Consider the following 49,385-nt stretch of genomic DNA (forward strand, 5'->3'; position numbering starts at 1 on the left):
GGGCTACGCTCGCGTCGATCAAACCAGGCTGGCGGCCGTGGCTCTGCCGTGGCCGGGAGCGTGCGCATGACCGGGCCCGCCACGATGTTGTCTCGCGCCGAGGCCTACCTCGCTTATCGCCGAAACCTTGGCTTCAAGCTCAGAATTCCGGGAAGACAGATCACCTCCTTTGCCCGATATGCCGACGACAGCGGACACGAAGGGGCCCTCTCCTCCGATATCGCACTCCGCTGGGCGAAGGCCGGCGCGACAATTGCCGACCCCTTCACTTGGGCAAAACGCCTGGAGGTGTTGAGACCATTCGCGGCCTTTCTCGCGGCAGAGGAAGGCGGAACGACGTTCCCGGCCACCAATCCTTTCGGTCGCACCAAGCGGCGGCTCGCGCCGCACATCTTCACGATGGAGGAGATTACGGCGATCATCGAAGAGGCGCATCGTATTCGTCGCGTTCAGGCAGCTGGGACGCTGATGATGCCTGCCCTGATCGGCCTACTGGCCTCGACTGGGCTGCGGATAGCGGAAGCGCTGGGCCTACAGATCCGGGATCTGGACCTCGAGGCTGCGCAGCTCTTAGTGCGGAAGGCGAAATATGGCCGCCAGCGACTGGTCGCCCTCCATCGGACGACTGTTGCCGCACTCGAGACCTTCCTTGATCGGAGGAACGCGATATTCCCATCGAGGCCGGTCGATCCGGTCTTCATGAGCGAGCTATCGGGCGAAGAGCTAAACTACTCGAACGCCTGGCACGCCTGGTTCCGGATTACCCAGAGGCTGGGTATCCGGCCGCGCGGTGGCCACCCGTTCGTGCGCATCCATGACCTTCGGCACAGCTTTATATGCCGCCGGCTTATTCTATGGCAGCAAAGCGGAACTGAGATCGATGCAGCAACGATGATGCTGTCTACCTATGTCGGCCACGCCAATCTGCTCGATACCTACTGGTATATCGAAAGCGTCCCCGAGCTCATGGCAATTGCCGGCAGTCGATTCGAAGGTGCCACCTCCATTGGAGGCGACTTCAATGGATGACACCACACCTTCCTTTCCAACACTGCTGCAGCGCTTCTTCGTTGATCATCTTCGCCAGCAAAGGGCAGTAAGTCCTTGCACAGTCGCGGCCTACCGAGACTCGTTCAAGCTCCTGTTGGCATTCGCAGAAAAGAGGATCGGGAAATCTCCCACAAGCCTGACCTTGCCCGACCTCAACGCCGATCTCATTTTGGCCTTCCTGGATCACCTTGAGCGTGATCGAGCAAATAGTGTCAGGAGCCGAAATGCACGGCTTTCCGCAATCCGGGTCTTCCTCAAATATGCCGCGCACGAGGATCTGACCGCGCTGGCGGTCATCGAACGCAGCCTCGCCGTCCCGCAGAAGCGACATGACAAGGGAGTGCTCGGCTTTCTGACCCGGCCCGAAGTCGAGGCGCTTATTAATGCGCCCGATCCGAAAACCTGGGCCGGCAGGCGTGACCGGGCACTGTTTGCATTCCTCTACAACACTGGCGCGCGCGTCTCGGAGGCTATTGACCTTCAGACCGGTAGTGTCGTTCTTGAGACTGCGCCGGTCGTCCACCTGCATGGGAAGGGACGGAAGCGCCGAAGCGTTCCGCTCTGGAATGAAACTGCACGAACGTTGAAGCGATGGATGCAGGATCTTCATGATCGCGGGGCGGATGCCTACCTCTTTCCAAACAGTTCGGGTGGGCGCCTATCCCGATCCAGCGTCAGGCAGCGCCTCGACCTCGCCGTGGATACTGCCGGTAGAAACGTTCCATCGATCAGGGCAAAGGCGATATCGCCGCATACCTTCCGGCACACCACGGCAATGCACCTGCTGCAGTCCGGTGTCGATCTGACCGTGATCGCGCTTTGGCTCGGGCACGAGGATATCAGCACGACGCATGTCTACATGGAGGCTGACCTTGCGATGAAGGAAGACGCGCTCAGTCGGCTTCAGCCCGTCAACGCGACAGGTGTTCGCTACCGGCCGCCCGACAAATTGATGCAATTCTTGCAATCGCTTTGACATTGCCGCTCCCGGAGGTCCGACCGGGAGCGGTCCGACCTTCGGGACCTAGACGCGGATATAGCGGCGCATGCAATAGAGAAGCGCTGCCTGTTCTTCATTTTCACGAACGCCGACAACGCGCCCGAAGAGAATTCGATGGGTTGCCTCATCGACGGCGTTGGTGAGTTCGCATTCGAAGCTGACCGAGGCATTGACCAAGACCGGGACACCGGTAACACCCTCTGTCCAGTTGCCATGTGCAAATCGATCCTGTGTCGGTGTCTTCCCGCCAAAGACGTTCGAGATATCTTCCTGGCCGGGCATCAAGGTGTTGACGCAGAAATGGCGCGTGTTCTCAAATGCATGAAAACACGAACTTGCGCGATTGATGCAGACCAAAAGCGTTGGTGGCGTGTCGCTGACACTGCAAACCGCCGAGGCGGTGAATCCATAACGCTCGCCATCAGACCGGGTGGTCACCACGCTGACCGCCGAGCCGAGGCGCGACATGCCGTTGCGAAACGTGTCCGTGTCCACGATGCCGAAGCGGTGTTTCGCCATGTTCATGTCGGCCTCCTGCTTTTAGGCCAGCATCAGGCCGAGAGTTCTTTCCGGACGATTTCCGCGCCTGCGGCGAGAGCATTCAGCTTGCCGCGTGCGACCCGCCGGGACAGGGGTGCCATCCCGCAATTCGTGCAAGGGCAAAGCTTGTCGGCATCGACGAACTGAAGTGCCTTTCGCAGGGTCGCGGCGACTTCTTCTGGGGTTTCGATGACTTCGCTCGCCACGTCGATCGCCCCGACCATCACCTTCTTGCCTCGGACAAGCTCGATGAGATCCATCGGCACATGAGAGTTGTGGCACTCCAGCGAAATCATGCCGATGCTGGATTTCTGCAGCTTCGGGAAAGTTCGCTCATATTGCCGCCACTCCGATCCCAGGGTTTTCTTCCAATCGGTGTTGGCCTTGATACCGTAGCCATAGCAGATATGGACAGCGGTCTCGCATTTCAGTCCTTCGATCGCCTTCTCCAGGGTAGCGACGCCCCAGTCGTTTACCTCGTCAAAGAAGACATTGAATGCGGGTTCGTCGAACTGGATAATGTCGACGCCGGCAGCTTCCAGCTCTCTGGCTTCTTCGTTGAGGACCTTGGCGAATTCCCAGGCGAGCTTTTCGCGGCTCTTATAATGGGCATCGAAGAGCGTATCGATCATCGTCATGGGACCTGGCAGTGCCCACTTGATGGGTTCCTTGGTCTGCTGACGCAGGAACTTGGCATCTTCAACGAAGACCGCTTTGGGGCGAGACACGGCACCAACGACCGTCGGCACACTCGCATCGTAGCGATCACGAATCCTGACTGTCTCGCGCTTCTCGAAATCGACGCCATCAAGGTGCTCGATGAAGGTCGTGACGAAGTGCTGCCGCGTCTGCTCGCCATCACTGACGATGTCGATTCCAGCCTGCCGCTGATCGTCCAGGGACAGACGCAGCGCGTCCCTCTTGCCTTCAACCAATTCCTCGTCTTGCAATTTCCACGGCGACCAGAGTTTCTCGGGCTGCGCAAGCCACGAGGGTTTTGGCAAGCTGCCGGCGGTCGACGTGGGCAACAGTCTTTTCATGATGGCAAACCTTGTATTTTGGTGTTTCAGGCGGCGTAGTTCGCAGACCACTGCTCAAGAATGGCCTTGTACGGCTTGATGAAGTGCTCCTCGGCGAATTTCCCCTGCTCGACGGCCAGTCGGCTGCGCTCTTCGCGATCGTAGACGATCCGTGTCAGTGAATAGTCCTGATGCTTGAGACTTGGCTGGTAGCAGGCGCCCGCCGCGGAATTGGCGTTATAGATTTCCGGGCGGTAGATCTTCTGGAACGTCTCCATCGTGCTGATGGTGCTGATCAGCTCGAGATTGGTATAGTCGCCAAGCAGGTCGCCGAGAAAATAGAACGCCAGCGGCGCTACGCAGTTCGGCGGCATGAAATAGCGAACCTGCAATCCCATTTTCCGGAAGTATTCATCCGTCGATGAGAATTCATTCTGCAGGTATTCGACGCCCAGCACGGGGTGCTGGTTGTCCGTGCGATGGTAGATCTTGCTGCTCGATGCGCTCAGGCAGATGACGGGTGGCTTGCTGAAATGCGCCTTGTAGGCGTCGGAGTTCAGGAAGCATTTGAACAGGTTTCCATGCAGATCACCGAAATCGTCCGGCGCGCTGTACTCGGGCCTATTCCTGTTGTGCTCCGGCAGCACGACGCTGAAGTCGTAGTCGCGCACATAGGAGGAGAAATTGTTCCCAGCGATGCCCTCGATGCGCTCACCAGTCCTGCGATCGACGATGTTCGTCTTCAGGATCTCTATCAACGGGAAGGCATCATTGCGGCTTTCGGCACCAATGCTCATCTCAACCGAAATGATGTCGAGTTCGACGGCATAGCGGTCGCCCTTGGGGTTGTCCCAGTAAGCCAGAGCGTTGAAACGATTGTCGATCATCCTCAAGGCGTTGCGCAGGTTCTCCTGGCGGTTCTCCCCCCTGGCCAGGTTTGCGAAGTTGGTCGTGATCCGCGTGCTCTCCGAGGGGTGATAATCCTCGTCGAAAGAAATCTTCGTAATATTGAAGTCGAAATCTCTACTCATCGCGATCGGGCGTCCTAAAGTTCGGGATGGGTCCTGAATTCTCGACATGGTCCAGGATGCATCGGATTCTTCGTTGCCCTTGGTCAGCAGCAGCAGCAGTCAGGCTGCGCAAGCTGGAGGGCGATGCGCGTTTTATGCCTGAGAGATCGATCGGGAAAAATTGGTATTATCTCACGGAAGTATGAGCCGTGTTCATGATTGCCGGACCGCACGGCTCGACGCCTTGGAATCTGAAATTCTCAATCACGTCTTCAGGCGGAGGCATCGAGATTTCCGCTTTTGCCAATTCCATTCGGGGCATCTTGACCGCTTGAGCCGCATGCGACATTGGTTCGTCATCGCGGTTCTCAGGATGACAAGTCCGGAGCTAAGAGGGAATTCGGTGAGGGTGTTGCCGCCTGAAGCCGAAGCTGCCCCCGCAACTGTACGCGGCGAGCGACGGTCCATCATGTCACTGAGGCAAGCCTCGGGAAGACGGACCAGAGCAATGACCCGCAAGCCAGGAGACCTGCCGCGATAGATAACGTCCACGGGCGGGGTGTCCCGGAGTGCCGCTTTCGCGATGGGCACTCCCGTGCCGTCGTCTCTGCGTCATGCCAGTGCCCGGCCGCAAGCTGATGGTAGTGCGATGACAGAGATTACGACGACAGAAAAGCCAGTCCAGCACGGTTCGACGACCAGGCTCATCGATATCGTCTTTCCCGGAGATACCAATCACCACGGCACCCTCTTCGGAGGGACAGGGCTTGCGCTAATGGATCGGGTTGCTTTCATCGCAGCGACGCGTTTTGGTCGCGCGCCCTTCGTGACCGCCTCGTGTGAACGGATCGACTTCAAGCAGCCCGCGCGCGTCGGGAACATCGTCGAATTCACGGCGATACCGGTCAAGGCGGGGCGCCGCTCCCTGACCGTGGAGGTCGAAATGGCGGCGGAGACCATTGTCGGTCACCAGCGGCACATCTGCACGCGCGGCATCTTCAACATGGTCGCGATACCGGAAGGCGAGCACGCGCAGAGTTATGCCTTGCCCGACCTGGTAGCAGCGGACGTCCCGGATACCAAGGACGCCGTTGCGATGGTAGAGATCGTGTTTCCGGATCAGGCGAACAGCGTCGGCCGGATGTTCGGGGGCGAGGCCATCGCCTACATGACCAAGGCCGCATTCGTTGCGGCGTCCCGCTACGCCGGCAAGCTGGTGGTTCTTGCTTCATCCGAGCGTATCGATTTCGCAAGGGCGATCGAGATCGGTGAAATCGTCGAGGCGCAGGCACGGGTCGAGCGCATCGGCCGCACTTCCATGTCCATCGAGACAAAACTCTGGTCGGAAAACCTTCTGACGGGCGAGAGGCACGTTACGGCAACCGGACATTTCACCATGGTTGCTGTCGACAAGGACCATCGTCCGATTCCTGTGCGCGACAATGGTTCGGCGGATGTCGTTTGCGATAGCCAAGGGCGGGCGTAACCATGCTGGACAGGCAACACCTTTCCATCCTGCGAGAAGTCGATCGCCTGGGCAGTCTGACCGCTGCGGCCGAGCGGCTGAACGTGTCCCAGTCGGCTCTCAGCCACACGATCCGCAAGCTGGAAGAACGCTTTGGCGTGGCCATGTGGGAAAAGGATGGGCGCAACCTTCGGCTCACCGAGGCGGGCCGCTACATCGTAAGGCTGGCGCAGCGCGTTCTGCCACAGATCGAGAGAGCCGAGGATGTCCTATCGGATTATCGCGACGGCCAGCGAGGCTCGCTCAAGATCGGCATGGAATGCCATCCCTGCCATCAATGGCTGATGGGTGTCACAAAGCCCTACCTTATGGAATGGGCGGACGTGGACCTTGAACTGACCACATCATTTGCTTTCGGCGGGGTTGCTGCCCTGGCAGGCTACGAAATCGACATTCTGATCACGCCCGATCCGATCGAGACCCCCGGGATTCAGTATGTGCCCGTGTTCGACTACGAATTGGTGCTTGCCGTACCAGTCGATCATCCGTTGGCGGTAAAACGTCACGCCGATCCCGCGGATTTGCTGCAGGAAACACTCTTCACATATCCTGTGCCGCCGGAGCGGCTAGATGTCTTCACGCATTTCCTTGTGCCCGCGAATTGTCGGCCTCGCCACCATCGCAATGTCGAGACCACGGAAATGATGCTTCAGCTTGTCGCGGCAGGCCGTGGGGTTAGTGCCATTCCTGATTGGCTGGTGCGTCGGGAGGCGGCAGTGCTCGGGGTTCATCCGGTCCGCATCGGTCGGAACGGAATCCAGAAGAGCATCCATCTCGGCCTTAGAAGCGGGGACGAGGCTGTAGATTTTATTTCCGGATTCCTCGCAACGTCGCGCCAGACGTCAGCGTCCTATGTGATTTCTCCTTCCAGATAAGTTCGCCGAGATTGTAATCCCCAATGTTTTTCTTGGGTCACAGTCATAGGCGTTGACGAAAAGTTCACTACGTCTACTATATCTTGTGTTCGGGGTTCTCTCGATTCGTAAGGATCGGAGCTAAGACGGGAATACGGTGCGTAGCTTCCATGATGGATGCGCAATGCCGTAGCTGCCCCCGCAACTGTAAGCGGTGAGCATCTGTCCGACAAAGCCACTGAAGTTTCGTGCTTCGGGAAGGCGAGGATGGATGCAACGACCCGTGAGCCAGGAGACCTGCCTCAGAGCGTAACGTCCACGGGCGGGGTGTCCGGTTGGTCGCGTCGATACGCGCAATGTTAGCGCGTGCGCGCAGCCTTTGATCCCCGCATGAGCAAACTTCGGGGTGAGGTCCATGATTAGTCGTTCAGTTCATCGTAAGCGCGAGTAGTGTCGGGCTACGCCGTGTAGGCGCGTTCCTTTTCCCATTTCTAATCCTTCGTGCGGGCGTCGGCGGACGACCGGACGGATCCCTATGCCTTTAGCATCCTACGAGGACACCATGAGCATCACCGTCTACAGCAAGCCAGCCTGCGTCCAATGCACCGCGACCACCCGCGCCCTCGATCGCCAGGGGATCGATTACACCATCATCGACGTATCAACCGATAGCGCCGCCTATGAGCTTGTTCAGGGCTTGGGCTACCGTCAGGTTCCCGTCGTCATCGCTGGAGAACAGCATTGGGCGGGCTTCCGCCCTGACATGATCAGCGCGCTCGCCTGAGCGGCGTACGATGGGCGAGATCGTCTATTTTTCCAGCCGGTCGGAAAACACCCATCGCTTCGTCGAAAAGCTTGGCCTACCGGCCCGGCGCATTCCCATAACAGGCGAGACGCTCGAAGCCATCGCGCCCTACGTGTTGATCCTACCGACCTATGGCGGTGAGGGCGGCAGGGGAGCCGTGCCCAAACAGGTGATCCGCTTCCTCAACGATGCGGCAAACCGCTCGAACCTCCGCGGCGTGATTGCTGCGGGCAACAGCAACTTCGGCGAGACCTACGGGCTTGCCGGCGACATCATCTCCAAGAAATGCCAGGTGCCCTACCTCTACAGGTTCGAGCTGCTTGGCACCGCCGAGGATGTCGCCAATGTGAGACACGGATTGGAACGATTTTGGACACGGCAGTTCTCGAACGCCCTGTAAAGCCGCACGCCGCCGAAACCGGGCTGGATTATCACGCGCTGAACGCGATGCTGAACCTCTACGATGAGGAAGGCAAGATCCAGCTGGACAAGGATCGGCAGGCGGCCAAGCAGTATTTCCTGCAGCACGTCAATCAGAACACGGTGTTCTTTCACAATCTCCGGGAGAAGCTCGATTACCTCGTGACGGAGGGCTACTACGAGCAGGAGGTGCTGGACCAGTATTCGTTCAATTTCGTCCGCGATCTGTTCGACCACGCCTATGACAGGAAGTTCCGCTTCCCGACCTTCCTCGGCGCCTTCAAATATTACACCAGCTACACGCTGAAGACCTTCGACGGAAAGCGCTATCTGGAGCGCTACGAGGACCGCATCTGCATGGTGGCGCTGACGCTGGCGCGCGGCAACGAAGCGCATGCCCGCGACATGGTCGACGAGATCATCTCGGGCCGCTTTCAGCCGGCGACACCGACTTTCCTCAATGCGGGCAAGAAGCAGCGCGGCGAACTCGTCTCGTGCTTCCTGCTCAGGATCGAGGACAACATGGAATCAATCGCCCGCGGCATTAATTCGGCGCTGCAGCTCTCCAAGCGCGGCGGTGGCGTGGCGCTGTCGCTGACCAATCTTCGCGAAGCCGGTGCGCCGATCAAGCAGATCGAGAACCAGTCCTCCGGCGTGATCCCAGTGATGAAGCTCCTCGAGGATTCGTTCTCCTACGCCAACCAGCTCGGCGCTCGCCAGGGCGCGGGAGCGGTCTATCTCAATGCCCATCATCCCGACATCATGCGCTTCCTCGATACCAAGCGGGAGAACGCGGATGAGAAGATCCGCATCAAGACGCTGTCGCTCGGCGTCGTCGTGCCGGACATCACCTTCGAACTCGCGAAAAACAACGAGGATATGTACCTCTTCTCGCCCTATGACGTGGAGCGCGTCTATGGTGTGGCTTTCAGCGAGATATCGGTCACCGAGAAGTACCGCGAGATGGTGGCCGACAGCCGCATCAAGAAGAAGAAGATCAAGGCACGCGACTTCTTCCAGGTGATCGCCGAAATCCAGTTCGAGAGCGGCTACCCCTACATCATGTTCGAGGACACGGTGAACAAGGCGAACCCGATCGCCGGGCGCATCACCATGAGCAATCTGTGCTCGGAAATCCTGCAGGTCAGCGAAGCCAGCGAATACAACGCCGATCTCTCATACGAGCATATGGGCAAGGACATCTCCTGCAACCTCGGCTCGCTTAATATCGCCAATACCATGGATTCGGCTGATTTCGGCAAGACGATCGAGACCGCCATCCGGGCGCTGACGGCGGTCTCGGACATGAGCAACATCACCTCGGTGCCCTCCGTCGCCAAGGGCAATGCCGATAGCCATGCGATCGGGCTCGGGCAGATGAACCTGCATGGCTATCTCGCCCGCGAGCGGATCTTCTATGGGTCGGAAGAGGGCGTCGATTTCACCAACATGTACTTCTACACTGTGACCTACCACGCCATCCGTGCCTCGAACCGGCTCGCCGTCGAGCGGGGCCAGAGCTTCAAGGGCTTCGAGAATTCGAAGTATGCATCGGGCGAATATTTCGACAAGTATACCGAGGCCGAATGGAAGCCCGCGACCGCGGGCGTGGCCGAGTTGTTCGAGACGGCAGGGATCCACATTCCGACGCAGGAGGACTGGCTGGAACTGAAGCAGGCCGTCATGGAAGGCGGGCTCTATAACCAGAACCTGCAGGCCGTACCGCCGACCGGGTCGATCTCCTACATCAACCACTCGACCTCCTCGATCCACCCGATCGTCTCGAAGATCGAGATCCGCAAGGAAGGCAAGATCGGCCGCGTCTACTATCCGGCCGCGTTCATGACCAACGACAATCTTGATTACTACCAGGATGCCTACGAAATCGGGCCGGAAAAGATCATCGACACCTATGCGGCAGCCACCCAGCATGTCGACCAGGGCCTGTCGCTGACGCTGTTCTTCCGCGATACCGCGACGACGCGCGATATCAACAAGGCGCAGATCTATGCGTGGAAGAAGGGCATCAAGACCATCTACTATATCCGCCTTCGCCAGATGGCGCTGACCGGCACGGAAGTGCAGGGCTGCGTCTCCTGCGCCCTCTGATCTCAGGTGAGCAACATGAACATCCAGGTAAAAAACAAGGCCCCGAAGGCTGCCGCCGCCGTGCGCGCCATCAACTGGAACCGCATCGAAGACGACAAGGACCTCGAAGTCTGGAACCGGCTGACCGGCAATTTCTGGCTGCCGGAAAAAGTGCCGCTGTCGAACGACATACCCTCCTGGGCGACGCTGAAGCCGGAGGAGCAGCAATTGACGATCCGCGTCTTCACCGGACTGACGCTACTCGACACGATCCAGAACGGCGTCGGCTCGGTGAAGCTGATGGCGGATGCTGCGACCCAGCATGAGGAGGCCGTTCTTTCCAACATCTCCTTTATGGAGGCGGTGCATGCGCGCTCCTATTCGTCGATCTTCTCGACGCTGTGCTCCACGCCTGACGTCGACGACGCCTATCGCTGGTCGGAGGAGAACGAGTTTCTGCAGCGCAAGTCGGCGCTGATCATGGAGCAGTATGCATCCGGCGATCCGCTGAAGAAGAAGGTCGCCAGCGTTTTCCTCGAGAGCTTCCTGTTCTATTCCGGCTTCTACCTGCCGATGTTCTGGTCGAGCCGCGCCAAGCTGACCAACACTGCCGACATGATCCGCCTGATCATCCGCGACGAGGCCGTTCACGGCTACTATATCGGCTACAAGTTCCAGCGCGCCGTCGAGCGCATGCCGGAAACCAAACGCCAGGAAATCAAGGACTTTGCCTTCGATCTGCTGATGGAACTCTACGACAACGAGGCCAAGTACACCGAAGCGCTCTACGATGGAGTCGGGCTGACCGAGGAAGTCAAGAAGTTCCTGCATTACAACGCCAACAAGGCGCTGATGAACCTCGGATATGAGGCGCTGTTCCCGCCGGAGGCATGCAAGGTGAACGCGGCAATCCTCTCGGCCCTGTCGCCGAATGCCGACGAGAACCACGACTTCTTCTCGGGTTCTGGATCGTCGTATGTCATCGGCAAAGCTGTGGCTACAGAAGACGAAGACTGGGATTTCTGATCTCATTTTTGTGGCGGTCCGGATCCTTTGCTCCCAACCGCCCAACGTTTTTCTCGCCGCCATGGGTGGCGCATCCGGTGTCGCGGTTCGCGAAACGACCGACTAGGATCACAGGCGCGCCTGAACGGGTTCGCCTGTTCCTTATTATGTGCAGCTAAAAACTGCGAACGCCTTGTGAGCTGCCGAGAGGGAGAGCGTGGTGAACATAAGTCACCACGGCTCATATTCGTGCACGATCTCAAGATCGTCTTCGTCATCGAGTTCGTCGGACGGAAGGACGCCGAATTCGTCGCCGGATTTGAACAGGGTGATCGGAACCATGAGGTTATTGCAGAGGTGGAAGGCGTGTGACTGGGCGAGGGAAAGATCGTGTGCCATGTTCAGGTGCTCCATCGGACGCGGGCCAATTCCCGCTGATGGCTCCTCAATGGAACAGGGACGGTCGCGATCACCGCGAAGGCGCAGACGGAGCGGCGGCAGCTTGCTAGCCGACCCCTTGAGGGTTGATCGACGGAGATCCGGACCTGGTCCAGGACGCCATCACAAGAAGCGGGATTGGAGTGCTTCTGGTGCTGTAATCTGACTGCGCACGGTCTTCGGTCTGGAGCTTGAGAGAGCTGCTGTCCGGCAACTTGGCCTAGATTGCGACGAAACACGCCAATACTGTCAAATTTGACAGATATTACAATTACTTACAAAATGTGGCGTAATAACAATTATGGAACTTCATTTATTCATGGCCGCTGCTGACCGCGCATCCTCTACGTGGCCACACGCTGAGGGAAGCCGCGTCGGGGGTTCCGCGACTACCCTCCCTCCCCTAAAAGTGTCATCTTATTTTCGGGATGCGGGCTGTCCTCATACGCTCCCCAGATCGACTGATCGAAATTGATCGTGGCACCCGTCATGAGGCCGCTTTCCTCCGACGAGAGATAGGCGCAGGCACGGGCCACTTCGGCGGGATCGACCAAGCGACCGAAGGGCTGACGGGCGGCGGCTTCGTCCAGCCAGTCGGCAGGCGCGCCGTGATATTCCCGCTGGATGCGATCTTCACCATCGCTTACCATCCAGCCGATGTTCAAACCATTGCAGCGGATGCGGTTCTTGAGAAGGCCAAAGGCGACATTGCGGGTCAGCGTGTCGAGTGCGCCCTTGGAGGCGCAATAGGCGGCGATGAAGGGCTGGCCAGCCATGGATGCCATCGAGGAGATGTTGACGGTTGTGCCTTCGACACCATCACGCAGCATCAGCTTCACCGCATCCTGGATCAGGAAGAAGGGGGCACGGGTGTTGATCGCGAACATGCGGTCAAACAGCGCTTCATCCGTATCAAGAATGGTACCGCGATCGGTGATCGCAGCAACATTCACCAGCGCATCGATGCGGCCAAACTTTTCATCGGCAGCCGCGATGACGCGGCTACAGTCGGAGACCACGCCCAGATCGGCGGCAACGAAATGCACTGGGATGCCATAGCGGTCGGTGATCTCATACGCTTTGGCTTCGCCTTTCTCGCGGCTGCGGCCACAGATGACCAGGCCCTTTGCTCCGCGCTCGGCAAAAAGCCGCGCGACTTCCGCGCCCAGCCCCTGCGGGGCATGTCGCAAACATTTTCGGAGCGCGTGATTATCCTCTGAGCATCCTTGTTTTCATGCTTTGTTAACCTTTTGCAGTCCGAAGAGGCGCCCGAGCAGATCGTTCTGATCGTTGACGGTCCACTGGCCGGAAAAAGCCGAAGCCCTTCTTCAGCCAGAGCATGGCTTCGAAATACGGCGATTGTCCGCCGCGCGGTTTTAAAGGATTGGAAGCCGCCGATCTTGGGCATGTTCTTCTTAACCCGAAAATGGTCACTCTCGATGCGTTGCTGGAGGTGTATTGTGACATAGTGCACAGGGTTTGGCTGAAGCAGACCACCATCCACCGATGTTTTAATCGCGGATGGAAATGTATTAGCACCGTCCGTCCCGATCTTTGCCGGCGATAGCAGGGGCTCGTCCTTCAGCATTTTGCGGAAGAACCGCTTGGCGGCATCGAGATCGCGCTTAGCAGTCAGCAGGAAATCGACCGGATCGCCGTGTTTATCGATGGCTCGGGACAGATAGCGCCACTTGCCGCGGATCTTGACATAGGTCTCATCGATCCGGACCGAGCCGCAATGGGGTCGCCGAAACTGCCGCAGCCGCTTTTCGATCATCGGCGCACAAGCCAAAACCCAACGGTTGACGGTGCTATGATCGACCTCGAAGCCCCGCTCGCGAAACATCTCTTCCAAGTCACGATAGCTAAGCGGGTAGCGCAAGTACCAGGCAACCGCCTGTACAATCAGCCACGCTTCGAAAATGCCTGCCTTTGAAATCGTCCTTCGACTGGCGCTTCAGCTTCTCGGCAATGGCATTCAAAACCATGGCTTGCTCCGCAACTTTCTGAGCGGCAAATTCCATGCCTATAGTCAACATACGGTTAAGCCAAAAAATTTGCGACAAGCCCGGTTCACGGTTGAGGTCGAGGAAATATTCCGCCATCGCGCCCTGCAGATGCAGGAAGAACCGGCCTTGGGCGGTTTCGCTGTCCAGATGCTCTGTAACTTGATGTTGTCGGTGCGCAGCTTGTCGATCGTGCGCATCATCTCCAGCAGCGAGCGGCCAAACCGGTCGAGCTTCGAAACAACCATAACGTCTTCTGGACGCAGATAGACGAGAGCGGCGTCGAACTCCGGCCGCTTGGTGCCGGCCTTGCCAGATTTCTTCTCCTCGAAGATCTTCTCGCAGCCGGCATGCAAAAGCGCGTCCCGCTGCAGGTCGAGGTTCTGTTTGGCGGTCGAGGCGCGGATATAGCCGATGAGCATGTTAGGATATTAAAACGAAAGCTTTTCCCTACAATAGTTTTCCTGACATATTCTCCTTACACTAAGACTGCCAAAATCCAGGGCAAAGCCAAGGATGATTAGAATGTAAGGAAAACGATCATTTTCCGAACACTCGCGTTTCGCGTGCTGAATTTCGGTGCAATCTGTTGACATCTTCTGGGTGTAGACGTCGCTACGGCTGGAGATAGGACGCCGTGATTGCAACTTTCGGCACGGAAGGGGTGGAAAGGCGACGGTCTGCTTCTGAAACGGATTAGCGATGAGCTGCCATTCGTGACAGCCGCCAGTTTTCCCTCAAACGATCGAATTTTGGGAAAGCTCAGGACTTCCAAAATCGCAGCAGCATCGAACCGGAATGCGATGGATGCGCGGTTAGACCAGTTAACCCGCGATAGATGGTCCGAGATTTAGAAACCGGTCGTTTTGGGTCCGTCGTCCAGTGGCCCTTTCCGTAAAACGTCCAACGGTCTTAGTTCGTAGTAGCCCCCACGATGACCGTAGTTGTTTCACCCGGCATGCCCCATATCGGAAAATGAATGCTGTGCGCAAACCAGTGCAACGACGCTGACGGGAATGCCGCTAGCGCGCGGCTGGCCTGACCCAGCAGGCACCACCGGGTCTTGTCTGCCCCGACCAATTACGGTGTCGAACCCCGTGAGCTCTGGGTGGCAACGGCTAATGCATTTACACGCCCGTGCGATTAGGATTCTGTCTAATCTGTTTTATCTTCTGGTTTTCCTGGAACAAATCATGGACCACGTTTGTTGACCACCAAACCGCCGCGGGTCGCGTCCGGTAAAAGGGAGCAGCCCGATGCGGAAGTTCGGTGTTTTGATCGGGTTGGGAGTTGTCACGGTAGCGCTGGCAAACGCCGCCTTTGCCCAGACTGGACGCAGCGCCGCGCTGACGCAGGTGGCGCGCTTCGACCACCAGGTTACCGGCGTCGCCGTCACTGCCGATGGACGCCGGTTCGTCAACTTTCCACGCTGGACCGACGACGCGCCGATCTCAGTTGCCGAGGTGATGGCCGACGGATCGCTTCGGCCTTATCCCGACGTCAAGTGGAACAGCTGGCGTAACGCCAAGGCGAACAAGATGTCGGTCGGCGAGCACTTCGTCTGCGTCCAGTCGATCGTTCCCGACGGCCACGGCAATCTCTGGGTGCTCGATCCCGGCGCGCCCGGCAACGAGAAGATCTTGGAGGGCGCGCCGAAGCTCGTCCGCATCGACCTGAAGACGAACAAGGTGACCAAGGTCATCGCAGTGCCAGGCGACGTCGCGCTGCAGGGCACCTACCTCAACGACATCCGCTTCTCGCCCGATGGTCGGACCGGCTACATCACCGATAGCGGCACGCGCGGAGCAATCATCGTCGTCGACCTGGGCGACGGAAAGAGCTTCCGTGCTCTCGACGGCCATCCGTCGACCCAGATCGACAAGAGCGTCACCGTCGCGATCGAGGGCAAGCCGCTTGTCCGCCCCGATGGGCGTCAGCCCGCGTTCGCCTCCGATGGCATTGCGATCTCGAATGACGGGAAGACGCTGTACTGGCAGGCGCTGACCGGAAAGACGCTTTTTTCGATCGCCACAGACAAGCTGCGCGCCGACGTCAGCGAGCGCGACCGCGGTGGCGCGGTGCAGACCGTCGCCACCACCGCCGTCGCCGATGGGCTGTGGATGAGCAAGGCGGGGACGCTCTACATTACCTCGCCCACCGATTATTCGATCCGGCGGCTCGCCGGGTTAAAGACGGAGATCGTCCTGACCGATAAGCGGCTACGCTGGCCCGACACCTTCGCCGAAGGGCCCGATGGGACGATTTACGTCACCGCCAGCCACATCCAGGACACGCCATGGTTCACGCCGGGCGCTCCCCCGTCGATCCGCACCGAGCTGTACTCATTCGTTCCGACCCGTTGAGGATCGCTATGACCTACCTGCGCTACCGCGACGACATCGAGACCCCCGAGCCCGGCGAACAGGAAACGATCGACGGCATCATCCAAGGCATGACGCATCAGAGCGAGGCGGTCGAGAAGCGCGAGCAGCACGCCGTGCGCGCCAGCCATGCCAAAAGCTCGGCCTGCGTCGTCGGCACGCTGACGATCGCGGACGACCTTCCGCCGGAGCTGGCGCAGGGACTGTTCGCCACGGCGGGCAGCTACGACGTCGCGATCCGCTTCGCCCAGGGGCCGGGCGAAACGCTGGACGACCGCGTGTCAACCCACCGGGGCATGGCGATCAAGGTGTTTGGAGTCGAGGGCGAGAAGCTGCCCGGCCACGATGCACCGACCCAGGATTTCGTGCTGGCCACGGGGCGCACCTTTCCGTCGGGCACGGCGAGCGGCTTCCTCAGCGACGCGAAGAAGATCGGGGCGGCGACGCCGATGCCCGAGGGCGTGAAGAGTACGGTGTCGTCGCTGGCACGCAACTTCAACAAGGTGCTGGGCCTGTTCGACACAGCTTCCGCAAAGGCGGATTTCTTTGGCCATCCGTTCAGCCACCCGATCGGCGACGATTATTTCAGCCAGGCGCCGGTGCGTTATGGCGATTACGTCGCCAAGCTCGGCGCGGTGCCGGCGTCGCAGACGCAGGACGCGCTGAGCGATTGGCGGCTCGACCCGCACGCGGACGAGGACGGCTTCCGCCACGCCGCGATCGACTATTTCCGTGACCATGAGGCGGTGTTTGAGCTCAAGGTCCAGCTCTGGGCGAACGCGGAGACGCAGCCGATCGAGGACGCCTCGATCGAGTGGCCGTCGCAGGACAGCCAGTATCGCACCGTAGCCACGATCCGCATCCCTGCGCAGGAGGCGTACAGCCCGGCGCGCGTGCGCTACTTCGACGAGGTGATGACCTTTCGTCCCGCGAATAGCCTGGCCGCGCATCGGCCGCTTGGATCGGTGATGAGGGCGCGGCTGCAGGTGTATCGTGCGCTGTCCGCCTTTCGCCACCGCGAGAACGGGGTCGCCGAGGAAAACACCGCCGACATCACCGCCATCCCGGCCTAACCCGAAGCAGGAAAGCGCCAATCATGCCGACAGCCATCAACTCCGCCACATACGCCGCCGTGCCGATCGGCACGGTGCCGACCACGCTGACGATCAACGGTGAGACGCGCACCCGCGCGATCGAACCCTGGACGACGTTGCTCGACCTGCTGCGGGAAGGCGAAGACCTGATCGGCACCAAGAAGGGCTGCGACCACGGCCAGTGCGGCGCGTGCACCGTGCTGATCGACGGGCGCCGCATCAACTCGTGCCTCAAGCTGGCGGTGACGCTGGACGGTGCGGAGATCACGACGATCGAGGGGCTGGGTCAGCCGGGCGACCTCCACCCGCTGCAATCCGCCTTCTGCGACCACGACGCGTTCCAGTGTGGCTACTGCACGCCTGGCCAGATCTGTTCCGCGCAGGGCCTCATCAACGAAGGCAAGGCCAGGACTCGGGACGAGGTTCGCGAGCTGATGAGCGGCAATCTGTGCCGGTGCGGCGCCTATTCGAACATCATCGATGCGGTGCTCGACGTGATCGGAGAAAAGGCATGAACCGCTTCGACTATGCCCGCCCGACCAGCGTCGCCGAAGCGGTGCAGGCAGGTGCCGGAGAGCAGGTCCGCTATCTGGCGGGCGGCACCAACCTGATCGACCTGATGAAGGAGAACGTCGATCGGCCGATTACGGTGATCGACATCAACCGGCTGCCGCTGGACGCGATCGAGGAGCTGGACGGCGGTGGACTGCGGCTGGGCGCGCTCGTGCCGAACGCCGATACGGCCTGGGACGCGCGGGTCGAGCAACGCTATCCCTTGCTGTCCTCCGCGATCCTTGCCGGCGCCAGCCCCCAGTTGCGCAACGCCGCGACCAATGGCGGCAACCTCAACCAGCGCACGCGCTGCTATTATTTCTATGACGTCGCCACGCCCTGCAACAAGCGCAAGCCGGGCTCCGGCTGCGGCGCGATCGGCGGGGTCAATCGCATCCACGCCATCCTGGGCGCGAGCAACCAGTGCATCGCCACGCACCCATCGGACATGTGCGTCGCGCTGGCGGTGCTCGACGCGACCGTCCAGGTGACCGGTCCGGACGGCGACCGAGCGATCCCGATCGCCGATTATCATCGGCTGCCCGGCGACGAGCCGTGGCGCGACAACACGCTGAAGCCCGGCGAATTGGTGACGGGCATCGACCTGCCGGCCGAAGATTTCACCCAGAACTACACCTACCTGAAGCTGCGCGATCGCCTGTCCTACGCCTTCGCGCTGGTTTCGATAGCCGTCGCGATGCGGGTCGAAGGCGGCACCATCGCTGAAGCGCGGGTGGCGCTCGGCGGCGTTGCGCACAAGCCATGGCGCAGCAGGGAAGCCGAGAAGCTGCTGAAGGGACAGCAGCCGTCGCCGCAGGCGTTCGGCGCTTTCGCCGACGCCCTGCTCGCCGAGGCGGTCGGTCAGGGCGAGAACGACTTCAAGATCCCGCTCGCGCGCAAGGGGATCGTCCGTGCGCTGAAGCAGGCCGCCGAAGCCACCCCGCAATCGCAGACCGACAAGCGCGTCGCTTAAGGAACAGACATCATGGCTACCGCAGCGAAAATCGGAATCGGCAGCGCGATCAACCGCGTCGATGGCGTCGAGAAGGTCACCGGCACGGCGCGCTATGCCGCCGAGCATCCAGTGGAGAACCTGCTGTACGGCTACATCGTCGAGGCCGCGATCGCCAAAGGGCGGATCGTCAATATCGGTGAGGAAGCTGCGCGCGCCGTGCCCGGCGTCGTCGAGGTCATCACGCACCTCAACCGGCCGCACGTCGCCTGGACCGACCACAGCTACCAGGACGAGCTGAAAATCCCCGGCTCGCCATTCCGGCCACTCTACGATGACCGCATCCAGTTCAGCCAGCAGCCCATCGCGCTGGTGATGGCCGAGACGTTCGAGGCAGCGCGCTACGCCGCCAGCCTGGTCGAGGTCGCCTACGAGGCGGAGGCGCACAATACCGACTTCGAGGTTGCGGTCGGCGATAAGTACGTGCCGAAGAAAAAGCGCAGCGGCTACATGGCGCCGAAAAACCGCGGGGACGCGGCACAGGCGTTCGCGGACGCTCCGCTCAAGGTGGCCGGCGACTACCGGCTCGCGCCGGAACACCATAATCCCATGGAGATGTTCGGCTCCACTGTCGAATGGCACGGCGACGGTAGCATCACCGTGTGGGATAAGACCCAAGGTTCGCAGGGGGTGCATGCCTACCTTGCCAGCGTCTTCGGCTTTTCGAAAAAGAAGGTACGCGTGCTCAACCCCTATGTCGGCGGCGCCTTCGGCTCGGGCCTGCGGCCACAGCATCAGGTGTTCCTGGCGGTCCTTGCCGCCAAGATGCTGGAACGCTCGGTCCGGGTCACGATGACCCGCAATCAGATGTTCAGCCACGCCTATCGCCCCCAGGCGATCCAGAGCATCGCGCTGGGCGCGGAGACGACCGGTAAGCTCACCGCGATCCGCAACGAGGCGACCACCTCCACCTCGCGCTACGAAGACAATATGGAGAACGTCGTCACCTGGGGGCTGATGAATTACGACTGCCCCAATGCCGACGCAGAATATACCGTCGCTCAGATCGATACGGCGACATCGGCGGACATGCGCGCGCCGGGGGCTGCGACCGGCATGACGCTGTTCGAGATCGCGATTGACGAGATGGCCTATGTCGCCAAGGTCGATCCGCTCGAGTTCCGGCTCGTCAACTACTCGCCCATCGATGCGATGAACGGAACGCCATACACCAGCAAGGCGTTGCGAGAGGCGTTTCGCGAAGGGGCCGAGGCGTTCGGATGGAGCGAGCGCTCGGCGGAGCCGCGCTCGATGCGCGATGGCAAGGAGCTGGTCGGCTGGGGCTGCGCGACCGGCATGTGGGACGCGCAATTTTCCAAGACGTCTGCGAGCGCGAAGCTCACGGCCAACGGACATCTGGAAGTAGCGTGCGCGACGTCGGACATCGGCACCGGCAGCTACACGGTGATGACCCTGGTCGCCGCCGACACGCTAGGCCTACCCCCTGAGCAGATCACCGCCAAGCTGGGCGACTCCGACCTGCCGACCGCCCCGGTCGAAGGGGGGTCGTGGGGGGCGGCATCGTCCGGCGCGGCGGTGCAGCTCGCGTGTCAGGCGGTCGGCAAGAAGCTCCTGAAGGCGGCCGGCAAGATCGCTGGTGAACCGCTGGGCGACGCGAAGATAGACGACGTGCTCTTCGAGGACGGCTGCCTGGTGCTGAAGGACACGCCGACCGTCCGGGTGCCGTTCGGCGATGCGATGCGCGCCGCGGACCTGACGGAGATCGAGGAGGAAGCGACCGCTGCGCCCGGGTTCGGCGACATGTGGAAGGGTCTGCAAAAGTCCAAGAACACCCACAGCGCCATCTTCGCGGAGGTGAAGGTGGACGAGGAGCTGGGCGTGATCCGCGTCACCCGCATCGTCGATGCGGTCGCCGCCGGCCGCATCATCAACCCGAAGACGGCGCGCAGCCAAATCATTGGCGGCGTGGTGATGGGCATGGGCATGGCGCTCCATGAGGAGACCTTCCCCGACCACCGGCTGGGACGGTGGATGAACCACAACTTCGGCGAATACCATGTGCCCGTGCACGCCGACATCCACGACATCCAGGTGATCTTCGTCGATGAACCCGATCCCGAGGTGACTCCGCTCGGCGTGAAAGGCCTCGGCGAGATCGGCATCGTCGGCACCGCAGCTGCGATCGCCAATGCGATCTATCACGCGACCGGTAAGCGGGTGCGGTCCTTGCCCATCACGATCGATAAGATCCTGGATTGATTAGGCGATGTGAGCCTCCGCCGTGCCGGGTCTATAGCCGGTCTCAGCCATTCTCCGGTTCTTGGCCTGGCTTGTAGCTGGGCTTTGCGGGCGGAACGATATAGCTCAACGTAACGATCCCCGCGACGATCAGTCCAGCACGCCAATTCCAGAAAGCCAGGACGAACGCTGCCCAATAGGCTCCGGCAGTGACGGCGAATTTGATGGTTGTTCGTCTAAGGTAGGCGTCCGTCAGGCGCGGGTCTGGAAGCCCCCTCGCGGTTGCATAGACCCAACGCACGAACCACCACGTCGCCGGCGCCGCTGCCACGCCCAGATAGGCCAAAACGGCGGTCTTGCTTTCCGCGTCACCGCCGAGATGCTCGATGAGCGGCCGCGCAGGAAATGGCGTGATGCTGACAGCGGCAAGAAAGCCGATGCTCAGCAGATTGTAGCCATGATCGGTTTTTTGCAGAAGCTTGCCGGTTAAGTGGCTGGAAGTCCAGTAAAGGCCGATCAGGATCACGCTAAGGGCGTAGGCCGCATATTCCGGTGCCAGCTTTAGGTATGCCGCTGCTAGGTCGCCGTCAGTCGGCTCTGGTGCGTGTAGTTCGGTCACCGGAAGGGTGATGGCAATTGCCAGCACCGCGTCCATGAACGCCTCGAGACGATCCGATTTGCGTTCGGTTGCTTTGAGAGAGGATGTCGCCATCTGACGCTACAGCATTTCGAGTGGGCGACGGCCCGCTGGCCGGGGAAATGCCGCATCGAGTGTCGCAAGGTCGGCGTCGGAGAGCACGATATCTGCGGCCGCGCGGTTCTCCCGCACATGTGCAATCGAACTCGCTTTCGGGATGGCGATGAGGCCATCGTGGCGCAACGTCCAGGCAAGTGCGACCTGCGCAGGGGTTGCGCCAACCTGGGCCGTTACTTTGTCGAGGGCGGGATGGCTTGAGAGGCGTCCCTGCTCGACGGGACTATACGCCATCACTGGCACTTTGTGCTGGGCGAGCCACGGCAACAGGTCCAACTCAGGGCCTCGCCGGACGAGATTGTAGAGGATCTGATCGGTCACGCAGCCATCCCCGCCCGCAGCGACAAGCTCTTCCATATCGTCGGTATCGAGATTGCTGACACCCCAGTGTCGGATCTTTCCTGCCGATTTGAGCGCCTCCATTGCCTCTATCGTTTCAGCGAGCGGCACTGATCCCCGCCAGTGGAGCAGGTAGAGGTCGAGCCGATCGGTGCCGAGCCGCTTCAGGCTCGCCTCGCACGCACCGGCAAGGCGGGAGCGCGATGCGTTCTGTGGATACGCCTTGCTGACGAGGAATAACTTGTCGCGACGGTCGCCGAGCGCTTCGCAGATCAGCGTTTCCGCCGCACCATCGCCGTACATTTCAGCGGTATCGATCAGCGTCATGCCCAGCTCGACACCGACGCGCAGCGCGGCGATTTCATCGGATCGCCGCTCGGCACGCTCACCCATCTTCCAGGTGCCTTGACCCATTGAAGGAACCTCTTCCCCGCCGGGCAATGTCACGTGTTTCATGTGCTTTCGTCCTATGAGATGAGTTCGACTGTTCGGTCGCGGGAGGCGGATTGGCAGATGACCACCATGTAACGATCATATCGCGGCCGGCCATCTATCGAGTGCCATTTTGGCGATGGAGAGCAGTTCGTTGATCGTAGCGCCGTCGCGCGCCTGAACGGACATGCCTTCCATGACCGTATTGATGAATTTGCCTAGCACGGCCGGATCGGTGTTGGCCGCAAGCTCGCCCTGCGCGGCGCCGCGTTGCAGACGCTCGATCAGGAGGGCCTCCGCCGCGATACGCTTGTCGCGCAGCAGGCATTCGATGGCGGCGGACGCCGGCGAAACGGCTACCGCTGCCGAATACATGAAGCAGCCGGCCGGCGTTCCAGGTTCCGAGAATGATGACGCCGCTCGTTCCAGCAGGCCTTTGACGGCCTCGTAGGTGGACAACGCCGGATCGTTGATGGGTGCATAGAGGTGGACGCTGAACGTCGCGGCGTAGCGCTCGATCACCGCCGCAAACAGCCCCGCTTTGTTGTCAAACGCTGCATAGAGACTGGCGGCGGCGACGCCAGTCTCCGCCACCAGATCGGCCATCGATGTCGCCTCGTAACCGCGCTGCCAGAACAGCCGCACCGCCTTGTCGAGCGCAGCGTCAGTGTCGAACACACGAGGGCGACCTGCGCGGCGACGGGCTTTCGTCTCTGTCATCTCTGGTCCACGATATGGAACGATCGATAAATAATATCTTGAAACTGGCGGTCCGCTACCTTACAGAACGATTATTCAATAATCAAGGAGTCTCCAATGAGCCGCATCGTCCGTATCCACGAATATGGCGACGCCAGCGTCCTCAGGATTGAAGATGTGGCAGTCCCCGCGCCCGCAGCCGACGAAGTGCAGATCGCGGTAAAGGCGATAGGCATAAACCGCGCCGAGGTGATGTTCCGCAACCATGCCTACCTCCAGGAAGCCGAGTTCCCAAGCCGCCTTGGCTATGAGGCTGCCGGCACTGTCGTTACGGTCGGCGCGGACGTGACCGGGTTTGCGGAAGGCGAAGCCGTCAGCGTCATCCCCCCGCTCGATATCGCGCGCTGGGGCACTTATGGCGAGGTCGCCAACGTGCCCGCCCGCCTCGTCGTCAAGCATCCGGCGGCGCTGTCGTTCGAGGAAGCGGCGGCCGTGTGGATGCAGTATGTCACCGCCTGGGGTGCGCTGGTGGAGCAGGCGAAACTCGGCGAGGGCGATTTCGTCATCGTCACTGCTGCCTCCAGCAGCGTCGGCCTTGCTGCCTTCCAGATTGCGCGGATGGTCGGCGCGACGGTAATCGCGACGACGCGTACCGGCGCCAAGCGCCAGGCCCTGATCGATGCCGGTGCACATCATGTCGTCGCGACCGGGGAAGAGGATCTGGTAGCGAGGGTGATGGAGATAACCGATGGTCAGGGTGCGCGCGTGGTGCTCGATCCGGTCGGAGGCCCGTCGTTCGAGCCGCTGACCGAGAGCATGGCACGCGGCGGCATCTTGCTCGAATACGGCGCGCTCAGCGGCGAACCGACGCCGTTCCCGTTGTTCTCCGTGCTGGGCAAGAGCCTCACGCTCAAGGGGTATCTCTACAGCGAGATCGTCTCGGACGATGCCGCCCTCGATCGCGCCAAGGCGTTCATCGTGGCGGGTCTGGAATCGGGCGCGCTCAAGCCGCGGATCGCGCGCACTTTCCCGCTCGACGCCATCCAGGACGCTCACCGCTTCCTCGAATCGAACGACCAGATCGGCAAAGTCGTCGTTACGGTCTGACCGGCATACCGGGGGGAGTGAGCGATCGCTCCCCCCTTCCCCGACATAGGATCGGACCCTCGGCGCCCATGCCAAGGCTGCTCGTGGCGCAGGCTTGAGAGCATGACCGGAACCTCGCCCGATTAGAAAAACGCCCAGCTCTGTGCAGGATTGAAACTCCCCCCCTCTATAGTATACTGGAGCGAATTCTCGGGAAAACGCGATGCCACATTCATCAGAGGACAAGAAGCGAGCCATCACACGCTTGCGGCGTATCAAGGGTCAGGCGGACGCTCTGGAACGCGCGATCGAAGCGGGGGCCGATTGCGCTCCCCTGCTGCAGCAAATTGTCGCCATGCGTGGTGCGACAAATGGACTGATGGCAGAAGTGATGCAGAGTCATCTCAGGGAAACATTCGGTGCGGGCGCAGATCGGGCCGTCGGAGGCGCAGGTGGCGATCACGATGACGGCGTGGAGGGCGTAATGAAGATTCTGCGTACTTATCTTAAATGACAATTTCAGGCTCATTTTCTTGCCCGTGTTCTCCCGCACTTAGTCTAATCCTGCACTCCTAAATGGTTCGTCCGGCGAATTTCTGAGGCGGTGCGGCCAGTCTTACGACGTAGCAGAGTGCGGAGAGTGGCTGCATTATCATAGCCGGTGCGGGCTGCGATCTCATCCATTCCCAATTTGGTTGTCCTCAGGAGATAAGCCGCTCGTTCAACGCGCAGGCTCTGGAAATACGACAATGGAGAGCGGCCCAGCACCATATTGATTCTGCGGGACAGAGTTCGTTCACTTGTCCCGACAAAGGCCGCGGCCTGCTCCAAGGAAAAGCCCGTATCGAGGTTTTCACGCGCCCACTTCTCGAAGAGCATCACCAGGTGGTCGGCGTGGCGCAAATGATCCGGGATGGCATAGGTGGCTTGAGGCGAGCGAGGATCGAGCATTAGGTAGCGAGCGACGGTGTCGGCCAGTTCGGGGCTCCGCTGACGAACGAACCAGAGCGCCAAATCGAAATGTGCGAGCACCGCGCCTGCGGTAACGACCCTGTCGTTACCCACCAGCGCACGGCTGTCATCGAGTGCAACGCTGGGATACCGGGCTCTAAAGAAAGGTGCGAGCCACCAACTGGTGGTGGCCTCTTGTTTGTCTAACAATCCCGTCTCGGCCAGGACGAATGTCCCCGTACAAGCAGCAGCGATAGTCGCACCATTTGCCTGCCAGGTTCGCAATAGTTCGACAGCTCGCTTTACATCGGGATGAGCAAGGGCGTCGGCAATGCCTTCCTCCGTCTTCGCTCCCAATGCGGGCACGAAGACAAAGCCAGGAGTTGGGAGGGCGTCGGCCCGAACCGTAGGGATTGCGAGGCCGTGCGCTGTACGTGTAGCGCGACGAATGCTGGAAACCGACGAGTTCAAAGTTTCACGCAAGGCGGGGGGCGCCAGGTCGCGCGCCGTTGCTAAGGTGTCCTGAAACGCCGCAAGCCCAGTATCGAACACCCCATCAAGCGCTAAAATTGTCGTAGCTGTGCTCATGGCGAGAATGGTATCAGGTTTGTCAGTTTTGCCAAGTGCTATCGCTCCGTTGCAATGATAGTCTAGCGACGCGGCCGATGATGGCGCGATCAAATAGGAAGGAACATGAGGACCATGAAAGTATTCCTGCTCACGGCGGCCCTCGTTATCGCTACCGGCGCGACAAGCGCAATGGCGGATACGACAGGCAGCTCGAAGTCAACCCAACCACAACCAAAGATGGAGACGATGAAGATGACACATATGGGCTTATTCGTGCGGCTCGACGCCAAGCCTGGCAAAGAAGCGGCTTTGGAAAAGTTTCTGAAGGACGCGCTGCCGTTGGCACAAGCCGAAACGGGTACTCCGGTCTGGTATGCTGTAAAGTTCGGACCAAGCAGTTTCGCGATCTTTGACGCCTTTCAGAATGATGGCGACAGAACCGCACATCTCAACGGTCCGATCGCGGCAGCACTCATGCAGAACGCCGATGAGCTTCTGGCCACGCCGCCGGTCATCGAGCGCTGGGATGTTCTCGCGGTCAAGTAAGCTAGACAGAGCGGTATGTGGCATCGCTGCGACCGCTCTGCCGCCATCGTCGTGGTGAGTTTCTTCTTCCACGTAAGCGATGTCGCGCTAGTCTAGAAACCAGCCCCTGCTGCCTTCTTCGGTTTGAGATCCTCGTTAGGACACCTCTTGTATACTGCTAGGGAGTATGGTAAAGATACTCCCTGCCAGTATGAGAATGTCGACGAATTTGCGCTGGGGAGTGATCCGGAGGGTGTTTTCCCGGTGGTTCTGGGCCACGAGGGCGCGGGCATCGTTGTCGAGGTCGGTGAAGGCGTCAACAGCGTCGGGCCGGGCAATCACGTGATTCCGCTCTACACCGCCGAGTGCGGCAAGTGCGACTTCTGCCTGTCGGGCTAGACCAACCTGTGCGTCGCTGTCCGCGACCGGCTTCCGCCAGCCGCTTCCCGCGCCGCGCTATCGCGCGACGGCGTGACCCCGCCGGCTGCTTTCCCATTAGAACAAAAGGACCATCGATCCCATGACCGACACGACGCTTTTCGACCCCTACACGCTGGGCGGCCTCACGCTCGCCAACCGCATCGTCATGGCGCCGCTGACGCGCAACCGCGCGGGCGCCGGCCTCGTCCCCAGCCAATTCGCGACGGAGTATTATTCACAGCGCGCCGGCGCGGGCCTCATCATCACCGAGGCGACCCAGATTTCCAAAGGCGCGCAGGGCTATCAGGACACGCCCGGCCTCTATACGCCAGAGCAGATCGCCGCGTGGCGCGTGGTGACCGATGCGGTCCACGCTAAGGGCGGCAAGATCGTCGTTCAGCTCTGGCATGTCGGGCGCATCAGCCATATTGATCTGCGCAATGGCGAAGCGCCGGTGGCGCCCTCGGCGATACGCGCCGAGACGCAGACTTTCGTCAACAACGGCTTTGCCCCCGTGTCCGAACCCCGCGCGCTGGAACTGCACGAGATCGCCGGCATCGTCGAGGATTTCAGGCAGGCTGCCGCCAACGCGATCGAGGCCGGTTTCGACGGCGTCGAGGTGCACGGCGCCAATGGCTATCTGCTCGACCAGTTTCTGCGCAAATCCTCCAATATCCGCGCTGATGCCTATGGCGGCTCGATCGAGAACCGCGCCCGCCTGCTGATCGAGGTGACCGAGGCCGTGGCAGCGGAGATCGGCGCGGATCGTGTCGGCGTGCGCCTGTCGCCGGTATCGCCCGCCAGCGGCACGGTGATCTCGGATGACGAGCAGCCGCTGTTCAATCATGTCGTCGAGCAGCTCGACGGCCTCGGTATTGCCTATATCCATGTCGTGGAAGGCGCGACCGGTGGTCCGCGCGATGTCGCCCCGTTCGACTATGGCGCGCTGCGCCAGCGCTTCAGCCGCACCCTCATCGCCAATAACGGCTTCGACCTCGCGCTGGCGGAAGGCGATCTCGCGGCGGGCAAGGCCGATCTCTTCGCCTTCGGCCGCCTGTTCATCGCTAATCCCGATCTCGTCGAGCGGCTGAAGTCCGGCGCGGCGCTGAACCCGGTCGACCCCACCACCCTCTATGGCGGCGGCGCCAAGGGATACACCGACTATCCTACGCTTTCGGCCCAATGTGAAGGGCGGTGAGAAAGTAGGCCACGAAGCGGCGGCCCCTTGGCCGGCCACGCCGCCGGATGATATCTTCATGGGCTCGCCAGGAAACAAGTCAACTATCCACTCACTCCAACGGGACAAAGTCATGGTCACACTCAAAGATGCCAAGCGGATTATCGAAGCAGCGGAAATGAAGGCCAAGGAAATCGGCCAGCCGATGAACATCGCCGTCGCCGACGGCGGCGGCAACATCGTCGCCCACGTCCGCATGGACAAAGCCTGGATCGGCTCGATCGACATCTCGCAAAAGAAGGCCTTCACCTCGCGGGCCTTCGACATCGCCACCAAGGACCTCGCCACCCACAGTCAATCGGGCGGCCAGTTCTTCGGCATCCACGCCTCGAATGGCGGCAAGATCATGATCTTCGCCGGCGGCATCCCGCTCAAGAAGAACGGCGAAGTGGTCGGAGCAATCGGCGTCTCCGGCGGCAGCGGCGAACAAGACCATGCCGTCGCCGAAGCCGGCGCCGCGGCGTTCTAGGGTCAGGACCCATTGATATGAGCGTCGCGATCTGATTCAGGCTCCGCGAGGAGACCGGGATGAGCGACCTGTTTTGGCTAACGAATGAGCAGATGGAGCGGCTGCGGCCGTTCTTTCCGAAGAGCCACGGCAAGCCTCGAGTGGATGACCGGCGGGTGCTGAGCGGCATCGTGTTCGTCAACCGCAACGAGCTGCGCTGGCGCGATGCTCCTGGCGCGTACGGCCCGCACAAGACGCTGTACAACCGCTGGAAGCGCTGGGGTGAGGCAGGCGTGTTCACGCGCATCATGGAAGGTCTGGCTGCGGTGGGCGCCGAACCCAAAACGGTGATGATCGACGCGACCTACCTGAAGGCGCACCGCACGGCATCGAGCCTGCGGGTAAAAAGGGGGATCTCGGCCGCCTGATCGAACGCACGAAAGGCGGCATGAACACCAAGCTCCATGCCGTCGCCGACGCGAACGGTCGCCCCTTGAGCTTCTTCATAACCGCCGGTCAGGTCAGCGACTACACCGGTGCGGCCGCGCTGCTGGACGACCTGCCAAAAGCGCAGTGGCTGCTCGGCGACCGCGGCTACGACGCCGACTGGTTCAGGGACGCTCTTCAGGCCAAGGGCATCCAGCCTTGCATCCCAGGCCGCAGGTCGCGCAACGAGCCCGTCCGGTACGACAAGCGCCGCTATCGGCACCACAGCCGCATCGAGATCATGTTCGGCCGCCTCAAAGACTGGCGCCGCGTCGCCACCCGCTACGATCGCTGCCCTACGGCCTTCTTCTCCGCCATCGCCCTCGCTGCCACCGTCATCTTTTGGCTGTGATCAACGAGTCATCGGGTAATTTGTGGTCGCCTCCCTCGGACCTGAAAGATGGATCACACTTGTGGCTATCCAAAGCTGAAAGAAGGACGCAGCCATGACGTATTATGCCGGACTGGACCTGTCGATGGAAACCACGCAGGTCTGCATTGTGGACGAAACTGGTAGGAAGGTCGCCTCGATGAAGGTCGAGAGCAGTCCTGATATGATCGCATATGCATTGCGCGAAGTCGGCGGCGTCGAACGAGCTGTTATAGAAACCGGACGTATGTCGCCGGCCATCTGCCATGGCTTGCGTGCTCTGGATATTCCCATTGTCTGCATCGATGCCCGGCAGGCACATCAAAGCCTAAAGGCATTGAAGGCCAACAAAACCGATCCGCATGACGCTGCCGGCCTGGCCCAACTGGCCAGAACCGGGTTCTACAAGGAGATGCACGTCAAATCTCCCGCGGCGCACGGCGTGCGAAGCATCATTACGACACGCAACCACCTGGTCGAATCTCGAGTTCGCCTCGACAACATGATCCGCGGTCTGTGCGCGACCTTCGGCTTCAAGCCCGGGCCTGGCCAAGGCAAGGCATTTATCGATCGGGTGATGGAGGCAGCCAAAACATCCGGTTTGGGTCAGAGCATCACCGCACTACTAGCAGTGAGAACAGCCCTGACGGCGCAGATCAAGGAGATGGATCGTGTTTTACGTGAGCTCGCTCATCGATCGCAATCTTGCCGGCAACTCATGAGCATCCCCGGTGTCGGTGTGCAAACGTCTGCTGCTTTTGTCGCTGCCGTTGATGAAGTCGGCCGCTTCCGACAATCACGCACTGCCGGTGCCTACTTTGGCCTCGTCCCCAAACGTCATCAATCAGGAGAAATCGATTGGACGGGGCGGATCACCAAACAAGGTGACAGCACGGTGCGGAAACTCCTCTACGAAGCGGCCAACTCGATCCTCACACGCAGTCGCGGGAGCTTTGCGCTCAAGGGTTGGGCAATGAAGATCGCCAAGCGGCGTGGACTGCGGAAGGCACGGGTGGCGCTGGCGCGTCGTCTTGCCGTCATCATGCATGCCATGCTGCGCGATGGCACTTTGTTCGATGCATGAGGTGAGATAAGATCTATTTGCCAGCGGTGAAGCCGGATAGCTGATCCGAGGGCGGTGTCCCGAGAGGGAACGCAGGGACGAATGGTCTGCGAAGGTTACCGGATGGGCCAGAAGCCCGCATCGAGTCAATGCAACGTTCGACCTTGTGAAACCCGATACAGCACGATCGCTGCCTGCAGCCATCAGTGCGGACAGATCCTTGAAACCCTCAAGGGACAACACCGCCAAGCTCTGCAAATTACAGAACCTGACCCTAGAAGCCAGCCCCTGCTGCCTTCTTCGGTTTGAGATCCTCCTTAGGACACCTCTTGTATACTGCTAGGGAGTATGGTAAAGATACTCCCTGTCAGTATGAGAATGTCGACGAATTTGCGCTGACGCAACGGGCTCGCACCAGCAATCAGTTTAACTCAACGAGGGTATCCCAACATGAAATCTCGCGCCGCTGTAGCCTTCGAGGCGGGCAAGCCACTCGAAATCGTCGAGATCGATGTCGCCCCACCCCGGAAAGGCGAAGTCCTCATACGGGTGACGCACACCGGTGTGTGCCACACCGACGCGTACACGCTGGCGGGGAGTGATCCGGAGGGTGTTTTCCCGGTGGTTCTGGGCCACGAGGGCGCGGGCATCGTTGTCGAGGTCGGTGAAGGCGTCACCAGCGTCGGGCCCGGCGATCACGTGATTCCGCTCTACACCGCCGAGTGCGGCAAGTGCGACTTCTGCCTTTCGGGCAAGACCAACCTGTGCGTCGCTGTCCGCGAAACGCAGGGCAAGGGCTTGATGCCCGATGGGACGACCCGCTTTTCCTACAAAGGTCAGCCCATCTATCACTACATGGGCTGCTCGACCTTCAGTGAATATACTGTCGTCGCCGAAGTCTCGCTCGCCAAGATCAATCCCGAGGCAAACCCCGAACATGTCTGCCTGCTCGGCTGCGGCGTCACGACCGGCATCGGCGCAGTCCACAATACCGCCAAGGTCCAGCCCGGAGACTCGGTCGCCGTGTTCGGCCTCGGCGGCATCGGCCTCGCGGCGATTCAGGGTGCGCGCCAGGCGAAGGCGGGTCGCATCATCGCCATCGACACCAATCCGTCCAAGTTCGAGCTGGCACGCCAGTTCGGTGCGACCGAGTGCATCAACCCCAAGGACCATGACAAGCCCATCCAGCAAGTGCTGATCGAGATGTCGGGCTGGGGCATCGATCATACCTTCGAGTGCATCGGCAACGTCCACGTCATGCGCGCCGCGCTTGAATCAGCGCACCGTGGCTGGGGTCAGTCGATCGTGATTGGCGTTGCCGGCGCGGGCGAGGAAATCTCCACCCGCCCATTCCAGCTCGTCACGGGCCGCGTATGGAAGGGGTCCGCTTTCGGTGGCGTCAAGGGACGGACACAGCTCCCCGGCATGGTCGAGGACGCGATGAGAGGCGATATCGATCTGGCCCCATTCGTAACCCACACGATGGGTTTGGAGGAGATCAACGAGGCCTTCGCACTGATGCACGAAGGCAAGTCGATCCGCACGGTCATTCACTACTGACCCGCCGATCCGAAGCGGCGCGAGGCGCTCGGATTGACAACTCGGCCGTCATCATGGCCCGACCCCGGCCATGATGAAGCGCGCTCTGGCAAATGGGCAACGCTTCGCGATGCGGTAACAAGCGCCGAAGTGCGGTCGTTACATGCCGATAGCGGCACGGACCAGGGCCGCCTGGCCCAGGCGCTTACCAGCGGAGTGTGTGTGGCCTCGTCGCGCGACCCAACGGGAAAAATGGTTTTGTCGTAACCTTTGTCTAATGCTGGAAAAATATTTCAAAGGTGCCGAACATCGGGCCAGCCTGGCCGTTGGATGTATTGAGTCGGAAATGCATTCATCTGTTACCCGACTGTGATGAACCACGGGCCGCACGGGCGTATAGGGCAGGAAGACTGAATTGAAGAGCAAGGATATTCACGCGACGACGCCGGCCACCGATCATGGGCATACGGGGCCGCCCGCTTGCGTGAAGGTTCGTGGAGCGCGACAGAACAACCTCAAGAATATCGATGTGGATATTCCCCGCGATGCCTTCGTGGTGTTCACCGGAATATCGGGATCGGGCAAGTCGTCACTTGCATTTGGAACCCTCTATGCGGAGGCGCAACGGCGCTACCTGGAATCGGTCGCCCCCTATGCGCGCCGCCTGATCGATCAGGCCGGCGTGCCGGAGGTCGACGCGATCGACGGATTGCCGCCTGCTGTCGCCTTGCAGCAGCAACGCGGTTCGGCAAATGCGCGGTCTTCCGTCGGCAGCGTGACGACGCTCTCCAGCCTGGTGCGGATGCTCTATTCGCGCGTCGGCGAATATCCCCGCAATCAGCCGATGCTCTATGCTGAGGATTTCTCGCCCAACACGGTCGCGGGGGCCTGCCCGACATGCCACGGAATCGGGCGCGTCTATGACGCGACTGAGGCGACGATGGTACCCGACGATACACTCACCATTCGCGAGCGGGCAATCGCCGCATGGCCTCCGGCGTGGCACGGCCAAAACCTGCGCGATATTCTTGTGTCGCTTGGTTATGACGTCGATACGCCATGGCGCGATCTGCCAAAGAAGGATCGCGACTGGATTCTCTTCACCGACGAAACGCCGACGGTGCCGGTCTATGCGGGACTGAGCCCTGAGCAGACGCGCGTTGCCCTCAAACGCCGGATGGAGCCGAGCTATCAGGGCACCTTCACCGGCGCGCGTCGCTACGTGCTGGAAACCTTCGCCAACACCAAAAGCGCTCTGATGAAGAAGCGTGTCTCGCAATATATCATCGGCCGCGATTGCCCGACCTGTCAAGGCAAGCGCCTGAAGCGCGAAGCCCTGTCAGTGACGTTCGCCGGGCTTGATATTGCCGAGTTCGGCGACCTGACACTGCTGAAGCTTAGGGACTTGCTCATCCCCATTGCGCAAGGTGAGTTCGGGACGGCCGAAGCGACAACGAAGGGGCATATTCTGGGGAAGGCGGCCCGCGATGCGGCAGTAGAACGACGGGTTGCAGCTGGCGGTTCCGCCCACAAGAGCGCGCCCGATGTGCGCCGCACACCCAACCTTTCCGATGAAAAGCGGGTCGCCGCACAGCGCTTGGCCTCCGAATTGCTCGAACGGATCGGCGCGCTTGTCGATCTGGGGCTTGGGTATATCTCGCTCGACCGCAGCACGCCGACGCTTTCATCAGGCGAATTGCAGCGCTTGCGCCTGGCTACACAGCTGTCGTCCCAGCTGTTTGGTGTGGTCTATGTGCTGGACGAACCGTCAGCGGGGCTCCACCCGGCGGATGGAGAAGCCTTGCTCACCATCCTCGAGCGTCTCAAGGCGGCGGGCAACTCCCTGTTCGTCGTCGAGCACGATCTCGACGTGATCCGCCATGCCGAATGGCTGGTCGATGTTGGGCCGGGAGCTGGCGAGAAGGGTGGCGAGGTGATCTACAGCGGTCCGATCGCCGGGTTGGCGGACGTTGAAGCATCGATCACGCGCCGATATCTGTTCGACAAGCGCGTTCCCAATGATCGGACACCGCGCGAAGCCAGAGCGTGGCTCCGGCTGGAAGGCGTAACCCGCAATAATCTGCACGGCCTTGATGTCGAGCTTCCGATCGGCTGCTTTACGGCGGTCACTGGGGTTTCGGGATCGGGCAAGTCCAGCCTTGTAAGCCAGGCGTTGCCGGAACTCGTCGCCGAGCATCTCGGTGGCCCCTCGCCGGCAGCCGAAGAAGATGATGTCGATCCGCTGCTCGACGTCGCGCGGGAGGCAACTGGGGGACGCATTGTCGCAGGCCTGGAGCATGTTCGCAGGCTTGTGCGGGTCGATCAGAAACCGATCGGCCGCACGCCGCGCTCGAACCTATCCACCTACAGCGGCATGTTCGACCATGTGCGACGGATCTTTGCTGATACGCCGCTCGCCCGCCGGCGGCACTACAGCCCGGGAAGGTTCTCGTTCAACGTCGCGCAAGGCCGCTGCCCTGTGTGCGAGGGCGAGGGATACGTCATGGTGGAGCTGCAGTTCCTGCCGAGCGTTTTTGCCCCGTGCTCGACCTGTCATGGCTCTCGCTACAACCCGCAAACGCTCGAAGTCGAATGGAACGGGCGCAATATCGCCCAGGTGCTCGAACTGACGGTCGACGATGCGTGCGATTTCTTCGCTGGCGAGGCATCTGTGATGCGCTCCCTCGACGTGTTGCGGGAGATCGGCCTTGGTTATCTGAGGCTCGGTCAGCCGGCGACCGAGCTGTCTGGCGGGGAGGCGCAGCGCATCAAGCTGGCGACTGAACTGCAACGCGCTCAACGCGGCAACACGATCTACATCCTCGACGAGCCAACTTCGGGGCTTCACCCCTCCGATGGTGACCGGCTGATGCAACACCTTCAGGGCCTCGTAGACGCCGGCAATACCGTCGTAGTCGTCGAACATGACATGCGCGCCATCACACAGGCGGACTGGATCATCGACCTGGGACCGGGGGCCGGGGAAGATGGGGGCCGTATCGTTGCCAGCGGCGTCCCTGGCGTCGTTGCGGAAGCGGAAGGCAGTCTCACCGCCCGCTATCTCAAGGCGGCGCTGTAGGTCGTAAATCTGGCCGAACGCACGTTCGATCAGGTGCATCTCATCCACACGTTGGAATGGGTCGAATCTCGAAGCGGGAGCGGGCGATGTGTCACCGCGGTTGACGCGGCTTAGGCTCAGGACCTATTAAATGACTTTCGTGATGGCCACGGCTTTGATTCACTTGGATCGAAAGGAGCCCTTCGATGAGTGACTTGCTGCTGTTGTCGGAGGCACAGATGCGCCGTATCGAGCCGTATTTCCCACTGTCCCACGGTGTCCCGCGCGTTGATGATCGGCTGATTTTGAGTGGTATCATCTTCGTCTTGCGCAATGGGCTGCGCTGGCGCGACGCACCAAGAGAATACGGTCCTCACAAGACGATCTACAACCGTTTCATCCGCTGGAGCAGGCTGGGCGTATTCAACCGGATTTTTGCCGAACTGACCGCCAGGCGCGGCAAGCCCGAACAACTGATGGTCGACACCACCCACTTGAAAGCCCATCGCACCGCAGCCAGTCTGCTAAAAAAGGGGATGTTCCCAGACATATCGGACGCACCAAGGGCGGCCTGAACTCCAAGCTGCATGCCGTCTGCGATGGCCACGGCCGTCCACTAATCCTGCTTCTGAGCGAAGGGCAGATGAGCGATTATAAAGGGGCGGCAAAGATGCTTCCCGCCTTTCCCAAGGCCAAGTCCTTGCTGGCCGACAAGGGCTATGACGCCGACTGGTTTCGAGACGCCTTGGCCGCCCGCAAGATCGCTGCGTGCATTCCATCTCGGGCAAACCGGAAGGTCGCCATTCCGTATGATCCGGCGCTCTATAAAAAGCGCTACAAAATCGAAAACATGTTCGGCAAACTCAAGGACTGGAGGCGAATTCACACACGACCGATGCGCGCACACATTCTTCTCAAGCATTTGCATAGCTGCAGCCGTCATCTTCTGGCTTTGATTTGACGAGTCCTGACCCTAGGGTTTGAGTGCCCGTCCGGTGCGCCGTGTTCGTGTGATACGCGGCGTGGCGGACGGCCAATCGCTGGCCATCCGCCACGCTTGCTTTGTGCGGACCTTCTCCAGGGAGAGGGCCCTCACATGGTTCGTCGAAACGCCCCGTCTTAATTACCTGCTGCGAGCGCTGCGCCCGCACCTTCTGCGATTTCCTCAACGAGTTTGGCACAGAAGGCGGGCAAATCATTGGGATCGCGGCTGGTAACAAGGCCGTTGTCGACCACGACTTCCTCATTGGTCCATGCACCGCCGGCGTTCTCGATATCGACCTTCAACGTCGGGTAGGACGTCAAGGTGCGACCCTTAAGCACGCCCGCCTCGAACAATGTCCAGGGTGCATGGCATATAGCCGCAACAGGTTTTTTCTGATCGAAGAAAGCCCGGATGAAACCAATTGCCTCGACGCTGCCGCGCAGCTTGTCGGCACCGACAGTGCCTCCGGGCACAACAAGTCCGTCGAAATCGTCGGCTTTGACCTCGGAAAACGTCTTGTCGATAGTATAGCTGCCGCCCTCGTCAAGATCGCTATTGACTGTGCGAGCCTTGCCCGGTTCAAAACTGACCACAGTCACTTTGCCACCAGCGTCCTCGACAGCTTGCTTGGGCTTCGAGAATTCTGGTTCTTCGGTCCCGCGGGGTGCGATCAGAATGGCAACTGATTTGCCTTCCAAAGTCATAATTTATCTCCTATTCCGTCGAAGACTAAGGTCAGGTGCCCGGCTTGAGCACGACCTTCGTCCAACCAGCATCGCGCTCGTCGAAATGCTTGTAGGCGTCTGGCGCCTGATCGAGAGACAGTCGGTGCGAGATGATTTGGGCAGGATTGGCCCGGCCATGCTCGATAAGATTCATCAGCCGCCGGTTATAATGCTTTACATTACATTGTCCGGTGCCGATCTTCTGCCCCTTGAACCAGAAGGTGCCGAAGTCGAACGCAATCTTGCCTTCCTTCTGGAGATCGTCGGGCGCGTTCGGGTCTTCCGCAATGAACACGCCGACGACGCCGATTCCGCCGGTGGCCTTCGTGCTTTTAACGAGGCAGTTCATGGTGTAATTGCTGCGCTCCTTGCCGTGGCGATCGCAACACTGATACCCGACCGCTTCGACCCCCCGGTCGGTTCCGAGGCCGCCGGTTGCGTCAAGGATCTGCTGGGCGGGATCGCCCTTTCGCATATCGATCGAAATAGCGCCCATCGCCTCGGCCAGTTTCAAGCGGTCATCGTGAGAATCGACCACGAAGATCTGAGAGGCACCGCGGATTTGGGCTGAGTGCGCGGCCATCAAACCGACCGGACCAGCGCCGTAGATGGCGATGCTTTCGCCGGGCAGGAAACCGGACAGTTCGACGCCATGCCAACCTGTAGGGAAGATGTCGGAGAGCATGACATAGTCGTCCTCCTTCTCTTTGGCGTCCTCGGGCAGCTTCAGACAATTGAAGTCCGCATAAGGAACGCGCATCAACTCTGCCTGACCGCCTTGCCACGGCCCCATCTCGGCAAAGCCATACGCTGCGCCGGCGGTTCCGGGGTTGGTCGTGAGGCAAAACCCCGTCAGACCGCGTTCGCAATTTTCGCAGAAACCGCAACCGACGTTGAACGGCATGCACACGCGATCGCCCTTCTTGATACGATCTACGGCAGCGCCGACTTCGATGACCTCGCCAAGGTTTTCGTGACCAAAAACCCTGCCCTTCTCGAAGCTGGTACGGCCCTCGTACATGTGAAGGTCAGACCCGCAAATGTTGGTGGTGGTCACCCGAATGATCACATCGGTCGGTTTCTCGATCTTGGGATCATCGATGGTATTGACAGAAACATCTTTGGGCCCGTTGTACACGACAGCTTTCACGGATCTTTTCCTTTCGCAGCTCTTCTCGACGCGTCATCAAATCGAGAGCTTGGTGATGATCCGGTCCATCGCAACAGCGGAGGACATCGCACCCTTCCAAGTGATCTCAGTTTCCTGAACCTTCTGCGACCTGAAAGGTTCCTTCCCCTAGGGCCATCCTGGGATCGATTCACGGCGGTTTTCTGAATGACTGGGCCAGAACGGCCGAATAACGCGCTAAACGGAGGCGACCCGCGCCGCACGGGAGGAGCGCCCGGCGCCGCGCTCCAAGGCTCAGCCGCTCGCGAACGCCTGCGCCGCCGCCTCGGCCACGCCCTGATCTTGCTTGCCGTTGCCGCCCGACACGCCCACCGCGCCGATCACCGTCTCGCCCTCCTTGATCGGCACGCCTCCGGCGAAGATCATCACCTTGCCATCGTTAGAGGCGTGGATGCCGTAGAAGTCGGCGCCCGGCTGGGAGAGCTTCGCCAGCGCTTTGGTCTCGACGTCGAACGCGCGCGCCGTCCACGCCTTGCCGATCGCGATGTCGACGCTGCCGCGCCACGCATCGTCCATCCGCGCGAATGCTAGGAGGCAGCCGCCCGCGTCCACCACCGCGATGTTCATCGGGTTGCCGATCCGCTCGGCCTCCGCGATCCCCGCATCGATGATCGTCCGCGCGTCGTTCAGGTCGAGTGTCTGGATTGTCTGCATAGTGTGTCTCCGTGACCAGTTTGGGAAAACCGCTCAATGCGCGCCGCTGCGCCCGCCCCCCCCACGCGGGCGATGAGAGCGACGTGCTAGGGTGCCGATCGCTCCGCTATTTCGCGGCGAGCAGGGTGAACTTGTGAATCTGCGGCGGTTCAGAAAACAGTTCTTCTGCCTTCTCCATCAGTGCGGCGGCAACCTTGCCGTCAAGATGGGCCTGCCGATCCCCTCCGTGTCGAACGTATCGAAGATCGCGTACGCACCGGGACCTTCCTCGACCGCATACCAAGTCAGAGTGCCCGACTCAGCTTGAACGAGCGGCAATGCCGAGGTCAGGAAATCGGCGACATCGCGCTCTTTTCCGGGCTTGGCCTTCAGTGGTACATACAGGGCTAGTTTGGGCATGAATGACTCCTCAAGTGAAACGGACAGAGGATATGCGGCAAGGTAACGGACGAGCGGGCCGTTAAGTTCCCCATGAGGCGGAGCACACTCGGCCCCGCCTCGTCGAAATCAAAACTCCTGTGCGGTCGGCCGGATGACGATCGCGTTGACGTCGACGTCATCAGGTTGTTCGACAGCGAACGCGATAGCACGCGCCACCGATGCCGCCGGGATGGCCTTTTTGTAGAAGTCCAGCACCGTCTCGGCAGCCGCGCCAGAGGTCGTGAACTTCAAATCGCTTTCGACAGCTCCAGGCTCGATTGACGTGACCCGGACCTTTTCCCCCACCTCGTGGCGCAAGCCCTCGCTGATCGCGCTGACGGCGAACTTGGTGCCGGAGTAGACCGTGCCGCCCGGTGCGAAGACCTTGATGCCCGCAACCGAGCTCAAGTTGATGATGTGACCGCTGCCCTGCTCGAGAAAACCGGGAAGGGCCGCCGCGATGCCGTAGAGCGTACCCTTCAGATTGACGTCGATCATCTGGTCCACTCGTCGGTGTTGACCTCGGCCATCGGACGGATCGGCATCAGCCCGGCGTTGTTGACCAGCACGTCGAGGCGGCCGAAGTCGGCAATGATTGCGGCGACGACGGACTGGACCGCCGATTTGTCGGTCACGTCCAGCGCGTAGCTACGTGCCGTGCCGCCAATTGCGGCGATGTCCGCGACGACCTCGTCGAGCCTGTCCTTGCGCCGCGCGGCGATGGCCACCTTGGCGCCGCGTTCTGCGAGAAGACGCGCGGTTTCCGCGCCGATACCGGTGCTGCCGCCGGTAATGAGAACGACCTTGCCTTCGATACCCTTGGTCATGACTGTATTCCTTCAAGTCAGTCGTTGATTTTTCGCCGGATCGCGGCCCCGCGCCAGCGATAGGCGCGTAGATGAATGAGGCCAAAGAGCCCCGAGCGAAGCGCAGGTGCCAACAGGCCGGTCATCCGCAACACGTCCGTGTCGAACGCCTTTACAAGCCGTGCCGTACCCACCCGCTGTTATGGCGCTCACACACCTAGGTGTGTGAGCGCAAACTTCCGGAAGCTTTTCGATATCCCAGTCGACGAGGACAGCTTCATCCGCCACTATTTGTTGTCATCGGCGGATCGCCTGGAGATTGAACTGCGGAGACGTAATCACAATCGTCTCGGCTTTGCCATCCAGCTATGTCTGATGCGATACCCGGGTCGAATGCTTGGAGCAGTGTCCGTCGTCGAATGATTTGAGACTTTTTGGTCTTTGGAAGAGTGGAGTTTCCGGCTCGGTTTGCGGGTTGATTTAAGCCGCTTTGGCGTGGTGGTTCAAGCGGCGCTGTTTGATGGTGTCTCGTTTGATCCTTTCGCGTTCGAGCAGGATGGTCTGGCCGCGTCCGAAGTAGACGTCGGCGGGCGTGAGATTGTCGAGGCTCTCATGGTATCGGCGATGATTGTAATGCTCGACGAAGGCTGCGATCTGGGCTTTGAGGTCCTCCTGGAAGAAATAGTTTTCCAGCAGGATGCGGTTCTTCAACGTCTGGTGCCAGCGTTCGATCTTGCCCTGGGTCTGCGGATGGCCGGGAGCGCCGTGGACCTGCTCGATCTTGTATTTCTCCAGCCATTCGCCGAGATCTGAGGCGACGTAACACGGGCCGTTATCCGACAGCAGGCGCGGCCGGTGTTCGACCTTGACCTTGTCGCAGCCTGAGGCGGCCAGCGCCAGGTCGAGCGTGTCGGTGACATCGTCCACCTTCATGCTGGTGCACAGCTTCCAGGCGATGATGTAACGTGAGAAGTCGTCGAGAATGGTCGAAAGGTAGAACCATCCCCAGCCGATGACCTTCAGGTAGGTGAAGTCGGTTTGCCACATCTCGTTCGGGCGCGTGGTCTTGTCCTTGAACTCGTCATTGGCCTTGATGACGATATAGGCTGGCGAGGTGATCAGGTCATGGGCCTTGAGCAGGCGGTAGACCGAAGCCTCTGAGACGAAATAGCTTTCCATGTCGGTGAACTTCACCGCCAGCTCGCGTGGCGACAGATCGGCATGATCGAGCGCGAGTGTGATGATGCGATCCCTGATATCGTCGGGGATACGGCTCCACACCCGTGACGGCGCGGATGGCGGAGGGGATGGATCTCAAATCCAACCTTCTCTGCTTTTTCTATTTGAGATCGGGGACAGGAAACTTGTATTCTAGAGCCACTGCTTTCGAGACACCGGTGGCCGCCTTCATCGTCGAGAACGCCTATCTGAACGGTGAAACGATTCGCATCGACGGCGCGTTGCGGATGCGCTGAACCCCCTTGCCCCGCCCCGTCGCGCCCCACCCGCGCAGAAGGAGACCCGATGCCAGACGCCCCCACCGCCGGACGGATTGACTGCCTTATCGTCGGGGGCGGCCCGGCCGGCCTGACCGCGGCCATCTATCTGGGCCGCTTCCACCGCAAGGTGGTGCTGGTCGACAAGGGCGAGGGGCGGCTGAAGATGGTCCCGCGGTCGCACAACCACGCGGGCTATCCGCAGGGCGTGGTCGGCGCCGACCTGCTGGAGAACATGGCCGACCAGGCGCGACGCTACGGGGCCGATCTGCGCCGAGGGGAAGTCACCGGGCTGCGGCGCGACGGCCGGCTCTTCACCGCCCAGACCGATGCAGGCCCGATCACCGCCCGCACCGTCCTGCTGGCGACCGGGGTGGTCAACCACCGCCCGCCGGTCCCCGAGGACGTGCACGCCGACGCCGTCGACCGCGGCCTGCTGCGCTATTGCCCGATCTGCGACGCGTTCGAACAGACCGGCAAGCGCATCGGCGTGCTGGGCGGCGACCGACACGCCCTGGCCGAGGCGCTGTTCCTGCGCACCTACAGCCCGGACATCGTGATGATCTCGCTGACCGGCGAGGGGCTGGACCCCGACGCCCAGGCGCAGTCCGACGCGGCCGGGATCAGCGTCGTCGCGGCACCCGTCTCGGGGTTCGACTTCTCGGGCGACCGGGTGGTGCTGACGCTGGCCGACGGGCAGACCGAGGTGATGGACACGCTGTATGCCGCGCTGGGGTCGCACACCCGCAACGACCTGGGGCGGATGCTGGGGACCGATCTGGTCGGCGGCCAGTGCTATGCGACCGATCCCCACCAGCGCGCCAGCCTGGACGGGGTCTATGCCGCCGGCGACGCGGTCGATGGGCTGGACCAGATCGGCACGGCGATGGGCACCGGCTCGCGCGCCGCGGTGGCGATCCACAACGATCTGCGCGACCAGGACGGGCAGACGCTCGACTAGGGCCTGTTAGCGCCTGCACCTGACTCTATGTCGGTGGCTTTTCCGCCAAGGGAAAGCTGAGATGCTGAGCGACGAACAGTGGGCTGAACTGGAACCGTTGATCGAGGCGTGCCGCCCGCTCGCGAAGATGCCGAGCCCGCACCTGCGACGAACCATCGAGGCTGTAATCTTCTGAAGGGCGATGAGACATCCTTGTTTGGATTATAGGCGTTCGCGGAGGATTTCGTAAGGTGCCTTTCCATTGAAAGCGCCATGCGGCCTTGCAAGGTTGTAGAACCTCTCCCATTCGCTGAGCTTTTGAACGAGGTCGGTGTCGTCTGTATATGACAAAAGCTGGTAGAACTCTTGATCATCAGTGCGGTGTGACCGTTCGACTTTTCCATTTAGTTGGGGCGACGCTGGCTTGATATAGGCGTGCCGGATGCCCTGGTCTTCGACGTGCCAGTGGAATTTGGCCTGGAACTCGTGCCCATTATCGGTGCGCACTTCGCGAATGCGGAACGGGAATTTGGCGATTACGGTGTCGATGAAGTCTATGGCGTTGGCCTGGGTGTGGCGATCATAGACCTTCAAGGCCCGGATGCGGGTGGCATCGTCGATTGCCGTGTATTGGAAGCGCTTGACGACCTTGCCGTCAACGCCTTCAAATTTCAGGAATTTTACGTCGACCTGTATCTGATGCCCCGGCACGCGCTGCTCGTATCTCTGGGTATGGATTTTCCTAACACGCGTACCGCCGGGAAGCCGACTAAGCCCGTTCCGCTTCAGAATTCTATAGATGCAGGCGTCAGAGATGGTGATGGCATGGTACCGGCTCATATACCAGGAAATGCGCATCGGGCCGAGATGATATCTGGTGCGCAGATGCAAGACTTTCTCGATGACTTCTGCAGGCTTCTGGTTAGCGGGATTTTTTGGTGCGGAGGATCGGTTCTCAAGCCCGGCTTCGCCATAGCGCTCGAAAGCCGATTTCCATCGATAGAAACTGGCTCTGCCAATACCGAAATAGCGGCAGGTTTGCGATACGTCACCGTGACGCTCGGCATGTTGAAGAACGCGCATCTTATGTGAAACTTCCCGTCGGAATGTCATCATCGCGATTATCCTTGTGATCGAAAGTCAAAAACAAGGATGTCTCGAAGGTCCCTACTTTTCTACATGTTCCTGCTCGTCCTCTCCTCATCACCAGCGGATGCAATCTTGAACGCCAAGATTTGTGCGCGGTGGATCTGGGGAGGCTCGGCGAACAGCGAAGCAGCGCTTCCGGATAGCGCCGTGCCGATTTCGCCCGACAGATGCGTCTCGCGCCCTGCCTCGTCGGCGAAGGTATCGAGGATGGCGAACCGAGTCTTTCCGAGACGCAGAGCGTACCACGACAGGGTGCCAGGCTCCCGCTCCACGGCCGATCGGGCTCCTTGAAGGAAGCGGGCAACCTCTTCCTCCGCACCGTCCCGTGCTTCAAGCGGAACATGCAGGGCCAAGCGCGGCAGGGCGTCCGCCGCCGGCACCTTGAGGGCGAGGATGTCGGCCGGCTCGATCTCCGGCAATCCGTTGAGGATGGTGAAGGTCTTCACCACCAGCGCCCGGCCGACCGTGCCGAACAGATGCTTCAGCCGGCCGGCATTGCCGGGGAAGGTATCGAAGATGGCGAAGTCGGCGGGGCCAAAGCGCAGCGCGTACCAGTGCCGCGTGTCCTGCTCATGCTCGACCGGCTCCAGCGCACCCCGGAGGAATTCAGCGGCATCTTCCTGGTGGGTCGGCCCGGCTTCAATGCCTACGAACAGTGCCTTGTGCATCTTTTCTCTCCTTGTTTCGATGGTAGCGCCTCGAGCTCCACGGAAGGCGTCCTGGGCCTAAATCATGGGAAGTTCGCGCGGCCGGGCGCCGAGCGGGAACGCCGCGTCGATCATGCCGAGTTCGGCGTCCGTCAGCCGCAGCGCGCCGGCGCCCGCATTGTCGGCAGCGTGCTCCGCGCTGGGCGCCTTGGGGATAGCGAACAGCGATGGCCGACGCACCAGGAAGCGAAGCGCCACTTGGCGTGCGGTCGCGCCGTGGCTGGCCGCGATCTCCTCCGATCGGCATCGATAAGCGTCCTGTTCCCGGTTATTCCGCCAATCAGCCGTGCGGGCGCATAACAACCTTGATCACACCTTCTTCCTTGTCGCGGAATTTAGCGTACATTTCTGGCGCGTCTTCAAGACTGGCCGGATGCGTGATCACAAAGCTGGGATCGATCGCGCCCGCGACGATTTTTTCCAGCAACGGTCTAGTATAGCGCTGCACGTGGGTTTGGCCGAGCTTGATCGTTAGTCCTTTGTTCATCGCTGCACCGATCGGAAGCTTGTCACCCATCCCCACGTAGACGCCGGGCACGGAGACCGTGCCGCCCTTGCGGCAGCTCATGATCGCCTGCCGCAGGACGTGGACGCGATCAGTGGCGAGCATCATGCTTGCCTTCACCTTGTCCATGACCGCGTCCGCCGCCCCGTGCGCGGCCGCCTCGCAGCCGACAGCATCGATGCAGCTGTCGGGGCCCCGGCCCTTGGTTCGCGCCTGCAGCTCGTCATAGACATCGGTTTCGGCGAAGTTAATCGTCTCAGCGCCACCGGCCTCCGCCATGGCGAGTCGCTCGGGCACCTCGTCGATCGCGATCACGCGGCCGGCGCCCATCATCAGCGCGGAGCGGATGGCGAACTGGCCGACCGGACCGCAGCCCCAGATCGCGACGGTGTCGCCATGCTCGATCTGCGCATTCTCGGCGGCCATGTAGCCGGTCGGGAAGATATCCGATAGGAAGAGGGCCTGCTCATCGGTAACGTTGTCGGGAATCTTGATCGGCCCGACATCCGCCATCGGCACGCGGAGATACTCCGCCTGGCCGCCGCAGTAGCCGCCCAGCATGTGGCTGAAGCCGAACAGCCCGGCGGGCGAATGGCCCATCGCCTTGGCGGCCATCTCGGCGTTCGGATTGGTCCGATCGCAGGCCGCAAACAGACCCTTCTTGCAGAACCAGCAATCGCCGCAGCTGATCGTGAACGGCACCACCACCCGGTCCCCGATCTTGAGGTTGGTGACCTCGGACCCGAGCGCCACGACCTCGCCCATGTTCTCGTGGCCGAGGATGTCGCCGGCCTCCATGGTAGGCTGATATCCATCCAGCAGGTGAAGGTCCGACCCGCAGATCGCGCAGGCGGTTACTTTGATGATCGCATCGCGCGGGTGCTTGATGTCGGGATCCGCGACGGTGTCGACACGGACATCGCCCTTACCGTGCCAGCATAGTGCCCTCATGTCGTTTCTCCATCTAATCGGACGTCCCCGTCGTAAGGACCTCATCTGAAGCGCTCAACGCCTTGGCTGCGGGATGGTTCCCGTCTGTCGGATCCGTGAACGAGTAGCCATTTTCGGGCAGCGATCGGCGAGCTCACCCGCGACATCAGGCTCAAACTGTTCGTAAAACGGCCGTTTAATGCACACTGCCTACAGCGGCGGGAAAGCTGGCGTTTTGCTGCGTTGAATTGTTCAACAACCCGTGCGAGAAACTGCGATCAGAAAACCCCTGCCGCAGGTTGAATGTTGAACATAGCTGTTACCCCCCTCCCCGGGCATGCCGGCACACGCCGGATCGGATATGCGCGCGTGTCCACGGCCGACCAGGACCTCGCTCCCCAGCTCGACGTGCTGCGCGCCAAGGGATGCCATCCAATTTATTCGGAGCATGCATCCGGCAAACACGCCGATCGGCCCGAGCTGGCGCAGGCGATGAAGGCCTTGCGTGCCGGCGATACACTGGTGGTGTGGCGGCTCGACCGGCTTGGCCGCTCCCTCCCGGACCTGATCGGGGTCAGAACAAGAGCAGTCCGAAATCGTACGCTAAGGCCGAACGAAACCGGAACGATGCAGTAGATCGGATGTGCAGCATCCGATCTCTGTGGATTGCCGTCGACACGCGCCAATTTTGATTTCTCTGTCCGGTCCGACTCGACAACGCTTCACACAGGTTGGTCGTTAATGGAGTCGGGCGATGGCAAAGCGCAAGCTTCTCAAAGATCAAGATCGCCGGAAGCTTTTCGATATCCCAGTCGACGAGGACAGCTTCATCCGCCACTATTCGTTGTCATTGGCGGATCGCCTGGAGATCGAACTGCGGAGACGTAATCACAATCGGCTCGGCTTTGCCATCCAGCTATGTCTGATGCGATACCCGGGTCGAGTGCTTGGAGCAGAAGAAACTCCGCCTCGCGCCATGTTGAAGTATGTTGCTGACCAGATCGGCGCCGCTCCAGACGAATTTTCCCTCTATGCACGTCGAGAAGAAACCCGTCGGGATCATATGTCGCGGCTAATGGTCTATCTGGATACGAGAAGCGCGACGCTGCAAGATCGCCGCGCCGCGCTATTGGCGGCAATTCAAGCGGCAACCATGTCCGATGACGGGGCTGCGATAGCCAGATCGATTGTCGCCGCGTTTCGCGAACGCGGAGTTCTTTTGCCGGCGATCGACACGATCGAACGCATCGGCCTTGCCGGCCGTGCCATAGCCCGGCGCCGGGCAGAAAAAACTCTGATTGAAAACATCCCGCTCGATAGGCTTCAATCACTGGATAGGCTGTTAGAGGTTGACCCGTCGATCGGCCAGACGCGCTTTCATTGGCTGCGCTCGGCGCCAGAAGCGCCGGCTGCGTCGAACCTCGTCGGGCTGACCGAGCGGATAGCTTTCCTGCGGCGGCTGGAGATCGATTCGGAACTGCAGGCGTGCGTATCATCTGGACGGTGGGACCAGATGATCCGGGAGGGCAACGCAACGCCGGCCTGGCTTGCCAACGACTTCAACACCAGCCGTCGCCACGCTCTGATCGTGGCTCAAGTCATCAAGCTTGGCCAGAAGCTCACGGACGATGCTGTGACGATGTTCATCAAACTGATGGGCAAGTTGTTCTCGCAAGCCAACAATCGGAAGAAGCAGCGGCAGATGGACTGCAGAGCGAACACCGCCAAAGCGCTGCGCATGTTTCTGGATACGATCACCGCCCTGCAGTCTGCCAACGACCATGGTCGGAATGCATTAGATGTTCTCGACCAAAGGGTCGGCTGGGACCGGCTGCTTCGGATGAAGCCTGAGCTTGAGTCGATGGTCGACGACAACGAGGCGCCATCGCTGATCGTCGCAGCCGAGCAATATGCGAACGTCTACAAATATGCTGGCGCGTTCCTTCTAGCCTTCACGTTCCGCTCAGCGCGTCGCCACGATCCACTTCTAGCGGCAGTTGCGCTGCTGAAACGGCTTTATGCCGAGATGCGGCGGACACTCCCGGATCGCATGCCGCTCACTCACCTCAGCCAAACTGATCGACGGCTTATCTTCGAACAAGGAAAACCCGATCGCCGTCTGTACGAAATCGCGACGCTCGCTGCTTTACGAGACCGGCTTAGATCTGCGGAGATCTGGGTCGATGGCAGCCGATCTTTCCGGCCCATCGATGAGCATCTGATGCCGCGGTCGACATTCATCACGATGAAGGTCGAAGATCGTCTCGGTTTGGGGGTCCAGAGCGACGGCGCGCAGTGGCTTGCCGAAGCGCGTCAGATGCTCGACTTCAACCTGACGCGTTTGGCGCACAGAGCACGATCCGGAAAGCTCGAGGGAGTTCGTCTTGAGGCAGGAACCTTGATTGTCACGCCAACCGCCAGCGAAGTCCCCCCGGCCGCCGAGGAACTGAATGCCGAGGTCAGCGACATGTATCCGTTGGTGGAGGTTCCCGACTTGCTAAGGGAGGTGCATGAATGGACCGGGTTTGCAGATTCATTCACGCATGTTCGCACCGGCGACGTCCCGAAAAATGTCTCTGCCATGCTGGCGGGCGTCCTGGCCGATGCTACGAACCTCGGCCCAAAGCGAATGGCGGGCGCATCCAAGGGGATCAGCGCTCATCAGATTGGTTGGATGCGCACATTCCATGCTCGATCGGAGACTTACCGCGCGGCGCAAGAGTGCATCACCGAGTCCCACACCCAGCATCCGCATTCCCGCCTTTGGGGCAATGGCACAACGTCATCGTCCGATGGCCAATTCTTCCGTGCGAGCGATCGTGCTGCAAAGCGCGGTGACATCAACTTGCATTACGGCAGTGTGCCAGGATCGAAATTCTATAGCCATCTGTCAGATCAGTACGGCTACTTCAGTATTTTGCCCATCAGTCCAACCGAAAGCGAGGCGGCCTATGTGCTCGATGGGCTCTTCGATCAGGACACGGTCCTCGACATCCAAGAACACTTTACCGACACAGGCGGAGCCAGCGATCATATCTTCGGGCTGTTCGCCCTGATCGGAAAGCGGTTCTCACCGCGACTACGCAATCTCAAAGACCGGAAGTTCCATACGTTTGAAAAGAGCGGCGCATATCCGGCGCTGTCGAACCATATCGGGACGCCGATTAATGCCAATCTGATCCTCGATCATTGGGACGATCTGCTCCATCTCGCGGCGTCGATCACGACACGGTCCGTGGTGCCGTCTACGATCCTCAAGAAACTGTGCGCGTCTTCAAGGCAGAGCCATCTCGCGAGGGCGCTCCGCGAACTCGGCCGTATCGAAAGGTCGCTCTTTATGATCGAATGGTACTCAAGTCCGGCACTACGGCGGAGATGCCAAGCCGGTCTAAACAAGGGCGAGGCCGCCCATAAGCTGAAACGCGCTGTGTTCTTCCACGAGCGGGGCGAAATCCGCGACCGGTCGTTCGAGAGCCAGGCGTTCCGCGCCTCTGGTCTTAACCTCGTCGTCAGTGCGATCGTCCACTGGAATACAGTCTACCTCGACCGTGCAATCACACAGCTGAAGCGAGCGGGTCGAGATATTCCTGATACTCTGTCGAAGCACATCTCGCCGCTCAGCTGGGAACATATCAACCTTACCGGCATCTACACCTGGGATGCTGAACATCAAATGCCGAACGGATTTCGATCGCTGCGTCTGCCAGCCGGGCTACGGCGGGTCGCATAAGTTCTCTTTCCGTTCGCCCTTAGCGTACGATTTCGCACTCCTCTTGTTCTGGCCCCGATAAGCGAGGTAGGCCTCGGCGCGAGACAACATCGTGGCGGGCCCGGTCATGCGCACGCTCCCGGCCACGGCAGAGCCACGGCCGCCAGCCTGGTTTGATCGACGCGAGCGTAGCCC

The 49,385-nt window shown here is 60.6% G+C and carries 42 protein-coding genes, 9 pseudogenes and 2 riboswitches; of the genes and pseudogenes, 30 read left to right on the forward strand and 21 right to left on the reverse strand.

Features of this window, described 5'->3' with window-relative positions:
• A partial coding sequence (locus DEM27_RS31290; protein ID WP_205908995.1) for a tyrosine-type recombinase/integrase occupies positions 1-1,029 on the forward strand: 1,029 nt, incomplete at its 5' end.
• Positions 1,022-2,026 carry a tyrosine-type recombinase/integrase gene (locus tag DEM27_RS31295; protein ID WP_109462168.1) on the forward strand — a complete coding sequence of 335 codons (1,005 nt, stop codon included), beginning with the start codon at positions 1,022-1,024 and terminating at the stop codon, positions 2,024-2,026. The genes DEM27_RS31290 and DEM27_RS31295, both read left to right, overlap by 8 nt.
• A 48-nt stretch (positions 2,027-2,074) precedes the next feature.
• Here DEM27_RS31295 and DEM27_RS31300 read toward each other — a convergent pair whose 3' ends face one another.
• The 3 genes from DEM27_RS31300 to DEM27_RS31310 are packed head-to-tail and all read right to left on the reverse strand — an operon-like array spanning position 2,075 to position 4,640.
• Entirely contained in the window at positions 2,075-2,575 is a 501-nt protein-coding gene (locus tag DEM27_RS31300; protein ID WP_109462169.1) for a flavin reductase, read from the reverse strand.
• Between the two features lie 26 nt (positions 2,576-2,601).
• Positions 2,602-3,630 carry a methionine synthase gene (locus DEM27_RS31305; protein WP_109462170.1) on the reverse strand — a complete coding sequence of 343 codons (1,029 nt, stop codon included), beginning with the start codon at positions 3,628-3,630 and terminating at the stop codon, positions 2,602-2,604.
• Between the two features lie 26 nt (positions 3,631-3,656).
• A complete protein-coding gene (locus DEM27_RS31310; RefSeq protein ID WP_109462171.1) occupies positions 3,657-4,640 on the reverse strand; it encodes a DUF1852 domain-containing protein in 984 nt (327 codons plus the stop codon).
• A 324-nt stretch (positions 4,641-4,964) separates the two neighbouring features.
• Positions 4,965-5,170: riboswitch (cobalamin riboswitch) on the forward strand.
• A gap of 32 nt (positions 5,171-5,202) precedes the next feature.
• Here DEM27_RS31310 and DEM27_RS31315 point away from each other — a divergent pair.
• From DEM27_RS31315 to nrdF, 6 genes are all read left to right on the forward strand, one after another.
• Entirely contained in the window at positions 5,203-6,105 is a 903-nt protein-coding gene (locus tag DEM27_RS31315; RefSeq protein ID WP_245446255.1) for an acyl-CoA thioesterase, read from the forward strand.
• Between the two features lie 2 nt (positions 6,106-6,107).
• Positions 6,108-7,019, forward strand: coding sequence for a LysR family transcriptional regulator (locus DEM27_RS31320; protein WP_109462173.1), 912 nt, complete (start codon positions 6,108-6,110; stop codon positions 7,017-7,019).
• 75 nt (positions 7,020-7,094) lie between these two features.
• A riboswitch (cobalamin riboswitch) is annotated at positions 7,095-7,317 on the forward strand.
• A 243-nt stretch (positions 7,318-7,560) separates the two neighbouring features.
• Positions 7,561-7,782 carry a glutaredoxin-like protein NrdH gene (gene nrdH / locus DEM27_RS31325; protein ID WP_109462202.1) on the forward strand — a complete coding sequence of 74 codons (222 nt, stop codon included), beginning with the start codon at positions 7,561-7,563 and terminating at the stop codon, positions 7,780-7,782.
• A gap of 10 nt (positions 7,783-7,792) precedes the next feature.
• On the forward strand, positions 7,793-8,203 hold the full coding sequence (gene nrdI / locus DEM27_RS31330; RefSeq protein ID WP_109462174.1) for a class Ib ribonucleoside-diphosphate reductase assembly flavoprotein NrdI: 411 nt from the start codon (positions 7,793-7,795) through the stop codon (positions 8,201-8,203).
• Complete coding sequence (gene nrdE / locus DEM27_RS31335) at positions 8,173-10,332, forward strand: class 1b ribonucleoside-diphosphate reductase subunit alpha (RefSeq protein WP_109462175.1); 2,160 nt, start codon at positions 8,173-8,175, stop codon at positions 10,330-10,332. Before nrdI ends, nrdE begins: the two co-directional genes overlap by 31 nt.
• Before the next feature lie 15 nt (positions 10,333-10,347).
• Complete coding sequence (gene nrdF, locus DEM27_RS31340) at positions 10,348-11,337, forward strand: class 1b ribonucleoside-diphosphate reductase subunit beta (protein ID WP_109462176.1); 990 nt, start codon at positions 10,348-10,350, stop codon at positions 11,335-11,337.
• A 210-nt stretch (positions 11,338-11,547) separates the two neighbouring features.
• Here nrdF and DEM27_RS34265 read toward each other — a convergent pair whose 3' ends face one another.
• The 4 genes and pseudogenes from DEM27_RS34265 to DEM27_RS31360 all read right to left on the reverse strand — a co-directional run.
• Positions 11,548-11,715 carry a hypothetical protein gene (locus DEM27_RS34265; protein WP_165823706.1) on the reverse strand — a complete coding sequence of 56 codons (168 nt, stop codon included), beginning with the start codon at positions 11,713-11,715 and terminating at the stop codon, positions 11,548-11,550.
• Between the two features lie 428 nt (positions 11,716-12,143).
• Positions 12,144-12,944, reverse strand: a complete 801-nt coding sequence (locus DEM27_RS31350; RefSeq protein ID WP_109462177.1) for an SDR family oxidoreductase — start codon at positions 12,942-12,944, stop codon at positions 12,144-12,146.
• Between the two features lie 42 nt (positions 12,945-12,986).
• Positions 12,987-13,742: pseudogene (locus tag DEM27_RS31355) on the reverse strand (IS6 family transposase).
• An 84-nt stretch (positions 13,743-13,826) separates the two neighbouring features.
• Positions 13,827-14,182 (reverse strand): annotated as a pseudogene (locus DEM27_RS31360) (recombinase family protein); the annotation flags it as partial.
• Positions 14,183-15,016: 834 nt separating this feature from the next.
• Here DEM27_RS31360 and DEM27_RS31365 point away from each other — a divergent pair.
• From DEM27_RS31365 to DEM27_RS31385, 5 genes are read left to right on the forward strand one after another with little or no spacing between them, the layout of a single operon-like run.
• Entirely contained in the window at positions 15,017-16,123 is a 1,107-nt protein-coding gene (locus DEM27_RS31365) for an L-dopachrome tautomerase-related protein (protein ID WP_109462178.1), read from the forward strand.
• Positions 16,124-16,131: 8 nt separating this feature from the next.
• Positions 16,132-17,214, forward strand: coding sequence for a catalase family protein (locus DEM27_RS31370; protein WP_109462179.1), 1,083 nt, complete (start codon positions 16,132-16,134; stop codon positions 17,212-17,214).
• A 23-nt stretch (positions 17,215-17,237) separates the two neighbouring features.
• Entirely contained in the window at positions 17,238-17,750 is a 513-nt protein-coding gene (locus tag DEM27_RS31375) for a (2Fe-2S)-binding protein (RefSeq protein WP_109462180.1), read from the forward strand.
• The gene (locus tag DEM27_RS31380) at positions 17,747-18,760 is read left to right on the forward strand and encodes an FAD binding domain-containing protein (protein ID WP_109462181.1); all 1,014 of its coding nucleotides are present in this window, start codon (positions 17,747-17,749) and stop codon (positions 18,758-18,760) included. The genes DEM27_RS31375 and DEM27_RS31380 overlap by 4 nt, the downstream gene beginning before the upstream one ends.
• A 12-nt stretch (positions 18,761-18,772) precedes the next feature.
• Positions 18,773-21,019 (forward strand): xanthine dehydrogenase family protein molybdopterin-binding subunit, encoded by a 2,247-nt coding sequence (locus tag DEM27_RS31385; RefSeq protein WP_109462182.1) that lies wholly within the window; start codon positions 18,773-18,775, stop codon positions 21,017-21,019.
• A gap of 43 nt (positions 21,020-21,062) precedes the next feature.
• On the opposite strand, the gene DEM27_RS31390 is transcribed toward DEM27_RS31385, so the two are convergent.
• From DEM27_RS31390 to DEM27_RS31400, 3 genes are all read right to left on the reverse strand, one after another.
• On the reverse strand, positions 21,063-21,710 hold the full coding sequence (locus DEM27_RS31390; RefSeq protein WP_109462183.1) for a TMEM175 family protein: 648 nt from the start codon (positions 21,708-21,710) through the stop codon (positions 21,063-21,065).
• A 6-nt stretch (positions 21,711-21,716) separates the two neighbouring features.
• On the reverse strand, positions 21,717-22,547 hold the full coding sequence (locus tag DEM27_RS31395) for an aldo/keto reductase (protein WP_205908996.1): 831 nt from the start codon (positions 22,545-22,547) through the stop codon (positions 21,717-21,719).
• Between the two features lie 75 nt (positions 22,548-22,622).
• Positions 22,623-23,243 (reverse strand): TetR/AcrR family transcriptional regulator, encoded by a 621-nt coding sequence (locus tag DEM27_RS31400; RefSeq protein ID WP_109462185.1) that lies wholly within the window; start codon positions 23,241-23,243, stop codon positions 22,623-22,625.
• Between the two features lie 96 nt (positions 23,244-23,339).
• Here DEM27_RS31400 and DEM27_RS31405 point away from each other — a divergent pair, with 96 nt between their 5' ends.
• Together DEM27_RS31405 and DEM27_RS31410 are read left to right on the forward strand one after the other, a co-directional pair.
• Positions 23,340-24,329 carry a zinc-dependent alcohol dehydrogenase family protein gene (locus tag DEM27_RS31405; RefSeq protein ID WP_009823890.1) on the forward strand — a complete coding sequence of 330 codons (990 nt, stop codon included), beginning with the start codon at positions 23,340-23,342 and terminating at the stop codon, positions 24,327-24,329.
• A 202-nt stretch (positions 24,330-24,531) separates the two neighbouring features.
• Positions 24,532-24,822: a metal/formaldehyde-sensitive transcriptional repressor gene (locus DEM27_RS31410; protein WP_109462186.1), complete on the forward strand. Its 291-nt coding sequence runs from the start codon at positions 24,532-24,534 to the stop codon at positions 24,820-24,822.
• 44 nt (positions 24,823-24,866) lie between these two features.
• Here DEM27_RS31410 and DEM27_RS31415 read toward each other — a convergent pair whose 3' ends face one another.
• Positions 24,867-25,847: a GlxA family transcriptional regulator gene (locus DEM27_RS31415; protein WP_109462187.1), complete on the reverse strand. Its 981-nt coding sequence runs from the start codon at positions 25,845-25,847 to the stop codon at positions 24,867-24,869.
• 114 nt (positions 25,848-25,961) lie between these two features.
• Between DEM27_RS31415 and DEM27_RS31420 the strand changes: the two genes are divergently transcribed.
• The 9 genes and pseudogenes from DEM27_RS31420 (at position 25,962) to DEM27_RS31460 (ending at position 35,931) form a co-directional block, all read left to right on the forward strand.
• Entirely contained in the window at positions 25,962-26,375 is a 414-nt protein-coding gene (locus DEM27_RS31420; RefSeq protein ID WP_474176029.1) for a putative quinol monooxygenase, read from the forward strand.
• Between the two features lie 210 nt (positions 26,376-26,585).
• Positions 26,586-26,750: pseudogene (locus tag DEM27_RS31425) on the forward strand (alcohol dehydrogenase catalytic domain-containing protein); the annotation flags it as partial.
• A gap of 124 nt (positions 26,751-26,874) precedes the next feature.
• A complete protein-coding gene (locus DEM27_RS31430; protein WP_109462188.1) occupies positions 26,875-27,972 on the forward strand; it encodes an alkene reductase in 1,098 nt (365 codons plus the stop codon).
• A 112-nt stretch (positions 27,973-28,084) separates the two neighbouring features.
• On the forward strand, positions 28,085-28,480 hold the full coding sequence (locus tag DEM27_RS31435; protein WP_109462189.1) for a GlcG/HbpS family heme-binding protein: 396 nt from the start codon (positions 28,085-28,087) through the stop codon (positions 28,478-28,480).
• Positions 28,481-28,539: 59 nt separating this feature from the next.
• A protein-coding gene (locus DEM27_RS31440) for an IS5 family transposase (RefSeq protein WP_109462190.1) occupies positions 28,540-29,297 on the forward strand; the annotation gives its coding sequence in 2 pieces (ribosomal slippage) (positions 28,540-28,873 and positions 28,873-29,297; 759 coding nt in all).
• Between the two features lie 94 nt (positions 29,298-29,391).
• Positions 29,392-30,399: an IS110 family RNA-guided transposase gene (locus DEM27_RS31445; RefSeq protein WP_109462191.1), complete on the forward strand. Its 1,008-nt coding sequence runs from the start codon at positions 29,392-29,394 to the stop codon at positions 30,397-30,399.
• A 429-nt stretch (positions 30,400-30,828) separates the two neighbouring features.
• On the forward strand, positions 30,829-31,938 hold the full coding sequence (locus DEM27_RS31450; protein WP_109462192.1) for an S-(hydroxymethyl)glutathione dehydrogenase/class III alcohol dehydrogenase: 1,110 nt from the start codon (positions 30,829-30,831) through the stop codon (positions 31,936-31,938).
• A gap of 394 nt (positions 31,939-32,332) precedes the next feature.
• Positions 32,333-34,996 (forward strand): excinuclease ABC subunit UvrA, encoded by a 2,664-nt coding sequence (locus DEM27_RS31455; protein ID WP_474176030.1) that lies wholly within the window; start codon positions 32,333-32,335, stop codon positions 34,994-34,996.
• 185 nt (positions 34,997-35,181) lie between these two features.
• Positions 35,182-35,931 (forward strand): annotated as a pseudogene (locus DEM27_RS31460) (IS5 family transposase).
• 163 nt (positions 35,932-36,094) lie between these two features.
• Here DEM27_RS31460 and DEM27_RS31465 read toward each other — a convergent pair.
• From DEM27_RS31465 to DEM27_RS31485, 5 genes and pseudogenes are all read right to left on the reverse strand, one after another.
• Positions 36,095-36,664: a type 1 glutamine amidotransferase domain-containing protein gene (locus DEM27_RS31465; RefSeq protein ID WP_109462193.1), complete on the reverse strand. Its 570-nt coding sequence runs from the start codon at positions 36,662-36,664 to the stop codon at positions 36,095-36,097.
• Positions 36,665-36,695: 31 nt separating this feature from the next.
• Positions 36,696-37,835, reverse strand: a complete 1,140-nt coding sequence (locus DEM27_RS31470; RefSeq protein ID WP_109462194.1) for a glutathione-independent formaldehyde dehydrogenase — start codon at positions 37,833-37,835, stop codon at positions 36,696-36,698.
• Between the two features lie 273 nt (positions 37,836-38,108).
• Positions 38,109-38,528: a GlcG/HbpS family heme-binding protein gene (locus DEM27_RS31475; RefSeq protein WP_109462195.1), complete on the reverse strand. Its 420-nt coding sequence runs from the start codon at positions 38,526-38,528 to the stop codon at positions 38,109-38,111.
• Positions 38,529-38,634: 106 nt separating this feature from the next.
• Positions 38,635-38,927, reverse strand: a pseudogene (locus tag DEM27_RS31480) (putative quinol monooxygenase).
• A 108-nt stretch (positions 38,928-39,035) separates the two neighbouring features.
• Positions 39,036-39,775: pseudogene (locus DEM27_RS31485) on the reverse strand (SDR family oxidoreductase).
• A gap of 204 nt (positions 39,776-39,979) precedes the next feature.
• On the opposite strand from DEM27_RS31485, the pseudogene DEM27_RS35305 reads away from it, so the two are divergent.
• Positions 39,980-40,159: pseudogene (locus tag DEM27_RS35305) on the forward strand (DUF4158 domain-containing protein); the annotation flags it as partial.
• Positions 40,160-40,234: 75 nt separating this feature from the next.
• On the opposite strand, the pseudogene DEM27_RS31495 reads toward DEM27_RS35305, so the two are convergent.
• Positions 40,235-41,053: pseudogene (locus tag DEM27_RS31495) on the reverse strand (IS3 family transposase); the annotation flags it as partial.
• 8 nt (positions 41,054-41,061) lie between these two features.
• Between DEM27_RS31495 and DEM27_RS34275 the strand changes: the two are divergent.
• The 3 genes and pseudogenes from DEM27_RS34275 to DEM27_RS31510 form a co-directional block, all read left to right on the forward strand.
• On the forward strand, positions 41,062-41,229 hold the full coding sequence (locus DEM27_RS34275; RefSeq protein ID WP_165823705.1) for a hypothetical protein: 168 nt from the start codon (positions 41,062-41,064) through the stop codon (positions 41,227-41,229).
• 49 nt (positions 41,230-41,278) lie between these two features.
• Positions 41,279-42,211, forward strand: coding sequence for an NAD(P)/FAD-dependent oxidoreductase (locus tag DEM27_RS31505; protein ID WP_086493970.1), 933 nt, complete (start codon positions 41,279-41,281; stop codon positions 42,209-42,211).
• A 61-nt stretch (positions 42,212-42,272) separates the two neighbouring features.
• Positions 42,273-42,383 (forward strand): annotated as a pseudogene (locus DEM27_RS31510) (IS5 family transposase); the annotation flags it as partial.
• Between the two features lie 29 nt (positions 42,384-42,412).
• Here DEM27_RS31510 and DEM27_RS31515 read toward each other — a convergent pair.
• The 4 genes from DEM27_RS31515 to DEM27_RS31535 are packed head-to-tail and all read right to left on the reverse strand — an operon-like array spanning position 42,413 to position 45,502.
• Positions 42,413-43,306 carry an IS481 family transposase gene (locus DEM27_RS31515; RefSeq protein WP_109462198.1) on the reverse strand — a complete coding sequence of 298 codons (894 nt, stop codon included), beginning with the start codon at positions 43,304-43,306 and terminating at the stop codon, positions 42,413-42,415.
• A 59-nt stretch (positions 43,307-43,365) separates the two neighbouring features.
• The gene (locus DEM27_RS34840) at positions 43,366-44,007 is read right to left on the reverse strand and encodes a putative quinol monooxygenase (protein WP_109462199.1); all 642 of its coding nucleotides are present in this window, start codon (positions 44,005-44,007) and stop codon (positions 43,366-43,368) included.
• Between the two features lie 57 nt (positions 44,008-44,064).
• Positions 44,065-44,349: an aldo/keto reductase gene (locus tag DEM27_RS31530; RefSeq protein WP_280954548.1), complete on the reverse strand. Its 285-nt coding sequence runs from the start codon at positions 44,347-44,349 to the stop codon at positions 44,065-44,067.
• Positions 44,327-45,502, reverse strand: coding sequence for a zinc-dependent alcohol dehydrogenase (locus tag DEM27_RS31535; RefSeq protein WP_109462200.1), 1,176 nt, complete (start codon positions 45,500-45,502; stop codon positions 44,327-44,329). The genes DEM27_RS31530 and DEM27_RS31535 overlap by 23 nt, the downstream gene beginning before the upstream one ends.
• 348 nt (positions 45,503-45,850) lie before the next feature.
• On the opposite strand from DEM27_RS31535, the gene DEM27_RS31540 reads away from it, so the two are divergent.
• Together DEM27_RS31540 and DEM27_RS31545 are read left to right on the forward strand one after the other, a co-directional pair.
• Positions 45,851-46,117, forward strand: coding sequence for a recombinase family protein (locus DEM27_RS31540; protein WP_474176031.1), 267 nt, complete (start codon positions 45,851-45,853; stop codon positions 46,115-46,117).
• Positions 46,118-46,235: 118 nt separating this feature from the next.
• Positions 46,236-49,211, forward strand: a complete 2,976-nt coding sequence (locus DEM27_RS31545; RefSeq protein ID WP_109462201.1) for a Tn3 family transposase — start codon at positions 46,236-46,238, stop codon at positions 49,209-49,211.
• Positions 49,212-49,385 lie beyond the last annotated feature (174 nt).

The sequence above is a fragment of the Rhizobium album genome, assembly GCF_003122325.1.
GTDB lineage: Bacteria > Pseudomonadota > Alphaproteobacteria > Rhizobiales > Rhizobiaceae > Metarhizobium > Metarhizobium album.

What these genes read in the sequence shown, in the direction of transcription:
- DEM27_RS31465 (WP_109462193.1), bottom strand. Translation starts at nt 36,664, where the DNA reads ATGACTTTGGAAGGCAAATCAGTTGCCATTCTGATCGCACCCCGCGGG.
- DEM27_RS31295 (WP_109462168.1), top strand. Translation starts at nt 1,022, where the DNA reads ATGGATGACACCACACCTTCCTTTCCAACACTGCTGCAGCGCTTCTTC.
- DEM27_RS31315 (WP_245446255.1), top strand. Translation starts at nt 5,203, where the DNA reads ATGGGCACTCCCGTGCCGTCGTCTCTGCGTCATGCCAGTGCCCGGCCG.
- DEM27_RS31370 (WP_109462179.1), top strand. Translation starts at nt 16,132, where the DNA reads ATGACCTACCTGCGCTACCGCGACGACATCGAGACCCCCGAGCCCGGC.
- DEM27_RS31430 (WP_109462188.1), top strand. Translation starts at nt 26,875, where the DNA reads ATGACCGACACGACGCTTTTCGACCCCTACACGCTGGGCGGCCTCACG.
- DEM27_RS31445 (WP_109462191.1), top strand. Translation starts at nt 29,392, where the DNA reads ATGACGTATTATGCCGGACTGGACCTGTCGATGGAAACCACGCAGGTC.
- DEM27_RS31420 (WP_474176029.1), top strand. Translation starts at nt 25,962, where the DNA reads ATGAAAGTATTCCTGCTCACGGCGGCCCTCGTTATCGCTACCGGCGCG.
- DEM27_RS31475 (WP_109462195.1), bottom strand. Translation starts at nt 38,528, where the DNA reads ATGCAGACAATCCAGACACTCGACCTGAACGACGCGCGGACGATCATC.
- DEM27_RS31375 (WP_109462180.1), top strand. Translation starts at nt 17,238, where the DNA reads ATGCCGACAGCCATCAACTCCGCCACATACGCCGCCGTGCCGATCGGC.
- DEM27_RS31380 (WP_109462181.1), top strand. Translation starts at nt 17,747, where the DNA reads ATGAACCGCTTCGACTATGCCCGCCCGACCAGCGTCGCCGAAGCGGTG.
- DEM27_RS31405 (WP_009823890.1), top strand. Translation starts at nt 23,340, where the DNA reads ATGAGCCGCATCGTCCGTATCCACGAATATGGCGACGCCAGCGTCCTC.
- DEM27_RS31435 (WP_109462189.1), top strand. Translation starts at nt 28,085, where the DNA reads ATGGTCACACTCAAAGATGCCAAGCGGATTATCGAAGCAGCGGAAATG.
- DEM27_RS31300 (WP_109462169.1), bottom strand. Translation starts at nt 2,575, where the DNA reads ATGAACATGGCGAAACACCGCTTCGGCATCGTGGACACGGACACGTTT.
- DEM27_RS34840 (WP_109462199.1), bottom strand. Translation starts at nt 44,007, where the DNA reads ATGCACAAGGCACTGTTCGTAGGCATTGAAGCCGGGCCGACCCACCAG.
- DEM27_RS31415 (WP_109462187.1), bottom strand. Translation starts at nt 25,847, where the DNA reads ATGAGCACAGCTACGACAATTTTAGCGCTTGATGGGGTGTTCGATACT.
- DEM27_RS31305 (WP_109462170.1), bottom strand. Translation starts at nt 3,630, where the DNA reads ATGAAAAGACTGTTGCCCACGTCGACCGCCGGCAGCTTGCCAAAACCC.
- DEM27_RS34275 (WP_165823705.1), top strand. Translation starts at nt 41,062, where the DNA reads ATGGATCTCAAATCCAACCTTCTCTGCTTTTTCTATTTGAGATCGGGG.
- nrdF (WP_109462176.1), top strand. Translation starts at nt 10,348, where the DNA reads ATGAACATCCAGGTAAAAAACAAGGCCCCGAAGGCTGCCGCCGCCGTG.
- DEM27_RS31545 (WP_109462201.1), top strand. Translation starts at nt 46,236, where the DNA reads ATGGCAAAGCGCAAGCTTCTCAAAGATCAAGATCGCCGGAAGCTTTTC.
- nrdH (WP_109462202.1), top strand. Translation starts at nt 7,561, where the DNA reads ATGAGCATCACCGTCTACAGCAAGCCAGCCTGCGTCCAATGCACCGCG.
- DEM27_RS34265 (WP_165823706.1), bottom strand. Translation starts at nt 11,715, where the DNA reads ATGGCACACGATCTTTCCCTCGCCCAGTCACACGCCTTCCACCTCTGC.
- DEM27_RS31535 (WP_109462200.1), bottom strand. Translation starts at nt 45,502, where the DNA reads ATGAGGGCACTATGCTGGCACGGTAAGGGCGATGTCCGTGTCGACACC.
- nrdI (WP_109462174.1), top strand. Translation starts at nt 7,793, where the DNA reads ATGGGCGAGATCGTCTATTTTTCCAGCCGGTCGGAAAACACCCATCGC.
- DEM27_RS31515 (WP_109462198.1), bottom strand. Translation starts at nt 43,306, where the DNA reads ATGATGACATTCCGACGGGAAGTTTCACATAAGATGCGCGTTCTTCAA.
- DEM27_RS31320 (WP_109462173.1), top strand. Translation starts at nt 6,108, where the DNA reads ATGCTGGACAGGCAACACCTTTCCATCCTGCGAGAAGTCGATCGCCTG.
- DEM27_RS31450 (WP_109462192.1), top strand. Translation starts at nt 30,829, where the DNA reads ATGAAATCTCGCGCCGCTGTAGCCTTCGAGGCGGGCAAGCCACTCGAA.
- DEM27_RS31505 (WP_086493970.1), top strand. Translation starts at nt 41,279, where the DNA reads ATGCCAGACGCCCCCACCGCCGGACGGATTGACTGCCTTATCGTCGGG.
- DEM27_RS31390 (WP_109462183.1), bottom strand. Translation starts at nt 21,710, where the DNA reads ATGGCGACATCCTCTCTCAAAGCAACCGAACGCAAATCGGATCGTCTC.
- DEM27_RS31395 (WP_205908996.1), bottom strand. Translation starts at nt 22,547, where the DNA reads ATGAAACACGTGACATTGCCCGGCGGGGAAGAGGTTCCTTCAATGGGT.
- DEM27_RS31400 (WP_109462185.1), bottom strand. Translation starts at nt 23,243, where the DNA reads ATGACAGAGACGAAAGCCCGTCGCCGCGCAGGTCGCCCTCGTGTGTTC.
- DEM27_RS31365 (WP_109462178.1), top strand. Translation starts at nt 15,017, where the DNA reads ATGCGGAAGTTCGGTGTTTTGATCGGGTTGGGAGTTGTCACGGTAGCG.
- DEM27_RS31310 (WP_109462171.1), bottom strand. Translation starts at nt 4,640, where the DNA reads ATGAGTAGAGATTTCGACTTCAATATTACGAAGATTTCTTTCGACGAG.
- DEM27_RS31385 (WP_109462182.1), top strand. Translation starts at nt 18,773, where the DNA reads ATGGCTACCGCAGCGAAAATCGGAATCGGCAGCGCGATCAACCGCGTC.
- DEM27_RS31410 (WP_109462186.1), top strand. Translation starts at nt 24,532, where the DNA reads ATGCCACATTCATCAGAGGACAAGAAGCGAGCCATCACACGCTTGCGG.